This is a genomic window from Bradyrhizobium sp. BR13661, assembly GCF_029892425.1.
GTDB lineage: Bacteria > Pseudomonadota > Alphaproteobacteria > Rhizobiales > Xanthobacteraceae > Bradyrhizobium.
The window spans coordinates 337453-392506 of the sequence record NZ_JARXWB010000004.1 but is presented as its reverse complement, the minus strand read 5'-3'; the positions used below and the strand labels follow the sequence as shown (position 1 = coordinate 392506).

Genomic DNA, 55054 nt, shown 5'->3' with positions numbered 1-55054 from the left:
CTTCGCTGAACTGATGCACGCTGATGCCGTCGGCGTTGAACGCCTTCATGGCGGCCAGCGCGATCGTCTTGGCGCCGCGGGCGACATGGGCGAAGTCATCAGGCGCGATGTCGAGGATGTTGCGGGAGGGAGCCTTCGGGATCACCAGCGTGTGGCCCGTGACCCGCGGCATGATGTCGAGGAAGGCGAACACGTGCTCGTCCTCATAGACCTTGTGGCAGGGTAGCTCGCCGCGCAGGATCTTTGCGAAGATGTTGTTAGGGTCGTAGGCGGTCATGGCGGGGCTCCCGGATCTTGCGGCTTACTGTCACCAGCCCCACACGCACGTCAAGGCGCCTCGTCGATGCCTTTCCGGAAGGGGCCGAGCTCGGCGAGCTCCCGTCCGGCCTCCGCGACATAGGCGCGCTCGCGCTTGAGGTAATCGTCGATGGCGCGGCGCAAGCCGGGGTCGGCGATGAAATGGGCGGAGTGCGTCGTCCGCGGCAGGTAGCCGCGCGCGATCTTGTGCTCGCCCTGCGCGCCGGCCTCGACATGCGTGAGGCCGTGTTTGATGGCGAAGTCGATCGCCTGGTAGTAGCAGACCTCGAAATGGAGGAAGGGATGATGCTCGACCGCACCCCAGTTGCGCCCGAACAGCGTGTCCGAGCCGATGAAGTTGATGGCGCCCGCGATCCAGCGGTCGTTGCGGCGGGCCATCACCAGCAGCACGTCCTGGCTCATCGTCTCGCCGATCAGCGAGAAGAATTCGCGGGTGAGATAGGGGCGGCCCCATTTGCGCGAGCCGGTCTCCATGTAGAACATGAAGAAGGCATCCCAGGCGTCTTCGGTGATGTCCTTGCCGGTGAGCCAATGGATGGTGATGCCGGCGGCGAGCGCATCGCGCCGCTCGCGCTTGATCGATTTGCGGTGACGGGAATTCAGCGTCGCCAGGAAATCGTCGAAGCTGGCAAAACCCTCGTTGCGCCAGTGGAACTGCTGGTCGGTTCGCTGCAGGAAGCCGTGCTGGGCGAGAAGTTTCCATTCGGCCTCGCGCGCGAAGGTCACGTGCACCGAAGAGGCCTTGCTGACGCCGCACAGCGCCACCAGACCGCTCGCCAGCGCCTCGGTGATACGATCGTGGTCGACGCCGTCGCGGACCAGCAGCCGCGGCCCCGTCGCCGGCGTGAAGGGAACCGACACCTGAAGCTTGGGATAGTAGCGCCCGCCGGCGCGCTCATAGGCGTCCGCCCAGCCGCGGTCGAAGACGTATTCGCCCTGGCTGTGTGATTTCAAATAGCAGGGCACGACCCCGGCGACGCGGCCGCCGATCTTGGCCACGAGGTGCCGCGGTCCCCAGCCGGTGCGGATCGTGGCCGAACCCGATTTCTCGACGGCGGACAGAAAGGCGTGGGAGACGAACGGGTTGTAGGCAGGCTTTAAGAGGCCGAGCGAATCGCCTGGAAGCCCGGATGAGGTTCCCAGGCCATGGCCGTTGCAGATGTTGCCAGGATTGGCGCAGGCGTCCCAATCCTCCGGCGAAACTTCGCCAATGGACGGGACCGCCTCCAGGGTGATGTCGGATGATGCCATTACGCCCAAGATCGTGCATTGCAGCAGCGACTTCAAGGGTCGGGAACATCAAGCCTACGGCACGAAGCCCTCAAAGATCATCTGATCGGCATATCGCGCAACCCGCGTCCGCTGCTCCGGTGTGCGGGTGGTCCAGCCGAGCAGGGCGCAGCCGAAGACGTTGCGGGCGACCCAGGGGGCCGGCGCCGGCAAATGGTCGACCTTGAAGGCGACGAAGTGCGGCTGGGTCTGGAAGCCGTGGCGCAGGTACAGCATGCTGTCGCGCTGCGTCTCGGTCAGATAAGCCCAGTATTCGTCCTCATAGCTCCGCTGGGCGACGATGCCGCGCGGGCGGGAGGGCAGCAGCTCTCGCAGCGCCAGCACCTGGTCGGGATCAAAGGACATGCCGACCGCGTGCCCCTGATAGGAGGCCAGCACCTCGGCCATCCGCTTCACCAGTTTGCGGTCGCCGTCGAAATGGCTCTTCACCTCGATCACCAAGGGGACGCGGCCGGCGACCATGGCGCAGAGGTCGCCAAGCGACATCATCCGCTCGGTCGTGTCCTTGAATGTGATGGCCTTCAGCTCGGCCGCGGTCTTCGCAACGACCGGGCCGCTGGCATCAGTGAGGCGGCCGAGCGCATGGTCGTGATGTACCATGGCCTCGCCGTCAGCCGAGAGCTGGATGTCGACCTCGATCGCAAAATTGCCTGATATCGCAGCCTGCACCGCGCCCGGCATGTTTTCCACGATGCCACGCGAGATGTCATGCAGGCCGCGATGGGCGACCGGCCGCGCTGTCAGCCAAGCAGGAGCACGCACGATATCGGCCTCAGGCGACCTCGAACACGCCTTCCACCTCGACCGCCGCATCCGCGGGCAGCGAGGCGACGCCGACGGTGGTGCGGGCGTGGCGACCCTTGTCGCCGAAGGCTGCGACCATCAGGTCGGAGGCGCCGTTGAGCACCTTCGGTCCATCCAGAAAATCCGGTGCGGAGTTGATGAAGCCGCCGAGGCGCACCACGCGTACGACCTTGTCGAGGTCACCGATGGCAGCCTTGACCTGCGCCAGCAGGTTCACCGCACAGCCGCGCGCCGCCGCGGCACCGTCCTCGAGCGAGACGCCGGCGCCGAGCTTGCCCTTGGCGATCAGCTTGCCTGATGGGTCGAAACAGACCTGGCCGGAGACGAACAGCAGATTGCCGGTCCGAACGAACGGCACGTAATTGGCGACGGGGGTGGGGGCGTCGTGCAGCTTGATGCCCTGTTCCGCCAGTTTCTGCTCGACCGTGCCCGCCATGTTCGACCTCGATGTCTGAAAACTCATCTGCTCCGGCGCCTCTCGTGACGGCCGGGCGCGCCCTGTTTCGCCCATCATGCCGTCACATGCAAGCAAGCCGATCAGGCGGTGGAACGCCGTGGGCGGGCTGTATTTTCCTGAGGCAGGTCAGGAGGTTCAGCGCGGAGGCGCAACTTTACGTGAATCTGCCCCAGTTGCGACGCAATGGAACGGTCATTAAAGTGTCGAATCTGCGTGTCCCCCAGGGAATAGACATGGTGCACCTTTTCCGGACTTCACTCGGTGTGATCGCGCTCGCCGCGGTCACTGTCGGCGCCGGTGGTGGCGTGCATGCAGCGAATGGTCCCTTCCTCGCGCATCAGGCGCTCTATGATCTGAGCCTGGTCAAATCGCGCTCCAGCTCCATCAACAGCGCCCGCGGCCGCATCCTCTACAATTTCGCCGGGAGCGCTTGCGAAGGCTACACGTCCGAATTCCGCCAGGTCTCCGAGCTCGACAGCGGCGAGGGCAAGATCACGCTCAGCGACCTCCGCTCCAATTCCTGGGAGGACGCCGCGGGCAAAAGCTACCGCTTCAAGATCGAGACGCGGATGAACGAGACCGAGGCGGGTCTCGTCGACGGCTCGGCGGAGCGCGACGGCGACCACATCAACGTCAAGCTGAAGCTGCCGGCGCCGAAGAACTTCACCCTCGACGGCAAGATCGTGTTCCCGACCGAGCAGATCCAGCGCATCATTGCCGCTGCCAAGGACGGCAAGCCGCTGCTGGAGCTCTCCGTCTATGACGGCTCCGACGATGGCCAGAAGGTCTACAACACGCTGACCGTGATCGGTCAGCCGATTTCCGACGACCGCACCGCCTCGCCTGATCCGTCGACGTCGGACGAGCACATGAAGTCGCTGAAGCGCTGGCCGGTGACGGTCAGCTATTTCGACCGCGACGTCCAGCAGAAGGAGGGCGAGCAGACGCCCGTCTATGCGATGGCGTTCGAGCTCTACGAGAACGGCGTCTCTCGCCAGCTCCTGCTCGATTACAACGATTTTGTGATCTCCGGCGCGATGGGCAAGTTCGACGTCAAGGACAGCAAGCCCTGCAATTGAGCGGCGCGAGGCTAGCCCTCAACGCCATCTCCGGTTACGCTCCCGTCCAATCACAAACGTCGGGAGCCAGCCCATGCCCAAGCTCGATCATCTCCGCCCCAGCGGCCTGCACCACAACCCCGCTTATTCGCACGTCGTCACCGCTTCCGGTGCGCGCACCATCTACATTTCCGGGCAGGTCTCGACCGACGAGGAGGGGCGGATCGTCGGCGAGGGCGATATCTCCGCGCAGACGACGCAGGTGATGCAGAATCTCGGCCATGCGCTGAAGGCAGCCGGCGCCACCTACGCCAACATCGTGAAGATCACGACCTTCGTCGTCGGCTACAAGCCGGAGCTGCGCCCCATCATCGGCAAGGCCCGCTCGGCCTTCTTCCAGGGCATGGAGCCGCCGGCCTCGACGCTGGTCGGCGTTTCCGCGCTTGCCGCGCCGGAATGGCTGATCGAGATCGAGGCGATCGCGGTCGCGGATTGATTGCGCTGAACGCGACGCGGGCGACGCGTCCCCTTGTCGGGCCGCGTCCGCCCGCGCTTTTCGCAAGACTGAAAAAACAACCCCATGCACAGTAGAAACGCGATCGCCCGCCGGCACCAGGTCGGCTCGGTCAGGTCGTTGCGGCGTCGAGCAAATCGGCGGCATCCAGGCAAGGATCGCCGCATCTGCGGCTCGGGTCCGTTTTCGTCATCAGCCGGGCCGCCACGGGGCGCGATTCAGATCGGCGCGATTTCGTATTTTACGAATATCGTTTGATGCGTCGGGCAAAACAGTGGTACTATCCCATGCTGGTCGTTTTCGGAGATCGCTCTCGAAATGAGATCACCTGACGTGTCCGACACCCGGAAACTGACGCCCGCGACGCTCTTCGCGCTGCTTCTCCTGTTCGCGATCCCCGCGAGCGACTGCTCCGCGCAGACAGCGCCGCCGCCATTCGACGAACATGCGCTCGAGCACGTGCCACGAACGGTCAAGAAGAGATTGGCGACCCAGTTTTCGCTAGGCGCGTTCGCCGGCCGCTTCGAGGAGACGCCGCTCAGTGCGGTTCGCGAAGCCGTGGGCGAAGGGACCATCCAACATCAGGGCGACGCTGCAGGTAGCATCTCTTGGCTGTGCTACAGGCGCGGGCAGCATCGACTATGGCTGTCCAGCGGAGAGATCGGCGGCGCGGACCATCGCGTCACGGAGATCGTTGCAGAGCTCACCGACAAGGACGCCGAGACCTCGGCCGATTGCCCCATCATCCCGGAAAAGTTCGCGCCCCTCGTCGTCGACGGCAAGCTGCATTTGGGCATGTCGCGTTCGGAGGTCGTCAAGGCGCTGGGACCGCCATCGAAGTCGGAAGCTGCCCAGATGGTGTATTCGCACGCCGGAAAGCTCCCACACGGTTTCGATGAGACCGCATGGTTCGTTCTCCGATTTCGCGAGGAAAAGCTCGTGTCCATGCGCGGCGGCAAGACCACGACGAACTGAAGTGGCTGCCAGCAGCCGCTTAGCGTCGCTACGTGTCTCGGTGACCCGGATCCATAGCCGATATCCGTGGCACTTGAAGCCTTCCAGATCAAACCGCTACGATCGAACTTGATCCATCGGAGCGACCTTGCGGCGGTGTGCGGGGGCGGCCGACGTGGGAGTCGCCATCATCGGTTCAGATTTGCTCACCAAGGCCGGATTGGCGATTGCGCGCGCCTCCTTGATCGCTGCCAGCGTACGGCTGTCGAGATTGTAGAGATCGCGGCGGATTTGCAGCTTGCCCGCGTCGTCGACGAAGGCCGTCTGGTAGGTCAGGTAGATCCAGATTGGCCCTGACTCCAGCGGAATCTCCTGCTCGATGCCATCGGCGTACAGACCCCTGACCTTCTCCGCCGTCCACTGCAGCTCAGGGTGCACCATGCCGGCGAGGACTTCGGCGTATTTGGGAGCATCCTGCACGCGCATGCAGCCGTGGCTCTCGGCGCGCACAACATGGGCGAACAGATATTGGTCCGGGGTGTCGTGCTGAAACACCGTCAAGCGATTGAAGAAATTGAATCGGATGTGGCCCAGCGGATTCTGGCCGCCCGGTGGCATAAATATCTCCGTCTCGCCGTCGACGCGTTTCATGCGAAACCCCATACGCGCCAGCGTGCCGGGTTCTCTCGCCTCCGCCGGCAGGTACTCGTTCCGAACGATCGACTGCGGCACCTTCCAGGTCGGGTTGATGGAGATGGAGTCCATCTGTTGCGCCAGGAGCGGGCTCGGCATGCTCGGCTTGCCGATCACGACGCGCGAGGTCCAGATCTGCCGGCCGTCCTGGATCACCTTGAGGGTGAAATCCGGCTCGTTGACCTCCACGCGCGATTTGCGCACGTCGCGGTGGTACCAGCGCCAACGCTCCATATTGGCGATGATGGTATCGATGCGGCCGTCGTTCGTGGGATTGAGCTTCTTGACCGTGCGAGCATCCAGATTGCCGGTCGGCGGCAGATCGTTGCTGCGCTGATAGTCTTTGACGGCCTCGGCAAGCTTCTCATCGTAGCGCAGATCGGTAGCCTCGCCGGGAACACCAAGACGCTCGCGCAATTGCGGAACGCGGGCATCTTCCATTGGGCGCTTGCGGTTGAGGGTGAGCACGCGACCCGGTGCGATCCCGTCGCCGGCGCCGCCAGCACTCTTGCCGCGCAGCTGCGCCAGCGCGGCCTTGAGCTTCTGATAGTTCTCGTACGGCGGGCTGAACTGATCAAGCGCCTGGCCGGCGTCGTTTCCCTCGACGACGGCCGCCAGCACCACGGCTGGATCGGGCGCACGCTGCGGCAGCGCGATGTTGTCCTCCCTCACTTGGCGATGGGGCATACGTCCGGCCTGCAAGTGCCTCGCATAGGTCAGCATCGTCTGCGTGAGGCTCAGTTCGGCCTCGGCCAGCGCGTCCGGCGAAAGCCCGGCAAAGGCCGGCGTTTTGTAATCGGCATGGTCCAGACCGTCGGCGTCGGCGTTCTTGAGGCGCGCAATCACAGCCATGCTCCGCGCATTCTCCACGCCCTTGTCGAGCCATAGCGGCGCCAGATTGCGCTTTTGATAGAAGGCTTCGACGGCCGCTTGAACCTTTTCGTCCGTGAAGATCGGGTTCGGTTTCGTGGCGAGAAGATCGCGAACGCGCTCCGCGACTGCGCGGTCGGCAGGATCGAGGGAAGCCAGCGGATCAGCGGGACGATCCGGTTCCGGCGTCGTCGCCGGAGCAGCCGTCTGCGCAGCGCTGGCCGGCGGCGCGGCGAGGGGCTGGCCGGAAGAGGGGGCGCCCGGTTTCGACGGGTCGGTCAGACCTGCCTGGGACGGCTCCGTCTGTTGCCCGAGCGCAGGCATTGGCGCCGTGAGCAGAAATGCAACCGCTGCGCTTGCGAGGATTTGGTCAAGACGGAGCGCACTCATTGGATTCCCCCAGAATCTTGGTGGCCGGAGTGAACACTTTATCGGTCCGACCAGCAACAGGCGGCGTCCCGGTTCCCGCCACTTTCGGGCGGTTCGTTGCGACGAAATTGGACGTTGCTTGTTGGCCCCGAAGCTATCCTCTTCGATCGCCGCTGGTTCTGAAGTGGAGGTAGACCGACAAGCTTAAGGCGGGTCGAATGGCTGCTGTTGAGCCTAGGCGGAAGCCTGCGGGCGTACTGGCCAGCGTGACAAAACGCTTCTGCATCCGTCCAGGAACGGTCCAAGATAGGTCTGATCAAGGTAGAATTCGAATTCGTGCGATTGGGTCATATGGTCGGGTGTGATCATGAATCTTGCGGTCACGTGGCCGCCAGTGCCGCATTGGATTGTAATCTCCAAATTCGGCTCCAAAGAACGTAGCCGGGCCTCACCAACCAACACCGTGTGGAGCGTTTCAAGTTCTCGGGTGAAGCTCGCTAGGTCGGGCGCAAAAACAAAGCAACCCTGCGCCTGAACTACCGCCCCGGGTGCTTCGATCCGTGCTCGCACGTTCAACCAGTTTCCGTCCCAATAATCAGTAGCATTGGGGAATTGGCGACCGAACACCCAAAGTGAGAACCCGCCGAGCTTAAGGTCTGGTTCGACTGAATCCATAATACCTCACGTATAGAGCGCTCGCCACGCTAGCACATTTGCTTTGTGGATCACGTCGCTTAGTGGCGCCTTCGACGACCTCGGCAGACTTCCGCTTTTCCGCCGCTGTCAGGGGTTCAGCAGACATCAAATGGCCAGCTGCTTATGACCCAGCCTTGGCTTCGTTCGGCCGGCTCATGTCTTGCAACAGAGCCATTGCTTCATCGGCCCTGTCGTGGGGCACGAAGAGGTGGTCGTGATGAAAGGCCGACACGGCGTTGACGCTGATGCCGGCTTCGGCGAGGCGCGCAGTGATGGCCGCCAGGAATCCCACGGCGTCGAGTGCGGAGTGGACTGACAAAGTGATCAGGCGCGAGGGGAATGCATGGTTCAGCCCTGCGGCTTCGGCGTCTTCAAGAGGGATAACCAGCGTCGTTCCTTCCTGCTCGCGGAACGTCAGCAGCGGATTGAGGGCTGCCGGGAGGCTCGCGTTTGGCGCGATCGTGCAGAATACGAAGATGCCCGGCTGCAGCTGTGGCTTCAGGTTTTTCAGCAGCGCAGTGAGGTCGCGTTCGGCTGGCATGGTGCTTCCACAATGTCGTCCTGGCCTAGTGCGCAATTGCGCTCGGGAGCCAGGACCCATTACCCCAGGGAGAAGTTGCGGCGCCGAGCTGTCAACCACCAATCTTCGCCAAATGATGGCCGGTGGTAATGGGTCCTGGCTTTCGCCAGGACGACCCCGGGGGGATGGCGTCGCGCACACCGTACATCACTCCCGCTCCGCCTTCTCCGGCCCCTCATAGGCGATGCCGCGGATCACGGCGGCGTTGCCGAACTTCTTGCGCAGACTGTCTACGGCGCGCTCGGCATGGGCGGCGCGGCGGTCGAGCATGTCGGTGTCGTCGGCGGGGGAGCCTTCGCGCAGTGCGCTGACGCCGGCGCCCATCAGGCGGAAGGCGGTGCCGTCGATCTCCTTGGCCAGCATCTCGCGGCAGATCGAAAAGATCTTTGCGGCAAGCTGCGTCGGCGCCGCGATCGATTGCGAGCGCGTCCGCTGGCGAAAATCGGCGGTCTTCAGTTTCAAGGTGACGGTCGAGCCCGCAAGCTCGCTGCTCTTGAGCCGCGACGACGTCTTCTCGCACAGCCGCCACAGGATCTTTTCCAGCGAGGCAAAATCGCGGATATCCGTCTCGAAGGTGGTTTCGCTCGAAATTGTCTTGGCACCGCGATCGGCTTCGACACGGCGGTCGTCGATGCCGCGCGCAAGCCGCCACAGCCGGCGGCCGTCGCTCGGGAATTGCCGCATCAACTCGATCTCATCGGCCTTTTGCAGATCGGCGATGATGCGGAACCCGCGCTGCACGAGGCGCTCCTGCGTTGCGGGCCCCACACCGAAAATGAAGCCGACCGGCTTCTCGGCCAGCATCGTGCGCGCTTCTTCCTGATCGAGCGCAGCGAAGCCGCGCGGCTTGTCGAGATCCGAGGCGATCTTGGCCAGGAACTTGTTGCAGGACAGGCCAACCGAGACGGAGATGCCGATATCGCGCTCGACGTCGCGGGCAAAGCGCGCCAGCACTTTTGCGGGGATCATGCCGTGGACCCGCTCGGTGCCGGAGAGATCGAGAAAGGCCTCGTCGATCGAGAGCGGTTCGACCAGCGGCGTCAGCGCCTGCATGGCCTGCCGCACCTCACGCCCCACGCGAACATATTTCGCCATGTCAGGCCGGATGACGGTCGCGTGCGGGCAGGCTTCCAACGCCTTGAACATCGGCATCGCTGAGCGCACGCCATAGGTCCGCGCGATGTAGCAGGCCGCCGAGACCACGCCGCGCTTGCCGCCACCGATGATGACGGGCTTGTCGGCGATATCAGGATTGTCGCGCTTCTCGACCGTCGCGTAGAAGGCGTCGCAGTCGACATGCGCGATGGTCAGGCTGGCGAGCGCGCGGTGACGGACGAGGCGAGGGGAGCCGCAGGTGGAACAGCGCCGCACGCCCGAATCTTGTACACGGACGTCCAGATCGGCCAGGCAATCCCGGCAGAAGCAGCGGGGCCCGGCCGCCTCTAGGGCGCTCACGGCACGTCGCGCTCCCATGTTCGGTCGCCGAGCGCATCGCCCAGCACCTGCCGCGCCGCAGCAACGTTGGTCGGGTGCAGTTCCGCAGCCTTGGCAAAGGCCTTCACGGTGTCGTCATCGCGGAGCACGAAATCGAGCACGCTGAGCAGGAAATTCGGGTCGGAAGCCGCGTTCCGGAGCGTCTCCGGACCGACCCCTGTCTCGGCCAGAAACAGGCCCAGCCGCTCGGGCTCGCCGGCGACGAAGGACAGCGCCTGAATCGCAACGATTTCAGCGACTTCGCGGGGGTTGTGAACAGGCTTTTTCAAGGGCCCGGTTTGCCTTTCCGTTAACTTTCGGTGTCTACTTTGGAATATGCCCGAGTCTTGAGGGTGAGTCTCGGCTTTGAGTCCAGCGGCCCCGGGCAAGCAACTGGAAACCACATCGCGGAAAGTGGCCCCTCGGGTTTAACGAAACTCGAGCAAATCTGAGGCTAGTTTGAATCCAGTTTTCGAAGCGTCGGAAAGCGGCGCCTGAGGCGTCACATGCACCGGTCCTTGGACCAAACAGGAGGGCGGGATGGCTAAGACCGTCCTGATCGTGGAAGACAACGAGCTCAACATGAAGCTCTTCCGCGACCTGTTGGAAGCGCACGGCTACCAGACCACCGGCACCAGCAACGGCTACGAGGCGCTCGACCTCGTGCGCAAGATGCGGCCCGACCTGGTGCTGATGGATATCCAATTGCCGCAGGTCTCGGGCCTCGAGGTGACGCGCTGGATCAAGGACGATCCGGAGCTGCGTGCCATTCCCGTCGTCGCGGTCACGGCCTTCGCGATGAAGGGTGACGAAGAGCGCATCCGCGAGGGCGGCTGCGAAGCCTATTTGTCCAAGCCGATTTCGGTCGGCAAATTCATTGAGACGGTCCGGCGTTTTATCGGGTAGGGAGTGAGTAGAGTGTCCGCGCGTATCCTTGTGGTCGATGACGTTCCCGCCAACGTCAAGCTGCTGGAGGCCCGTCTCTCGGCCGAATATTTCGACGTGATGACAGCCTCGAACGGTACCGAAGCGCTGGCGCTGGCCCGCCGCGCCGAATGCGACATCATCCTGCTCGACGTGATGATGCCCGATCTGGACGGCTTCGAAGTCTGCCGCCGCCTCAAGACCGATCCGGCCACGCACCACATTCCCGTCGTGATGGTCACCGCGCTCGACAGCCCGTCCGACCGTAATCGCGGCCTGGAGGCCGGCGCCGACGACTTCCTGACAAAACCTGTCTCCGACGTCGTGCTGATCGCGCGCGTGCGCTCGCTGACGCGGCTGAAGATGATGACCGATGAGCTGCGCATGCGCGCCATCACCTCGCTCGAGATCGGCATGCAGGCGCCCGAGCGCAGCGCCATCGCCGACACCGGCAAGGGCGGCCGCATCCTGCTGGTCGACGATCGCGAGTCCTCCTATGAGCGGCTCGCGACGATCCTCGCCGCCGAGCACACCATCGACGTCGAGCCGAACCCGACCGAAGCGCTGTTCCACGCCGCCGAGGGCAATTACGATCTCCTGATCGTCTCGCTCGACCTCAACAATTTCGACGGCCTGCGGCTCTGCAGCCAGGCCCGCTCGCTGGAGCGCACGCGTCACGTGCCGATCCTTGCGATCGCGGAAGCGGAAAACGCCACGCGGCTGCTGCGCGGCCTCGAGATCGGCGTCAACGACTATCTGCTGCGCCCGATCGACAAGATCGAGCTGCTGGCCCGCGCCCGCACCCAGATCCGCCGCCGCCGCTACACCGATCACTTACGCGACAACGTGCAGAACTCGATCGAGATGGCGATCACCGACGCGCTCACCGGCCTGCACAATCGCCGCTACATGGAGAGCCATCTGGCCACGCTCGCCGAGCAGGCCTCCACGCGCGGCAAGCCGCTGGCGCTGATGATCCTCGACATCGACTATTTCAAGTCGATCAACGACAATTTCGGCCATGACGGCGGCGACGACGTGCTGCGCGAGTTCGCGGTGCGCGTGCGCAAGTCGATCCGCGGCATCGATCTGGCCTGCCGCTACGGCGGCGAGGAGTTCGTCATCGTGATGCCGGAGACCGATCTGCACGTCGCCGGCATGGTCGCCGAGCGCCTGCGCCGCTCGATCGCAGGCGAGCCGTTTGCCGTCCACAAGGGCACCAAGCGCGTCGAGGTCACGATCTCGATCGGCCTGACCACGCTGGAGCAGAAGGGCGAGGCCGTCGCCGACGTCCTCAAGCGCGCCGACACGGCGCTGTATCGTGCCAAGCACGACGGGCGGAATCGGGTGGTGTCGCAGGCGGCTTGAGGCCGGCTATACGCCACCAGCTGTCGTCCCCGCGAACGCGGGGACCCATAACCCCAGGGAGGAGTTATGGAGCGAGCTCGTCACTCCGAGTCTTCGCAAAACTATTGCTGCGGCGTATGGGTCCCGGATCTGCGCTTCGCTTGTCCGGGACGACAGTCATGATCGCGGCTCGCGCTTGCCCTTCAGCGGCTTCGCATCACCATCCACATCCACCCCGGCATTCCGCAACAACACTTTCGCAGCCTCCTTCGCCGCGCGCGCCATTGCGGGATCGTCGCGCACCAAATCCTGTGCGATCGAGCCGTCGACCAGCAGCACGAGTTGCGTTGCGAGCGCGTCGGCTTCCGCAACGCCGAGCTCGGCCAGCCGCTCGCGAAACCAGACGCGGCGGCTTTCCTTGAAGGCGATGGCGATCTTCTTCACGGCGCGGTCGGTGGGACCGAGCTCGGCGACCGCATTCACGAACGGGCAGCCGCGAAAATCCTTCGCCGAGAAGCGCCGCTCCAGCGAATCGAAGGTGGCGAGAATCTGCTCGGCCGGCGGCTTGTCGGAGGGGCGGGCGTGGACGAAGCGGCGCTCGAGATAGGCTGCGATCAGTGCGTCCTTGGACGGGAAGTGGTTGTAGAGCGTGCGCTTGGAGATGCCGATCTCGGCCGCGATGGTGTCGACGCCGATGGCACGAATGCCTTGCAGATAGAACAGCCTGTCGGCGGTTTCGAGGATCCGCGTCTTCATGTCGGATTTTTCGGCGGACGGCATAACACAGACCTGTGTAACAAGCGGCTTGACAGCGCGGTCCCTCTATAGGCTAATTACACAGGTCTGTGTAATCAAAATCAACGCGAAGCGCAGACGCCGGCGCGCGTGCCGCGCCCATGTGGGAGAACAAAAATGCCCCTGTTGCAGGTCCTGCGCCCGACATTGCCGATCCTGATCGGCGCCTCGATCATGCTGACGCTGAGCATGGGGCTGCGGCAGTCGCTCGGCATCTTCATGCAGCCGCTGACGCATGACATCCACCTCTCGGTGTCGGACTTCACGCTGGCGCTGGCGGTGCAGAACCTCGCCTGGGGCTTCCTCCAGCCGCTCGCCGGCGCGATGACGGTGCGCTACGGCTTTCGCCCGATCATGATGGTGGGCGCGTTGATGTACATCGTCGGCCTCATTCTGATGACGACTGCGAACGGTCTCGTCAGCATCATGATCGGCGCCGGCGTGCTGATCGGCACGTCGCTGGCCTGCACTGCGGCTGCGATCGCGATGTCGGTGGCGGCGCGCGCGGTCCCTGCGACGGTGCGCTCCACCGTGCTCGGCATCGTCTCGGGCGCAGGCTCGCTCGGCGCGCTGCTGTCGGCGCCGATCGGACAGATGCTCAACGAGGGATTTGGCTGGCGCATCGGGCTCGCCGGCTTCGTCATCATGTCGGTGCTGATGATTCCCGCCGCCTGGTATGCCGGCCGCGTCGACGCCATCCCGCTGCCAAAACCTGCCGCCGACGACATCGGCGACGCGACAGCCACCTCGGTGGCGACGGCGGCGTTCGGCAACGCCTCCTTCGTGGTGATGACCTGTGCCTATCTCGTCTGCGGCATGCAGCTGGTGTTCCTCACCACGCATCTGCCGTCGTATCTGGCGATCTGCGGCCTCGATCCGATGCTGAGCGCGCAGACGCTCGGCATGATCGGCGGCTTCAACGTGCTGGGCTCGCTGTTCTTCGGCTGGGCCGGCCAGCGCTGGAACAAGCTGGCGCTGCTCGGGGGCATCTACATCTTCCGGTCGATCGCGCTCGCCTGGTACTTCATGCTGCCGGCGACGCCGGCCTCGACGCTGCTGTTCGGCGCCATCATGGGTTTCCTCTGGATGGGCGTCGGCCCGCTGGTCGCAGGCGCCGTCGCCGAGATGTTCGGCCTGCGCTGGCAGGCCATGATCCAGGGCCTTGCCTTCATGAGCCACCAGATCGGAAGCTTCCTCGGCGCCTATGGAGGAGGGGTGATCTACGACGCGCTCGGCTCCTACAACATGGCCTGGCGCATCGGCGTGGCGCTGGGATTGGCCGGCGGCATCATCCAGGTGGCGTTCGCGCTGATCCGTCCGTCGCAGCCGCCGTCGCCGGTGTTGCGCATGGCGTAGGTGGGGCGGGGGATTGCTAGTTTGAGCCAATCCGTCTTGCAACGCGTTCTTGTCGAGCGGCCCCGTAGCAGGGCTTAGGCTTACGCTGCCGCAATCGCACCTATCGGGGACGCGGATTGCGGACTGGAGGAGTCGGTTGTTGCACATAAGGATTCTGCAAGCACATCGCGGACAGGCCCACGGTCAGGGCCCGACACTCGTCCCACGAACTATACTGGCACGAAATCGAGCTGCTGCCGCCCCATTCCCACCTCTGCATGCAGACCGGGTAATTGCCGCCGAAGCGTTGAGCTGTGGCCGGAGCGGGCGCGAACATTGAGATCCAGACGACGAGAAGAAAGGGCAGCGCGCGCATCGTGTGACTCCCGAGATTTGCACTGCGGACATAGAGATTCCGATCCTGCAGGCACTTCAATAATACTAAGCCGCTCGCGGAGCAAAGGAAGCAGGCTATTTGCCCGGCGAAATCATCATGCCCTATGCTGGTGCATTCGAGTACCATCGAACTGAAGCGAGCCGAGAATCATCGCGAGCAGGTCGTTGAGTAGGATCGGTCGCCATTGTTTTAGCGAGGATCGAGCGGTGCCATACTGGGTCAAACGGATCAAGCTCAAGTCTGGCGAACTCTTGACTGAGAGAGAGCTGGGCCGCGATGAAAACTATTTTGAGGGCACCGCGCCTGTCGTGGGTGACGTGATAAGCGTCCGTTGTCGGGGGCGAGATTTCGACGTCAGGATCGTCTCGGGCAACTGGCCCGGAAGAGTCCATGCGGCCGAGACAGTTGTGCTGCTGCGGGCGGAGGAGATTTAGCGTGTTGAGGACCGTTTCGTGTTTGCGATCGCGGTAGCTTGAGCGCTCGCGCGCCGATCAGGCGGGCAGGAGCGCAGATTGATCCAGCCTCGACTGCCGTGTGGCGACCTGCTGCTCCAGCTCGACGCGAATCTCGTCAACGACGCCAGCCCAGTCGCCTCGCGCCGATTGTCTGAAGAGCCGCATCGAGTGATACCACGGGCTGTCGTCGCGCCGGAGCAGCCAGCGCCAGTCGGGATTGAACGGCACCAGCGTCCAGACGGGCGCACCGAGCGCGCCGGCGAGGTGGGCGACGCTGGTGTCGACGGAGATAACCAGGTCGAGGCAGGACATCAATGCAGCTGTTTCGCTGAAATCCGTCAGATGTTGCGTGAGGTCGACGATGTCACCGCGTTCGTCGAGGAAGGCGCGGTCCTGATCCCGGACGCCTTTTTGCAAGGACACGAATTGAGCGTCGCAATCGAGCAATGGCGCAAGCGTGCGCAGGGCCATCGACCTGTTGTGATCGTTCTTGTGATCGGGATTGCCGGCCCAGACGAGGCCGACGCGGAATCGATTGCGCGGACCAAGCCGGCTCTCCCACGCATTGACGCGCGCCGCTGGCGGTGGAGGAACGTAGCCTCGCGCGAACGGGATGGTCTCGAGCCGTGTCCCGAACGCCAGCGGCAGCGTGCCGAGGGGGCAGTGCAGGTCGAAGGCCGGCGCGGAGGATCGGCCGATACATTCTGCGACACCCTCGATGCCGCAAAGTAGCTGCTGGATCGGCGGCTCGACCTCCAGGATGACCTTGGCTCCGAGTGCGGCCACCATGGGCACATAGCGCGCGAATTGAATCGCATCGCCGAGTCCCTCGTCGGAGTGCAGGAGGATGGTCTTGCCTTCGATGGGCTGGTCGCCACGCCAAAGCGGTTTTGTGAAGCCGCGATCGACCAGGCCGACGGATGGCAATCTCCAGCGCGCCTCGCGCGCGAGCCAGCCGTGCTCCAAGTCGCCTGTCAGGAGCTGGAGCGTCGCGAGATAAAACAATGTCTGCGCATCGTTTGGCGCGGCCGCGAGCGATCTGCGCAGGGTCGAGAAGGCCTCGTCGATCAATTGCAGATGCAACAAGACGACGGCCTTGTTGTTGAGCACGGCATGGAAATCCGGGCGAAGCGCCAGCGCGGAGTCGAAACAGGCAAAGGCCTGCTCCAGCCGGCCAAATCGCCAATGCAGCAGGCCGAGATTATTGTGGGTCTCCGCAAGGCTCGGATCCAGCGCGATGGATTTTTCGTAGTCGGCTTGCGCTTCTTCGAAGCGGTTCAGCGCCGACAGGCAGACGGCGCGCATCTGATGCAGCGCTGCGGAGTTCGGACCGAGTCTCTCCGCAACATCGAAGCACCGTACGGCGTCCGCATGCCGGCCGAGTTCAAGCAGCAGCATGCCGCCATTATGCGCGGCCTCCCAATAATGCGGATCGAGCTTCAGGGCCTGCTGCAGGTGCTGCGCGGCCTCATCCTTGCGTCCAAGCTGCCAGAGCAGATTGCCGACGTGATTCCACAGGCCCGCATCCTCCGCCTTGAGGCGCAGGGCGTGGCTATAGTGTTGCTGCGCGTGCTCGAGCCGCCCCTGGCGCTCCAGCACCGCAGCGAGGCTCAGGAGGTACTCTGCCTTCGGCGCCTGCTGGACCGCGCGGCCGATCCATTCGACGGCGGCGTCGGGCTGCTGCGCGTGAAAACAGAGCACACCAAGCAGATGGAGCGCATCCGAATGTTGGTCGTCTAGCGTCAGCGCCTGCTGGCAACACAGTTCGGCCTCGGCAATGCGCGCCCGTTGAAGATGCGCGAAACCTGCCTGGGCGAGGGAGCTCGGCGTGACCTTTCCGGATTGTTTGGCCGCGGTGGCCCGGCGCTCTCTGCGATTCATGACCGGCTGGAAGATGATCCGAAGCAGCCCCGCAAATGGAAGGCAGCAGGCTGCTTCTTCTAACCATGCCAGGATTTCGCGAGGCTGGCGGCGGCGCTTGGTCGGAGCCCAAACGAAAACGGGGCCCGAAAGGGCCCCGCAAAGGTCTTCAGCGTCTTGCCGATCTTACTTGATCTTGGCTTCCTTGAATTCGACGTGCTTGCGCGCCACGGGATCGTACTTCTTCTTGACCAGCTTGTCGGTCATGGTGCGCGAATTCTTCTTGGCGACGTAGTAGAAGCCGGTGTCAGCCGAGGACACGAGCTTGACCTTGATGGTGACCGCTTTGGCCATGTTCTGAACCTCAGAAAATTGGGGAATCTGGAGCCGGCCAAACGGCCCGCGTTGGCCGGCAACCTAGCCAGAAACCGGGGGAAGTCAAGGATTTAGGGGCAGAAAACCACTCAAATCGGCCCGATCAGGCCTCGAAGAACCGGTTTTTCGGCCGGGGAAGGCCCAGATTCTCCCGCAAAGTGGCTCCTTCATATTCCTTGCGGAAAATCCCGCGCCGCTGCAGCTCCGGGACGACCTTGTCGACGAAATCGTCGAGGCCGGCGGGCAGGAACGGGAACATGATGTTGAAGCCGTCGGAGCCGCGGCCGACCAGCCATTCTTCCATCTGGTCGGCGATGGTTTGTGCCGTGCCGACAAACGACAGCCCACCATAGCCGCCGACGCGCTGGGCGAGCTGGCGCACGGTGAGCTTGTCGCGCTTGGCGAGGTCGACCATGCGCTGGCGGCCGCTCTTGCTGGCGTTGGTTTCCGGAATCTCGGGCAGCTGGCCGTCCGGATCGAAGCCGGAGGCATCGGTGCCGAGGATCACCGACAGCGAGGCGATGGCGCTGTCGTAATGCACGCGGCTGTCGAGCAAAGCGCGCTTCTCCTTGGCTTCGTCGACGCTGTCGCCGACCACGACGAAGGCGCCGGGGAGAATCTTCAGGTGCTCGGGGTCGCGGCCGATCTTTTCCATGCGGCCCTTGATGTCGGCGTAGAGCTTCTGCCCGTCGGCAAGGCTGCCGCCGCCGGTGAACACGGCTTCCGCTGTCTCCGCCGCGAGTTGCTTGCCGTCCTCGGAGGCACCGGCCTGTACGATCACCGGCCAGCCCTGCACGGGCCTCGCAATGTTGAGAGGCCCGCGCACCTTCAGATATTTGCCCTGATGGTCGAGCACATGCATCTTTGAAGGCTCGAAGAAAAGTCCGCTCTCGACGTCGCGCACAAAGGCGTCGTCGGCAAAGGAATCCCAGAGCCCGGTGACGACGTCGTAGAACTCGCGGGCGCGCTTGTAGCGCTCGGCGTGCTCCATGTGGTCGTCGAGGCCGAAGTTGAGCGCGGCATCCGGGTTCGAGGTGGTGACGATGTTCCAGCCTGCACGGCCGCCGCTGAGATGGTCGAGCGAGGCAAAGCGGCGGGCGACGTGGTAGGGCTCGTCGAACGTGGTCGAGCCGGTCGCGATCAGGCCGATGCGCTCGGTGACGGCCGACAGCGCCGAGAGCAGGGTGAACGGCTCGAATGAGGTCACGGTATGGCTGCGCTTGAGCGCATTGATCGGCATGTTCAGCACGGCGAGGTGATCGGCCATGAAGAAGGCGTCGAACTTGCCGGCCTCGAGCTTCTGGATCAGCTGCTTGATGTGAGCGAAATTGAAGTTGGCGTCGGGCCAGGCTCCGGGATAGCGCCAGGCGCCGGTGTGGATGCTGATCGGGCGCATAAACGCGCCGAGCTTGAGTTGCCGTTGTGCCATCGCGCCCAAAATCCCGTTCTGGTGTCGTTGGGCAAAGACATAGGCACGCCGGGGAACTCCGCCATTGGGGGAGGCGGGAAGAATTTTTTGTTTTTCGCGACAGCTTCAGCACAATCGCGTCATTCCGGGCTCGCGCTACGCGCGCCCCGGAATGACGAGAAGGGAGCTCGAACCTACCTACCCCTGGCTCCGACCAAGCCAAGGCCTCGTAACAAGCCAAGGCCTCGTAAGGAGACTTCAATGGCAGATGCAATGACTGTAGACGGCAGCATCGTCCGCATCGACCGGCCGATGCCCTGGTTCGGCCGGCTGCTGTCGCTGCCGCTCTTGGCGGCGAGCGCCTATCTGCTCTGGAATGTCGCGCTCGGCCTGCGCCAGGATTATTCCGGTTTCGGCAGGCTCGCCGACGACCTCGTGCCGGTGCTGGTGTTCACCGGCCTTGGGCTGCTGATCGGCATTCCCGGCTTGATCCTGCTGACGTTCCGCAGCTTCGTCGTTCTCAACGAGACGCTGCGGCAGATCGTGATCACCAGGCAGTTCGGGCCGGTGAACTTTCGCAGGTCCCGAAGTCTCGCCGACTATCACTTCATCAGCATCACCGACGACTACGATCCGCAATTGACGACCTATGACGTCAATCTTTGCGGCAGCAAGGGCACCGAAGCGATTTCGCTGATGAGCTTCACCAAACGCGAGGATGCCAACCAACTCGCTCGGGAACTCGGGTGCGCGCTGAAACTGCCGGCGCGCGACTATGTCGGCACAGAGCCCGACGCGGACGAATAGCCCGCTCGGCCGTCATTCCGGGGCGCGCCTCTTGGCGCGAGCCCGGAATGACCAGAGAGCCGATCAGCCCAAAATATCCTTCTGCATCTTGCCGCCGTAGAAATGGAAGAACGGCACCGGCGCGTCGTGGCGCAGCGGGCCGGTGGCGAGGCGCGAGTCGAGCTCGTTGAGCACATTCCGCGTCATGGGATGCAGATCGGCGAGCGGCTTCGAGCCGAGCTCGACCCAGACCAGCTCGACAAGCTCGGCATCGGCATGGATCACGCCTTCGACGTGATGGGTGATCGCAGACGCATCGGCCGTGAAGAAGCGCGTGTCGAAGCGCTTGACGCGGCCGGGCGGGGTGATCGCGCGGGCGATCAGGAACAGGCTGGAGGGATCGGGCAAGAGGCCCGCATCGGCGAACGGCTTCCACGGGCCCTCGAGTTTAGCCTTCACTTCGGCCTTGCGGCCGAGACACAGGCCTGTTTCCTCGCAGGCCTCGCGTATCGCGGCAATCGCGAGCGACTTGGCGCGCGAAGCCGGCGTCTTCGGGCTACCCTTGGCGAGATTAGCTTCGAGCTCAGCGGTGATGGGGGCGGCGACAGGTACGCGATGATCGTCCTTGTCGACGCGGCCGCCGGGGAAGACGAACTTGCCGGGCATGAACACCACCTTGTCGTGGCGCTTGCCGACCAGAACTTTCGGCACGGTGCCGCGGCGATCGACCAGGATCAGTGTCGCCGCATCCCGGGGACGGAAATACGGGTGGTGATCGGCTTCCTTCCCCTCGTGGATCCTGGCCTTCTCAGACGTCTGTGCCGTATCGCTCATATCCTCACCCAGACTGTTCTTGCTTATTGTGCTTACACAGGCGGAATACCATCCGGCGGGGTCTCGTCAAACCCGTGCATACGCAGAGCCCATTGCAAGCCGACCACAGCTCCCTTCACCGGCTGCAGCAGTCCGAGCGACGCAAGGAAGGTGAAGGGCAGGTAAGCCACAAACGTCAGCCAGATCGGCGTCGTGTAGTTGGTCTCGATCCACAAAATGGAGGGCACCGTGACGTGGCCGACGATGACGATGACGAGATACGCGGGCAAATCATCGGCGCGGTGCGGCGTGAAGTCGAGGCCGCAGGACGAGCAGGCGTCCGCGGTCTTGAGGAAGGCGCGGAACAGTTTGCCCTCGCCACAGCGCGGGCAGCGGCCGCGAAAGCCGCGCCTCATCGCAGCCCAGAGATCGCGTTTCTCGATGAGGCCGGTCTCGCGCGTCCAGATTTTCGGGGCCATGGTCACCATGCCTTGCCCTTTTTGCCTTTGCCCTTGTTCTTTCCTTTGCCCTTCTTGCCGGGCTTTGGCTTTGGCGGCTTGCGTTTTTTATCCGGGCTGCGGCCGGGATGCGCCTTGAACGAGGGGCGGCGCTGCGGCCCCGGTCGCCTGCGGTCAGGCGGGCTTGTCGCGCTGTCCGACGACAGCAGCTCGAAGCGCAGCGCGCCCGCGACGGGAGCGGCTTCAATCAGTCGGACGTCAACGACGTCACCGAGCTGGTACATGGTGCCGCTGCGCGTGCCGACCAGCGCGTGGCGGCCCTCGTCATAGTTGAAATATTCCGTGCCGAGGGATCGGATCGGGATCAGGCCGTCGGCGCCGGTCTCGCTCAGCTTGACGAACAGGCCGGCGCGCGTAACGCCGGAGACGCGGCCCTGAAAGCTCGAGCCGATGCGGTCGGCGAGGTGATGGGCGATCAGCCGGTCGACGGTCTCGCGCTCCGCCTTCATCGCGCGCCGCTCTGTCAGCGAAATATGGGCTGCGACCTCGCTCAGGGTTTCCGCCGTCTCGCTGTCGGGCAGCGCGCCTTCGCCGAGCCCGAGCGCGCGGACCAGCGCGCGATGCACGACGAGGTCGGCATAGCGGCGGATCGGCGAGGTGAAATGCGCGTAGCGGCGCAAATTCAGGCCGAAATGTCCATAGTTCTCGGAGGAGTACTCCGCCTGCGCCTGGGCGCGCAGCACGACCTCGCTGACCATCGGGAAATGGTCGTGGCCCTCGAGCTGGGCCAGGACGCGGTTGAACAGGGCGGGACGTAACGCTCCGCCTTTCGCAAACGGCACATCGAGAGTCTGCAGGAACTCCGCCAGCGCGTGGACCTTCTCCAGCGTCGGCTCGTCATGCACGCGGTAGATCAGCGGGAGCGATTTCTTCTCGAGCATCTCGGCCGCCGCGACATTAGCGAGGATCATGAACTCCTCGATCAATTTGTGCGCATCGAGACGCTCCGGCACGATCACGCGGTCGACGGTGCCGTCACTCTTGAGCAGGATCTTGCGCTCGGGCAGGTCGAGATTGAGCGGATCGCGCTCGTCGCGTGCGCGTTTGACGCAGGCATAGGCGGCATAGAGCGGCTTCAGGATCGGATCGATCAGGGGGCCGGTGGTGTCGTCAGGCCGTCCATCGATCGCGGCCTGGGCCTGCGCGTAGCTCAGCTTGGCGGCCGAGCGCATCAGGATGCGATGAAAGCTGTGCGAACGCTTGCGGCCGTCGGGGGCAATGATCATCCGCACCGCGAGCGCGCCGCGCGGCTCGCCCGGCACCAGCGAGCAGAGATTGTTGGAGATCCGCTCAGGCAGCATGGGCACGACGCGGTCGGGGAAATAGACCGAGTTGCCGCGATCGAGCGCGGCGCGGTCGAGCGCGGTGCCCGGGCGGACGTAGAAGCTCACATCCGCGATCGCCACGTCGACGATGAAGCCGCCCTTGTTGTTCGGATCGGGGTCCGGCTGCGCATGCACCGCGTCGTCGTGATCCTTGGCGTCAGGCGGATCGATGGTGACGAGCGGCACTTCGCGCCAGTCCTCGCGGCCCTTCAGATTTGCAGGCTCGGCCGCTTCGGCCTCGCGCTCGGCAGCGGAGGGGAATTGCAAGGGGATGTCGTGGGCGTAGATCGCGATCAGGCTGATCGCCTTCTCGGATTTGACCGAGCCGAGCTTCTCCTTGACCCGGCCGGAGGCCAGCCCAAAGCTGCGGGTGCGGACGATATCGACGCTGACGAGGTCGCCGTCCTGTGCGCCCTTCGTGTCGGCGGCTGCAATGTTCAGCTCGCGATCAGCGGCCTTCTTGTCGACCGGGATCAGCCGTCCGCCGCCTTCGGGCAGCTCGCGGAACACGCCGAGGATACGGCTCCTGGTCTTGTCGAAGACCTTGATGATGTGGCCGCGATAGGCCGGGCCTTCGCTCTCATCGGTCGGCTCGACGCGCAGCAGGGCGCGGTCGCCGACGCCGGCTGTTGTGCCGGGTTTGGGCCGGCGCGGCATGACGATGAGAATTTTGGGCGGCTCGCCGCTCTCGACCTCGTCCCATTCGCTGGGGGAGGCGATCAGCTCGCCGTCAGCGTCGCGACCTGTGATGTCGGCGACCAGTGTCGGCGGCAGGCTGTCCGGCTCGGAGACCGTATGGCGTTTTTTCTTGATGGTGCCGTCGTCGGCGAGCTCGCGCAGGAGGCGCTTGAGCGCGATGCGATCGGCGTTCTTCAGGCCGAACTCGCGCGCGATGTCGCGGGTCCCGACCGTTCCTGGATGTGCCTTGATGAAGGCGACGATGGCTTGCCTGTCGGGAAAGCCATGGTCATTCTTGCGTTTCACTTAACCTCTAATTGGTGCCGGCACTCTTCTTGGCCGGAGCTTTGGCAGCGGCTGCCTTGGTCGGCGACGTCTTGACTGCTGAAGTCTTGGCCGTCGACGCCACGCCTGCGCGCGCCTTGCTGGTGGATTCAGTTTTGGTTTTGGCCGCCTTCTTCGCGGCCGGTTTCTTCTTCGGCGCGGCGTCGCCGTCGGCGGCCTTCGCTGCGGTGTTCTTGGCCTTGGCCGGCTTCGCCGCTTTCTTCGGCTTGCCGCCGCCCTTGGCTGCGCGCTCGTCGATCAGCGCGATCGCCTGTGCAATCGTGACCGTGTCCTTTTCGAACTCGGCCGGGATCGTCGCGTTGACGCCGCCCGCGGTGACATAGGCGCCGTAGCGACCGCTCTTCACGGTGACGGTGCCGAGGGTGGGATGATCGCCGAGTGCCTTGCCGGGATCAGAACCAAAGCGGCGGCTCGGGCCCTTGGCGACCTTTTCTGCAATCAGCGTGACAGCGCGGTTGAGGCCAATATCGAACACCTCGTCGCCGGCCTCGAGGCTGGCATAGGTCTTCTCATGCTTCACGAACGGCCCGAAGCGGCCGAGGCCTGCGGTGATGGGCTCACCGGTTTCCGGATGCTTGCCGATCTCGCGCGGCAGCGACAGCAGCTTGAGCGCAAGCTCGAGCTCGACATCGCCGGGCGAGGTGCCCTTGGGAATCCCTGCGCGCTTCGGCTTCTCGCCCTCCTCATAATCCTTCTGCTCGCCGAGCTGGATATAGGGGCCGAAACGGCCGGCCTTGACCCAGACATCGCGCCCCGTCTCAGGATCCTGGCCGAGCGAACGGTCGGCCGTGGTCTCGCTGTCGGCGGCAAGCTGGCGGGTGTAGCGGCATTCCGGATAGTTCGAGCAGCCGACGAAGGCGCCGAACTTGCCGGCCTTCAGATTGAGCCGGCCATTGCCGCAGCTCGGGCACTGCCTGATGTCGCCGCCATCGGCGCGCGGCGGATAGATGTGCTGGCCGAGCATGTCGTCGAGCACGTCGAGCACCTGGGCGACGCGCAAATCCTTGATCTCGTCGACCGCGCCGATGAAGCCGGTCCAGAAATCCTTCAGCACCTGCTGCCAGGAGATCTCGTTGTTGGAGATGCGGTCGAGCTGCTCCTCCAGATTGGCCGTGAAGTCGTACTCGACATAGCGGTTGAAGAAGCTTTCGAGGAACGCGACCACGACGCGGCCCTTGTCCTCGCCGTGCAGGCGCTTCTTCTCCAGCTTGACGTAGCCACGGTCCTTCAGCACCTGCAGGATCGAAGCATAGGTCGAGGGCCGCCCGATGCCGAGCTCTTCCATGCGCTTGACCAGCGAGGCCTCCGAGAAGCGCGGCGGCGGCTCGGTGAAATGCTGGGTGACGGACAGCGACTGCCGCTTCAGCGCGTCGTTCGGGCTCATCGCGGGCAGGCGGCGGGAGTCTTCGTCCTCCTCGTCGTCGCGGCCTTCCTGATAGAGTGCGAGGAAGCCGTCGAACTTGATGACCTGGCCGGTGGCGCGCAGCTCCAGCGTGCGGGTGCCTGCCTTCGCCGTAATGTCGACGGTGGTGCGCTCGAGCTCGGCCGATTCCATCTGGCTGGCGATGGTGCGCTTCCAGATCAGCTCATAGAGCCTGGCCTGATCGGTATCGAGCTTGCGGCTCATGCTGTCGGGGCGGCGGGAGAGATCGGTCGGGCGGATCGCTTCGTGGGCTTCCTGGGCGTTCTTGGCCTTGGCCTGGTACTGGCGCGGGGCATCCGGCACATAGGCGTTGCCGTAATCCTCGCCGATCACCTTGCGCGCCTGGGTGATGGCGGACGGATCGATCTGCACACCGTCGGTACGCATATAAGTAATGAGTCCGGTGGTCTCGCCGCCGATGTCGATGCCTTCATAAAGGCGCTGGGCGATGCGCATCGTGTGCGCCGGCGCAAAGCCGTATTTGCGGCTGGCTTCCTGCTGCAAGGTCGAGGTGGTGAACGGCGCCTGCGGATTGCGCCGGGCGGGTTTTGCGTCGACCGCGGTGACCGCATAGGTCGCCAGCTCCAGCGCCTTCTTGAAATCTTCCGCTTCTGCACCGGTGCCGATGTCGAGCCGCTGGATCTTCTTGCCGTCGGCGCCGACGAGACGCGCCTCGAAGGCGTCGCCGCGCGGCGTCAGCAGGGTTGCGACCAGCGACCAGTACTCGCGGGCGACGAACTTCTCGATCTCGAGCTCGCGGTCACAGACCAGGCGCAGTGCCACCGACTGCACGCGGCCGGCCGAACGCGCACCGGGCAACTTGCGCCACAGCACGGGGGAAAGGGTAAAGCCGACCAGATAGTCCAGCGCGCGGCGCGCCATGTAGGCATCGACCAACGCGCCGTCGATCTGGCGCGGATGCTTCATGGCATCCGTGACCGCCTGCTTGGTGATGGCGTTGAACACCACGCGCTCGATCTTGTGGTCCTTGAGCGCGCGCTTCTCCTTCAGCACCTCCAGCACGTGCCAGGAGATGGCCTCGCCCTCGCGATCAGGGTCGGTCGCCAGAATCAGGCGGTCGGCGTTCTTCAGGGACTTGGCAATGTCGTTGAGCCGGCCGGCCGCCTTGGGATCGACCTCCCAGATCATCTTGAAATTCGCGTCGGGATCGACAGAACCGTTCTTTGCCGGGAGGTCGCGGACATGGCCGAAAGAGGCCAGAACCTCGTAGGACGAGCCCAAATACTTGTTGATCGTCTTGGCTTTCGCCGGCGACTCCACAATGACGATATTCATGTAGTTCCAGTAACTTACGGGGAAATATTGGGCCGATTTCCTCTAGATTCGGGTCGGCCGTTTCGACCCGAACATGGGTGGTGCGACCCTCGCTGTCAAATCGAAGCGTGTTGAAAGCCCTCCGATTGGGAAAAGTTTCATATCGAGAAAGTTGCAAATTACCACCTTGGAGTTGCGGCCGCTATGGGCGTAATGTTGCGGCGGGGCATGGATTCGGGTGGGGCTGGTGGCAAAGCCAGGAAAGAAACGCGCGCGCATCGCGTCGGGCGCGCAAGCACGCTCGCGCAACGAGGAACCGGGGGAAGGCGGGGCCGATGAGGCCGTCGCCTTCATCGCCGAGCAGGTCGGCGCCCTGCGCACGCTCGCCGCGCGCCACAAGCTCGATGTGCTGCATTATCTCCTGGGAATGACCAAGCTCGAGGCCGACGAGCACCTGCGGCTGCGGAGCAAGCGCAAGCTGTCGTGAGGGGATCACGCGCGGCTATGCCGCTCACGCCGACCGCCGTCGCGGTGCAGGCCGCAGCTTCAGCATCGTATCCGGCTGACTGAGCAACCGGCCATCCTCGGCGCGGAGTTCGAGCTTGCGCACCGGTCGGCCTTTTGCGCGATCGACCAGGATGGTCGTGATCTCCTCTGGATGATCGTCGAACTCCTCGCTCCATTGCCGGAGTGCGACCAGGATCGGGAACAAGCCGCGTCCTTTCGGCGTCAGCACATATTCCTGGTAGGCGCTGCCGTCGGAGGCGGGGGCGGTCTCCAGAATACCCTGGTCGACCATCGATCGCAGCCGCACCGACAGGATGTTTCTGGCCATGCCGAGCTTGCTCTGAAACTCGCCGAAGCGGCGCAGGCCGAACAGCGCCTCGCGGATGATCAGCAGTGTCCACCAATCGCCGATCGCCTCGAGGGCGCGCGCGATCGGGCAGGCATCGCCCTCAAAGCTGGTTCGTTTCACCATCGTTTCTCGTCCTGTCGCGTTCGCACGATTTCGGCGCCGATCACGCGGATGTGTGGTTGCATCATAAAACCATTTGGCCTAGATCGCAATGTAGTTTTATTATGCAACCACTGGAGGCGAGCATGAGGCTGAAGAACAAGACGGCACTGATTACCGGCGGCAACAGCGGGATTGGACTGGCGACGGCCAAGCTGTTCGTGGCCGAGGGCGCGAAGGTGGTGATCACAGGACGCAACAAGGAGACGCTGGAGGCGGCTGCAAAGGAGCTCGGTCCGAACGCGATCGCACTTGCGGCTGATGCCACCGACATCGCCGCGACGGAAGCCGCGATCAGGAAGGGCGCCGATAAGTTCGGCAAGCTCGACATCGTGTTCGCCAATGCCGGCATCCCCGGCGGCACGCCGCTCGGCTCAGCCACGCTCGAAGTGTTCGAGAAAGTCATCAGCACCAACCTTACCGGCGTGTTCTTCACCGTTCAGTCCGCGCTGCCTTATCTCAACGACAACGCCTCGATCATTCTCAATGGTTCGGTGATCTCGGTGCTCGGCATTCCCGGCTACTCGGCTTACGGCGCAGCCAAGGCCGGCGTGCGTGCGATGGCGCGGATCATGGCTTCCGAACTGTCGCCGCGCGGCATCCGCGTGAATGTCGTTGCGCCGGGTGCGATCCGCACGCCGATCTGGGGCGCTGCGATCGCAACGCCCGAAGCGGAGAAGGCGTTCGAGAAGCGGATCGGGCTGTCGACGCCGCTCGGCCGTATCGGTGAACCCGATCACATTTCGAAGACGGTGCTGTTCCTTGCGTCCGACGATGCCGCGCACATTCAGGGACAGGAGATCTTCGTCGACGGCGGCGCTGTCGCGTCTCCCGCCGGCGCGCCGATCTATCGCGGTTGATCAAGTGAATTGAAAATGGAATCGGCTCGCACGACTCAAATGGTTGCGCCGGCCGGTTCCCTCGTCCTGCGAGATGTATTTTCTGAACCTTGCGTGATGCGTTGAACCTTCGCGCATGCTGCCGAGACTTTTTTACGGGCGAGGGGTCATACGGTCCATTTGAGGAACCCGTTATGTCGAAAGCAGCGCGCATTTTTTCGCCGATTTCAGCACCAGCACCGCGTATTTATACCGAACGCTCCGCAGTTCCCACTGAGCATTCCGACCTGTCCGAGTTCATCGGAGTCGCCATCTTCTCCGGCATCGGCCTGCTCGTGTCGCTCGGTGCCGTGATCCTGGGCGTGCAGGGCGTCTGGTTTTAGCTCAGCCAACACCACCGATCGGTCAGCCGCCGCCGGGCTCGGCAGCGGCTGTTGTCGGCGTGAAGTTTACGCTGCGCGCAGACTCGTCGCCGCCTGAAGTGCGCCGGCGAGCGCTTTCTCGCGATGCTCCGGGCCGACCTGGATGCCGTCGGCGACGATGAATTCCGGATTCGTGATGCCCATGAAGGTGAACACGCCGCGCAAATAGGTTTCGAGGTGCTCGAGCGGTGCGATTGGTGAGCCTTCGCCGTAATAAGCGCCGCGCGAAATCGCCACGATTACGCGCTTGTTGCCGACAAGGCCCTGCGCGCCATTTGCGTCATATTTGAACGTCTTTCCCGGCACCAGGACGCGATCGATCCAAGCCTTGAGCTGGCTCGGAATCGTGAAGTTGTACATGGGCGCACCGATCACGACGATGTCGGCCGCGAGGAATTCGTTCAGCACCGCCGCGCTCGCTGCAAGGTCAGATCCGAGTTCCGCAGGCGCGGGCGCGCCCTGGGCCACTGCAAGGTGCGATCCGGAGAGATGGGCAAGCGGGGTTTGGGTCAGGTCGCGATAGACGAGGTCCAGCGAGGGCGTCGCCTGCTTGAGACGGTCGACGATGGCGGCGGAAACCTGCCTGGAGACGGAGTGGGGGCCGAGCACGCTGGAGTCGATATGGAGGAGTTTCATTTGGGTCACCCATGGTATATATTTGTAACCCGCACTACATGAGTGACTGCCGAAATCCTCGCAAGAACGCACTTTTTTGAGCCATGGGCACATCCCTGAAACCTGCACACATCAATTTTCCTGCGGCGCCGGGGCCGGATCGCGACCATGCCGACTGCCGCGGCGTCGCCTCGATCCTGTCGCGCGTGGGTGACAAATGGAGCGTGCTGGTCATCATGATGCTGAGCGACGGGCCGAAACGTTTCAACGAGCTCAAGCGCACGATCAACGGCGTCTCGCAACGGATGCTGACCTTGACCTTGCGCGGGCTGGAGCGTGACGGACTGGTCACGCGCACGATCTTCCCGACCATCCCGCCGCGCGTCGATTACGAGCTGACCGATCTCGGCCGCGGGTTGCAACAGCCGGTGATTGCGCTCGGGCAATGGGCGATCGAGCACCAAGAGCAGATCGCGGCGGCGCGGACGCGCTTCGACAGGCGCAACGGCACCTAGATCAACGATACCATTCCGCCGCCGTGACGCTCGAGCTTGCCGGCCAGCTCCAGCTCTAGCAGCACCGTGCGCACGATCGCGGGCGATGCACCGGACATCCGCACGAGATCGTCGATCGTAATGGGGGCGGGGCCGAGCAGGCCGGTGATCTGGTCGCGATCGTGCCCTTGCGGGTCGCTCTCGAACGGCTCGCTGCCGGGTTCGCCCATCGGATGCATCCGCGGCCGCTCCATGATCGGCTGAACCGCATTGATGATGTCGGCGGCTTCGGTGACGAGGGTCGCGCCCTGCTTGATCAGATCGTTGGTGCCGGCGGCGCGCGGATCGAGCGGCGAGCCGGGGACGGCGAACACCTCGCGGCCCTGTTCGGCCGCCATGCGCGCGGTGATCAGCGAGCCCGAGCGGTGCGCGGCTTCCACCACGATCACGCCGAGCGAAGCGCCCGAGATCAGCCGGTTGCGGCGTGGGAAGTCGCGGGCACGCGGCTCGTGGCCGAGCGGCATTTCGGAGATCGCTGCGCCGCTCTGATTGAGGATCGCAGTGAGCAGGTCGTCATGCTCCGGCGGATAGATGCAATCGTGCCCGCCGGCGAGCACGGCAATGGTGCCGCTCTCGACGCTGGCGCGATGCGCGGCCTGGTCGACGCCGCGCGCAAGTCCGGAGATGATGATGAAGCCGGCTTCGCCGAGCTCGCGCGCGAGCTGGCCGGCGAATTTCAAACCAGCGCCGGAGGCATTGCGCGAGCCGACGATCGCAATCATCGGCCGCATCAGCGCCGCGTTCTCGCCGCGCACCGCCAGCAGGGGCGGCGCATCGTCGAGCGTTGCGAGCCGCGCCGGATAGCCGTCCTCGCCGGGCACAAGCCAGGCGATGCCGAGCTTGCGGCTCGCGGCGAGCTCGGCCTTCGCTTCATCCGCGCTGCAGATACGCCCGGATCGCTGTGCGCCGCCGCGGCGCGCCAGATCCGGCAGGCGCTCCAGCGCGGCACGCGCGCTGCCGAAATGATCGACCAGCGAACGAAAAGTGCGGGGTCCGACATTGTCGGAGCGGATCAGCCGCAGGCGGTCGATCCGGTCTTGCTCGGTCAGCTCCACGCTTTTGTTGATGGCGTCCACGGCGTCTCATTGTGGGCGCAGCATGGAACAACCTGAGGGCGTGGGCAACAACTCCGTGCGCTTGCGCGGCCTCATCGCAATGCTAAAAGCGATCCCAATAAGAAGGGTTTTGCCATGATCTCACTCGCCGACCTCCAGCGCCGCATCGAAGCGGGCGAGCTTTCGCCCGAGGCCGCCATTGCCCAGTCGCACGCGGCGATCGAGGCCAGGGAGAAGGACGTCCGCGCCTTCGTCCGCCACGACACCTCGGCGAAAGCGCAGGCGTCAGGTCCGCTGCGCGGCATCGCCGTCGGCATCAAGGACATCATCGACACCGCCAACATGCCGACCGAGATGGGCTCGGAGATCTATCGCGGCTGGCAGCCGCGCAGCGATGCGCCTGTCGTGATGATGTTGAAGCGGGCGGGCGCGACCATCATCGGCAAGACCACGACCACCGCGTTCGCCTCGCGCGATCCGACGCCGACGCTCAATCCGCACCATCCCGGTCATACGCCTGGAGGTTCGTCGTCGGGCTCGGCCGCAGCCGTCGGTGCCGGCATGATCCCGCTGGCGCTGGGCACGCAGACGGGCGGCTCGGTGATCCGGCCCGCGGCCTATTGCGGTGCCGCTGCCATCAAGCCGTCGTTCCGGATGCTGCCGACGGTCGGCGTCAAGTGCTATTCGTGGGCGCTCGACACGGTCGGGCTGTTCGGATCGCGCGCGGAAGATCTCGCGCGGGGGCTGCTGGGAATGACCGGCCGCACCGAATTCGCAGGCATTGCGCCGGCGAAGTCGCCGCGCATCGGCGTTGTCAGGCAGGAGTTCGCCGAGGCCGTGGAGCCGGCGGCAGAAGAGGGATTGCTGGCTGCGATCAAGGCGGCCGAGACGGCCGGCGCCAGCGTGCGGACCATCGATCTGCCCGAGGCGGTCGCCGAAGCCTGGCGGATCCACCCGATTATCCAGGACTTCGAGGCGCATCGCGCGCTCGCCTGGGAGTTCGACACGCATCATGACGAGATCGCGCCGATGCTGCGTGCGAGCCTCGATGAGACGGTTGGCCTGACGCCGAAGGAATATGACGATGCACGCCGCATCGCCCGCCGTGGCCGGCGCGAGCTCGGCGAATTGTTCGAACATTTCGACGTGCTGCTGACCTATTCGGCGCCGGGCACCGCGCCGGCCAAGGAGCTCGCCTCGACCGGCTCACCCCGCTACAACCGGCTGTGGACGCTGATGGGCAATCCTTGCGTCAACGTGCCGGTGCTGAAGGTCGGCGGCCTGCCTGTTGGCGTGCAGGTGATCGCGCGCTTCGGCAACGATCCCGGTGCGCTGGCGGCTGCGTGGTTCCTGGAGAACGCGCTGGCGAAATCAGGCTAGCGCAGGTTCTGCAGCGGCAAGGGCGCGCCGGGTCTCGGCGCCTGTCGCGCTCTGCCCGAGCCAGCGCTCGGCAGCCTCGCGGCCGCTTCGGTGCAGCATGCGAATGAAGCCGCGGCCGAGATCGGCCGATGAGCGCTGCGCCAGCCCCTCGATCGAGTCTTCCGCAGCGATCGTCGAGAGCCGCAGCGCAGGTGCTGCATGCGACTGCGCCCATTCCATCGCTGCGATCTCGGCCTTGAGCGCCGAATTGGCGGCGATCTGGTCGAGGCGGCGATCGATCGCGGCGAGCGTAATCGGGACAAAGCTGTCGCGCGTGGGCGTCACTTGAATAAGCAGCAGGTCGGCGGTAGTCGATTGCCGCACCAGCCCGATCAGCGGCGGATTGCCACCAAAGCCGCCATCCCAATAAGCCTCGCCGTCGATCTCGACGGCGCAGTGGACCAAAGGCGGGCAGGTCGAGGCCAGCGCGACGTCGGCTGTGATGGCATCGTTGCCAAAAATCTGCTGCTGCCCGTCGCGGATCCGCGTCGCCGCGATCAGGAGCTTTGGGCATCGCGCCTCGCGCAAGGCGGCAAAATTGATGTCGCGCGAAAGCGCCTGGCGCAGCGGGTCGAGATCAAACGGATCGAACTGGCCCGAGCGCAGCGTCGGGCCGAACGCGACCGAGCTTCCCGCCGGCGAGAAGCCGCCGACCAGCATCAGCGAGCGGAACGAGGCCTCGTGCATCAGCCGGAGCCAAAACCGGTTCAGGCGATTGCGGGCGCCTTCGCGGCCACCCTCGGCGAGGCCGCCGGCGAGCAGCAGCGCGTTGATGGCGCCGGCGCTGGCGCCGCTGATCGCGTCGAATTCGATGGATGGCTCTTCCAGGAGCCGCTCCAGCACGCCCCAGGTGAACGCCGCAAAGGTGCCGCCGCCCTGGAGTGCCAGCGAGAGTTTTCGCGGCGGCCATTGATCGGCGCGGGTCTGCATGGGCGCAACGGAGGCAATGGTGGCGGGAGCCTGCGGGACCGGATCAGGTCGCGGCGGTGGTGGAATTGGCGCTGGCTTTGGCGCCGGAGGCGGCGCATCGGACCAGATATTGGTCGATGAAAGCAGGCGGCTCGCCGCAGTGCCCTGCGCGCGACCGTCATCATGCGTGCCGTGACTCTTCTCGCTCATTCTGAGCAACCGCGTAACGCCATTTCCTCTGTCAGGATGACAGGCATGGTCCACGTTCGCCACTGGCGCCCGCGAGCCGGACGCAAGTTGCGAACAGGATTTGGCATATAATGCGGACGCGCTGCGGCGGTATCCGTACTTTTTCCGGTCTTGGGTCGAGAACGCGACTTAAGCCTTCTCGCCGATCCGGCCTTCTTTTCCTGATTGCAATCGCTTGATGTTCTCGCGATGCATGTAGAACAGCAGTAGCGTCAGCACTGCGAACAGCGAGGCCAGCGCGAGGTGGCCGAACCACCACAGGAACAGCGGCGTGATGAAGGCCGCGACCAGCGCCGAGAGCGAGGAATAGCGGGTGGTGAAGGCGGTCGCCAGCCACAGCAGGCAGAACACGACGGCACCCGGCCAGAACAAGCCGAGCAGGATCCCGATATAAACAGCAACACCTTTGCCGCCCTTAAACTTGAGCCAGACCGGGAAGAGATGGCCGACGAAGGCGCCGAGGCCCGCCACCATCGCGGCATTGGGGCCGGCGATGTAGCCTGATATCACCACGGCCGCGGTGCCCTTGAGCGCATCGAGCAGCAGGGTCGCTGCGGCGAGACCCTTGCGGCCGGTGCGCAGCACGTTGGTGGCGCCGATATTGCCGGAGCCGATCGAACGCAGATCCTGGGTGCCGGCGAGCCTGGTCAGGATCAACCCGAACGGAATCGAGCCGAGCAGATAGCCGATGACGAGGGCCACCGGCAGGAATGCATCAAGCCCCATGGCTGTTTCTCCATGGTTCACATAGCCAGCGCCCATCAGACATGCTCGTAAACCGTCCGTCCGCCGACGATGGTCCTGATCGCGCGGCCTGTAAAGCGGGCTTCGTCGAACGGGGTGTTCTTGCAGGGCGATTTGAGGTCGTCGCGATCGACCACCCACGGTACATCAGGATCGATCACGACGACGTCGGCCGGGCTGCCGATGCGCAAAGTTCCGCCGGGCAAGCCGAGCAATTCGGCCGGCCGGGTCGACATCGCCCGGATCAGCGTCTTGAGGTCGAGCTCGTCATTGTGGACCAGTCGCAGGCCCGCCGGCAGCATCGTCTCGAGCCCGATGGCGCCGGGCGCCGCTTCCGCGAACGGCAGGCGCTTCATCTCGACGTCGTGCGGATTGTGGTCGGACATAATGACGTCGAGGAGGCCGGAGGCCACCGCGTCCACCAGCGCGCGGCGGTCGTCCTCGGTGCGCAGCGGCGGCGACAGCTTCAGGAACGAACGGTAGGGGCCGATGTCGTTCTCGTTCAGCGCAAGATGGTTGATCGAGACCGAGGCGCTGACGGCAAGGCCGGCGTCGCGGGCGCGCTTCAGGATCTCGAGCGACTCGATGCAGGACAGCGAGGCCGCGTGATAGCGGCCGCCGGTGAGCGCGACGAGGCGCATGTCGCGTTCGAGGATCACGGCCTCGGCAGCCTTCGGAATGCCCATCAGGCCGAGGCGCGAGGCGAACTCGCCCTCGTTCATCACGCCTTCGCCGACCAGATCGGGATCCTCGGTGTGATGCACGATCAGCGCGTCGAAATCGCGGGCGTAGGTCAGCGCGCGCCGCATCACCTGCGCATTGGTCACGCTCTTGTCACTATCCGTGAAAGCGACAGCGCCGGCGGCCTTGAGCAGGCCGAACTCGGTCATCTCCTCGCCGCGCATGCCTTTTGTGAGCGCGGCCATCGGCTGGATGTTGACGATCGCGGTGTCGCGCGCGCGGCGCATCACGAAATCGACGGTCGCCGAATTGTCGATGACGGGCGACGTATCCGGCTGGCAGATGATGGTGGTGATGCCGCCGGTCGCGGCCGCCTGGCTCGCCGAGGCAAAGGTCTCGCGATGGCTGAAGCCGGGCTCGCCGACGAAAGCGCGCATGTCGATCAGGCCCGGGGCGACGATCTTGCCGGAGCAGTTGACGACGTCGGTGCCCTCGGGGACGCCGGCCGCGCCAATGCCGCGGCGGGTCTCGCGGATGATGCCGTCGGCAATCAGGACGTCGCCGGGGCCGTCGAAATCCCTGGAGGGATCGACGACGCGGGCGTTGGCGAGCAGGATCGGGCGGCGGTCGGTCAGCATGGGCATCACGCGTTCGGCAGGTTGCGGGCGAGCGCTTCGAGCACGGCCATACGCACGGCCACGCCCATCTCGACCTGTTCGCGGATCAGCGATTGCGCGCCGTCGGCAACCGCGGTGTCGATCTCGACGCCGCGGTTCATGGGACCCGGATGCATCACGAGCGCATCCGGCTTGGCGTAGGCGAGCTTCTTCTGGTCGAGCCCGAAATAATGGAAATATTCCGACGTGGACGGCACGAAGGAGCCGTTCATGCGCTCGCGCTGCAGCCGCAGCATCATCACAATATCAGCGCCGTTCAGGCCCTCGCGCATGTCGCGCGCGACCTCGACGCCCATGCGCTCGATGCCGGGCGGCAGCAGCGTGGAGGGACCGACGACGCGGACGCGGGCGCCCATGGTGTTGAGAAGGATGATGTTGGAGCGCGCCACGCGCGAATGCAGCACGTCGCCGCAGATCGCGACCACGAGCCCTTCGAGCCGACCCTTGTTGCGGCGGATGGTGAGTGCGTCCAGCAACGCCTGCGTCGGATGCTCATGCGCGCCGTCGCCGGCATTGATCACGGAACCGTCAACCTTGCGCGCCAGCAGTTCCACCGCGCCGGAGGCGTGATGGCGCACCACAAGGATATCAGGATGCATGGCGTTGAGCGTCATCGCGGTGTCGACCAGCGTCTCGCCCTTCTTGATGGACGAGGAGGACACCGACATGTTCATGACGTCGGCGCCGAGCCGCTTTCCCGCGAGCTCGAACGAGGACTGGGTCCGGGTCGAGGCCTCGAAGAAGAGGTTTACCTGCGTCCGTCCACGCAGGACGGTGCGCTTCTTGTCAACCTGGCGGTTGAGCTCGACATATTCTTCGGACAGGTCGAGGAGGCCGGTGATGTCGGCCGCGGAAAGGCCCTCGATGCCCAGCAGATGCCGGTGGCCGAGGACGAAGGTCGATTTTGATGTCATTAAAGCGAGAGCTATAGGCGCGGATGGCGGGGGGAGCAAGGGCCAATGCCGGGACGGGGAGTTATCCCCTGATCTGTCTCCTGCTCCGTCATTCCGGGATGGCGCGCAAGCGCCAGACCCGGAATCTCGAGATTCCGGGTTCGATGCTTTGCATCGCCCCGGAATGACGAAATCTGGGAGGCATTGTGAAACCAATTTTTGCTGCATTTGTATCAATCGTGGCTATCTCATCCGCCCACGCCCAATCGCTCCCCGGCGGCTTCGTCTATCTGCGCGACATCGACCCCACCATCATCCAGGACATTCGCTACGCCACGCCGAACAACTTTATCGGCCGTCCGCTCGCCGGCTACGGCGCCGGCGAATGCGTGGTGAAGCGCGAGGTCGGCCTGCGGCTGAAGGCTGTGCAGCAGGACCTGGCGGCGCAGAATTTGTCGCTGAAGATGTTCGACTGCTACCGGCCGGCGCGCGCCTCGCTCGACATGGTGAGATGGTCGCAGAACGGCCACGAGACCGCGGCCGACCGGCGCTACAATCCACACATCGCCAAGTCCGAGCTGTTTCGCCTTGGCTATATCGCGAGCCGTTCGCAGCATTCGACCGGTGCAGCGCTGGATCTCACGCTGGTCGATCTCAAGGCCGACAATTCCGCCAGGATCGATCCAGCAAAAACCTATGCCGATTGCACGGCGCCGGTCTCGGCGCGGCTGCCGGAAGGCAGCGTGGATATGGGCACCGGCTATGATTGCACGGATGCCATGGGGCACACCGCAGCACCATCGATTTCGCCGGACCAGCGCGCCTGGCGCAAGCGGCTGGTGGCTGCGATGGCGAAGCAAGGCTTTGTGAACTATTCGAAGGAGTGGTGGCATTTTTCCCTGCCGGGGGCGGGCGGGGCGGCCTATGATTTCCCGATTCCGCCGCGGCGGAACTAAAATCCGCGCTGAGGATACGAGATGACGCAGCCGAGCTTCGCGACCCACGAGGTCTTCAACCAGTCGCCGCCGTTCGAGGACATCGATCTGTTTGCCGTGGACCGTCCGCTGGTCGAAGCGGTGAAGGCCAATGGCGGCGCGGCGGCGGAGCGGGAGCTGTCCGAATTCGGGAAACATTGGGGCTCAGCGGCGATGGCCGATCGCGGCCGCGTGGCAAACGAGAACACGCCGAAACTGCGCAGCTTCGATGCCAAGGGCAATCGCCGCGATCAGGTCGAGTTTCATCCCGCCTACCACGAACTGATGGCGCAGAGCGCCCATGCCGGCGTGCACAATTCGACATGGACCGTGGATGGGAGGCCGGCAGGCGATGCCGCTGAAGTCATCCGCGCGGCAAAATTCTACATGGCCTCGCAGGTCGAGACTGGTCATCTCTGTCCGATCACGATGACGCGTGCTTCCGTCGCCGCGCTGGCGATGCAGCCGGACCTGCTCGCGCGCGTGATGCCGGTGCTGTCGACCAGAAGCTACGATCCCAGCTTCGCGCCGTGGTGGGACAAGCGCGGCATGACGCTCGGCATGGGCATGACCGAGAAGCAGGGCGGCACTGACGTGCGCGCCAACATGACGCGCGCGGTGCGGGAAGGGAACGCCTATCGCGTCACCGGCCACAAATGGTTCATGTCGGCGCCGATGTGCGACGCGTTCCTGGTGCTGGCACAGGCTGAGCAGGGATTGACCTGCTTCTTCATGCCGCGTTTTGCGCCCGATGGCTCGGTGAACGCGATCCAGTTCCAGCGGCTGAAGGACAAGCTCGGCAACCGCTCCAATGCATCCTCGGAGGTCGAGTTCGTCGGCGCGTATGCCGAACGCGTCGGTGAGGAGGGCAAGGGCATCCGCACCATCATCCAGATGGTGCAGCTGACGCGGCAGGATTGCGCGATCGCCTCTAGCGGCCTGATGCGCTCGGGGCTCGCACATGCGCTGCATCACGCCCGCCACCGCAGCGTGTTCCAGAAGCATCTCGCCGATCAGCCCTTGATGCAGGCCGTGCTATCCGACATGGCTCTGCATGTGGAGGCGAGCACGGCGCTGGTGATGCGGCTCTGCCGCGCCTTCGACCGCACGCCGCATGATGCGGCGGAGGCCGCCTATATGCGGCTGCTGACGCCCGCGGTCAAATACTGGACCTGCAAGAGCGCGCCGCCGTTTCTGTACGAGGCTATGGAGTGCCTCGGCGGCAATGGTTATGTCGAGGATGGCATTCTGGCGCGCCATTACCGTGAGGCGCCGGTCAACGCGATCTGGGAAGGCTCGGGCAATGTGATGTGCCTCGATGTGCTCCGCGCTCTCTCGCGCGAGCCGGAGCCTGCGATGGCGGTGCTGAAGTCCCTTGCGGCTGAGACGAAAGGACTGCCGGGGACGGGTGAGGCGGTCGCCTATATCGGCAAGACCTTCCGCCGGGCCGACGGCGAACGCGTCGCTCGCCTGGCCGTTGAGAGGCTGGCACTGCTCGCGGCCACAGCAGCGCTCAACGGTGTCTCACCCCACCACGCCGAGCTCTTCGCCGTCACGCGTCTCGCCACCAATCACGCCAGCACGTACGGCGCGATCGAGCTCGAGAGCAGCGACGTGCATGCGCTGCTGCAGCGGGCGCTGCCGTGAGCCTGCCAAACGAAAGCCTCTCGGTGGATTCCCTCAATCCCGACCATCCGCCGCTGATCGTGACGTCCGCGCCGTTGCGCGTCTGGAAGTTCTGGGGCACGGCGCTGTGGGGCCTGCTCATCTTCGTTGCGATGTTCGTCGGCCAGGTCGGGGCGATCCTGCTTCTGATTGCGATGCGCGGGCTGCCGCTCGACATGGGCTCGATCCAGTCCGTCGGCCGCGAACCGCAGGCGTTGGCGCTGTCGGTCATCATGGGCCTGCCTGCGACGTTAGCTGCGGTGTGGCTCGCCATCCGCGTCAAGAAGGCCTCCTTCGTCGACTATCTCGCGCTGCGCTGGCCAACCTGGCGGCAATTCCTGCTCGGTGCGGCCGGGCTTCTGCTGACTGTGCTCGCTTGGGAGGTGGTGTCGCGATCCCTCGGCCGCGAGGCGACGCCGGGCTTCATGACCGACCTCCTCAAATCCGGCCGCGACAAGGGCGCGGCGCTGCTGTTGCTGTTCGCCTTCAGCGTGGCTGCGCCGATGTCGGAAGAGGTGCTCGCGCGCGGCTTCCTGTTCCGCGGTTGGTCTGCGAGCTTCCTGCGCGTGCCCGGCGCGATCATCCTGTCGTCACTGGTGTGGACGGCGGTGCATCTGCAATACGATCTGTACTTCCTCGCCGAGGTCTTCTCGATCGGCCTCTGGTTCGGCTACATGCGCTACCGTGCCAACTCACTCTGGCTCACCATCGTGCTGCATGCGCTGAACAACCTGACCGCGGTGGTGCTGACGATGTGGCTGGGGAGCTGAGGCCTCAGGCCACCAGCGCGATCGCAATCGGCATCGTGATCGCGGCCAAAATCGTCTGCAGCGTGATGATCTGCGCCAAGAGCGGCGCATCGCCGCCCATCTGGCGGGCCAGCACATAGGCGCTTGGCGAGGTCGGCACTGCCGCGCAGATCGCAACGATGGCGAGGTTGGTGCCCGTCAGCCCGAACCAGACGGCGAGCGCCAGCGCAAGCACCGGCATCAGCGCCAGCTTGAACGCCACGCCGATCGTTGCGCCCAGGCTCGGGCGGAGCAGGCCTTTGAGCTGAAGGCCCGCACCGGTGACCAGCAGCCCGATCGCGAGGGAGGAGCGACCGAGGGCGTCCGCGACCTCGTGCCAGATCTTTGGCAGCGGCAGATGGACGACATTGATGACGAGGCCGATGGCGCAGGCCCAGATCAGGGGATTGCGGATCACGGTCATGGCGATGGCGCGCGCGGACTGCTTCTCCGGGGACGCATAGTGCGCGAGCACGGCAACGCTGAAGACGTTGACGAGAGGGATGATCGCGACCATCGCGACCGATGCCAGCGCCAGTCCGACGTCGCCATAAAGATTGGCGGAGACGGACAGTGCCACATAGGTCTGCCAGCGCGTCGCGCCTTGGAAGATCGAGGTGAAGGCCGGGCCGTCGATATCGAGCCGCGCCAGCGCTGGGCGCAGCGCGAGGCACAACAGCGACATCGCCAGCGCCGACAGCAACAGCGCGCCGCCGACGCCGGCAACCGGCACATTTGTGAGGTCGGCCCTCACCAGCGTCTGGATCAAGAGCATCGGGAACAGGACGAAATAGGTCAGACGCTCCAGCCCGTGCCATTGCGTGTCGAGCCGCATCAGGCTGTGCCGGAGCACCGCGCCGAGCACGATCAGGATGAAGACCGGCAGCAGCGCGGCGATCACGGCGGCCATGCGCCTAGTCCTTCTTCAGCACGAAATCGGCACCGCGCGTCCCGAAGCGGGGGCCTTTTGGTGTGATGGTGTGCTTGGGGTCCATCCAGTCGCCGGTGATTTCGTTCGTGGCGGTGAAGTGCGCGACGTAGAGGCCATTGAGGACGGCGTCATCTCCCTTGATGTATCCGGTCTCGGTCCACTTGATCAGCGAGCCCTCGACCATTCCCATCACTCTTGTCGTCGTGTCGAAGGTCGGCCACTCCATCGTGCCGGTGAATTCACTGCCCGAGATCGCATCGACAGTCAGCTTGACGGCAAAGCTGTCGTTGATGTCGTGCGAATATTGATTGAATGTCCCGGACCAGGTGCCCTTGAGCTCCGAGGCGGCATGATCTTCCGCGGCAAACGAGCCCGGGACGGCGAGGAGAGCAAGGAGGAGGGCGCCGATCGATATTGTTGTTCTTGCCGGCAGTGCCATCAGTCGCTTCCAATCAGCCTTGCCGCAGATTGGCGAGCCGGTCGAGCGCGCCTTGCAGGATGAAGATGGCGGCGTGCTCGTCGATCACCTCGGCGCGCTTGGCGCGGCTGACGTCCATGCCGATCAGCTCGCGCTCGACGGCTGCGGTCGAGAGGCGCTCGTCCCAGAGGCCGATCGGCAGCGCGGTCAGATTGGCCAGGTTGCGGGCGAAGGCACGGGTCGACTGCGCACGCGGGCCTTCGCTGCCGTCCATGTTGATGGGCAGGCCGAGCACGAAGCCGACGACCTTGCGCTCGGTTGCGATCGCAAGGAGGCGAGCGGCGTCCTGCTTGAACTGCTTGCGCTGAATGGTCTCGACACCGGTCGCCAGCCGCCGGTCCGGATTGGAGACGGCTACGCCGATGGTCTTGGTGCCCAGATCAAGGCCGATCAACCCGCCGCGTTCGGGCCAGTGGGTTGCAGCATCGACGAGAGGCAGGATAAGAGCCGGCATGGACTAGCGCATATCATGCGTTGCGCCGCGGAGTGAACCCTGAACGATGGATGCACTGACTCTATTCGGCTTGTTTGCCGTGACCGCGATGCTGGTCACTTACGCGATGGAGGACCGCAGTCCCTGGTTCGTGCTGCTGTTCGCCGCCTCCTGCGCGCTGGGCTCGGCCTACGGCTTCCTGCAGGGGGCCTGGCCGTTCGGCCTCGTCGAGGCGATCTGGACCCTCGTTGCGCTGCGGCGGTGGTGGATCAGGCCGCGATGATCTCGTCATCCCCGGTCAGGCAAGACCGGAAGCCCTGAAGCGCACTGGTTTGATGGCCGGCGCGGCGCTGGATGAACAGCGTCTCGACGCGGGCGTGCAACGGGCTCAGGGCGTGCATCGTCACGCTGCCGCTCATCGCACTGCGTTCGACCACCGTGCGTGGCAGCAGCGTCACACCCATGTCGGCGGCGACACAGCCGATCATGCCGTCGAGCGTGCCGAGCTCAAAGCGCGCCGCCGACGGCCAGCCGAACTCGACAAATATCTGTTCGAGCCGCTGGCGATAAGTGCAGCCGGTACGGAACACCAGCGCAGTCGGGCCTGACTCAGACGTGCCGGCGCGCAGCTCGGCGAGCGAAGCCCAGCGCCGCGCGCTCACAAGCACCAGCTCTTCGCGAAAGGCGCTCGTCGCGGTGAGGTCGGCATGCGTGATGGGCCCGGCGACGAACGCTCCATCCAGCGTGCCCTCGAGCACCCCGTCGACGAGATCGGCGGTCGGCGACGTGCGCAGGCTGAGGCGGACTGCGGGGAAGCGGTGGTGGAAATCGGCGAGCAGCGTCGGCAGCCGCACTGCGGCTGTCGTCTCCATCGATCCGATCGAAAGCGGTCCCTTTGGCTCGCCATCGTCGCGCGCGGCGAGCACGGCTTCACGCGACAACGCGGCCATCCGCTGGGCGTAGGGGAGGAGACGTTTGCCCGCGCCGGTCAGCGCCATGCCGCGGCTGTGGCGCTCGAACAGCGGCGTGCCGATCTCGCCCTCCAGCGCCTTGATGCGCTGGGTGACGTTGGACTGCACCGTGTTGAGCTCTTCGGCGGCGCGGGTGATGCCGCCGGTGCGGGCGACCGCGGCAAAGGTCTGGAGGTCGCTCAGTTCCATGGCGTCGTTTCACTTTTGTGATGGCAACGTTCTCTACAATTCATTTTTCGAGAATGCTAGTTGGGCCTAGGGTTCGTGTCCAGAGGTGGGAGAGGACCCAATGCCGATCGCGACGCCGCTGACCACGCTGCTGGGAATCAAGCATCCCGTCCTGCTGGCGCCGATGGACATCATCGCCGGCAGCCGGCTGGTGAGATCAGTGAGCCGTGCCGGCGGTTTCGGCATTCTGGGCGGCGGCTATGGCGAGCGGGCGTGGCTGGAGCAGGAGACGGCCAAGCTCGCTGACCTGTCCGCGCCGTTCGGGATCGGCTTCATCACCTGGAGCCTCGCCAAACGACCCGAACTGCTCGATGTCGCGCTCGCGGCAAAACCATCCGCGATCATGCTCTCGTTCGGCGATCCCGCGCCGTTCTCGCCGCGGATCAAGTCTGCCGGTGCGCGGCTGATCTGCCAGGTGCAGGACGAGGCGATGGCACAGCAGGCGCTCGATGCCGGCGCGGACATCTTGATCGCGCAGGGGACGGAGGCGGGCGGTCATGGCGCCTCGCGCACCACGGTCGATCTCGTGCCGGCGATCGTCGATCTTGCCGCGGGCCGTGTGCCCGTTGTCGCCGCCGGCGGAATCGCTGACGGGCGCGGGCTAGCCGCCATGATGATGCTCGGTGCGAGCGGCGTGCTGCTCGGTACGCGTTTCTATGCGAGCCAGGAGGCCGACGGCGCTGAAGAGGCCAAGCGGCGCATCTGTGCGGCCAAGAGCGGTTCGACCGTGCGTGGCATCGTGTTCGATCTCTCGCGCAACAATGTCTGGCCGGCGCCGTTCACGGGACGGTGTCTGGTCAACGACCACGCCAGGCGCTGGGTCGGTCGTGAGGTCGAGATGATGCAGAATGTTGCCAAGGTTGCCGCTGATTATGCCGCGGCGAAGGCGAGCGGCAATTTCGACGTCGCCGCCGTGATCGCAGGTGAGGCGGTCGGCCTGATCCATGATATTCCACCGGCGGCCGAGATCGTTGAACGGATTGCGGCGGAGGCCGAGCAGTTGCTCGCCGGCCGACGCAACTCCATCGCATCGCTCGCCTGAACCAGGAAAGACCCAACCATGTGGCCTGACCGTCGACTGATCGATCTCTTCAAGACCGAATTTCCGATCGTGCTGGCGCCGATGGCGGGCGTGATGGATGCCGAGCTCGTCATCGCGGCCGCGCAAGGCGGTGCGCTGGGATCGCTGCCTTGTGCGATGCTGTCAGGGGACAAGATCCGCGAGCAGGTCAAGATCATCCGCCAGCGGGTGACGGCGCCGGTCAATCTGAATTTCTTTTGCCACACGCCCGTCGAACTCACCGCCGCGGCTGAAGCGCGCTGGAAGCAGCGCCTCGCGGGCTATTACGCCGAGCATGGCCTCGATCCAGCAGCGCCTGTCAACGCGGCCAACCGGGCGCCGTTCGATGCGGCGACCTGCGCAGTGGTGGAGGAGTTGAAGCCGGAGGTCGTGAGTTTTCATTTCGGTCTGCCGGAGAAGTCCCTGCTTGACCGCATCAGGGCGGCAGGTTGCCTCGTGATCGCCTCGGCGACGACGGTGAAGGAGGCGGTCTGGCTCGACCAGCGCGGCGTTGACGCCGTCATCGCACAAGGCGCGGAGGCGGGTGGCCATCGCGGCATGTTCCTGACCGAGAAGATCGCCGAGCAGCCAGGCTTGTTCGCGCTGCTGCCGCAAATCGTCGACGCGGTGAAGGCGCCGGTGATTGCTGCCGGCGGTATTGGTGATGGGCGCGGCATCGCGGCGGCCTTCACGCTCGGTGCATCGGGCGTGCAGATCGGCAGTGCCTATTTGCGTTGCCCGGAATCCACCCACACGGCGGCCGGGCGGGCCGCGCTCGCTGAAGCGCGGGACGACTCCACCGTGATCACCAATGTCATGACCGGTCGGCCGGCGCGGGGTGTCCAGAACCGGGTGATCCGCGAGGTTGGTCCGATCTCGCCCGACGCTCCGCCATTCCCCCATGCCGCAACGGCACTCGCGCCGCTGAAGGCAGCCGCCGATAAGCAGGGCAAGGTGGATTTCACCAATCTCTGGGCCGGGCAGGCGATTGGCATGGGAAGGGAGCTTCCCGCGGCTGAATTGACCCGGGATCTCGCCAAATCGGCCCTCGCACGCCTCCGCCAGATGGCGGGGTAGCGCGCGCCGCCGGTTGCGGCGCAAAACCGGCCTCTGCTATACGGCAATAGGTTTTGCTGTGAGAGGCCTTATATAATGTCCGTCGACGCCGCTACCGTCCGCCGCATCGCGCATCTGGCGCGCATTGCGGTTTCCGAGGGCGAGGTTCCGCATCTGCAGGGCGAGCTCAACGCCATGCTCGCCTTTGTCGAGCAGCTCTCGGAGGTCAATGTCGAGGGCGTGGAGCCCATGACCTCGGTCACCCCGATGCAGATGAAGAAGCGGCAGGACGTGGTCAATGACGGCGAGATCGCCGACGATATCGTGGCCAATGCGCCTGCGACCGAAGGTCACTTCTTTCTGGTGCCGAAGGTTGTTGAATAGTTTTTAGGACCAAGTCCGATGTGCCTGCTTTGCGACGATGAAAAGGCCTATCAGGCCTACATGAACTATCTCGACAAGATGGAACGGCAGGGCAAGGCTGCCGATCCCAACGTCGCCGTCAATGCCGTGCTCGACGAGCTCCAGGCCGCCGCGAATGCGGCCGCCAAGAAAGACGACCCGGCCAACGACAAGACCCTGTCTCCGTTCTTCTGCAGCCCGATCAATAAATGACCGATTTGACATCGCTGACGCTCGCCGAGGCCCGCAAGGGTCTCGCCGACAAGACTTTCACGTCGCTCGAGCTGACCGACGCGCATCTTTCCGCGATCGAGAAAGCGCGCGTGCTCAATGCCTTTGTTCTGGAAACGCCCGACCAGGCGCGCAGCATGGCGCGCGAGGCGGACGCCAGGATCGCCAAGGGTGAGGTGGGGCCGCTCGCCGGCATTCCGCTCGGCATCAAGGATCTGTTCGCGACCAAGGGCGTGCGCACCACGGCCTGCTCGAAAATTCTCGGCAATTTCGTGCCGACCTATGAGTCCACCGTGACGTCGCAGCTGTGGCGCGATGGCGCGGTGATGCTCGGCAAGCTCAACAATGACGAGTTCGCGATGGGCTCGGCGAACGAGACCTCATGCTTCGGTCCCGTCGGCAATCCCTGGCGGCGTGAGGGAAGCAACACCACGCTGGTGCCGGGCGGCTCGTCCGGCGGCTCCGCTTCGGCCGTCGCCGCACTGCTCTGCATGGGCGCGACCGCGACCGACACCGGCGGCTCGATCCGGCAACCGGCGGCGTTCACCGCGACCGTCGGCATCAAGCCGACCTATGGCCGCTGCTCGCGCTGGGGCATCGTCGCCTTTGCATCGTCGCTCGATCAGGCAGGTCCCATTGCGCGCACGACACGCGATGCGGCGATGCTGCTGCGTTCGATGGCCGGCCACGATCCGAAGGACACCACTTCGGTCGACATTGCCGTGCCTGACTACGAGGCCGCGATCGGCAAATCCGTGAAGGGCATGAAGATCGGCATCCCCAAGGAGTATCGTCTCGACGGCATGCCGGCCGAGATCGAGAAGCTTTGGGAAGCGGGCGCGGCCTGGCTGAAGGCGGCCGGCGCCGAGCTGGTCGAGGTGTCGCTGCCGCACACGAAGTACGCGCTGCCGGCCTATTACATCGTGGCGCCGGCGGAGGCGTCGTCCAACCTCGCGCGCTACGACGGCGTCCGCTACGGCCTGCGCGAGCAGGGCAAGAATATCATCGAGCAGTACGAAAACACCCGCGCCGAGGGTTTTGGCGCCGAGGTGCGTCGCCGCGTCATGATCGGCACCTATGTACTCTCGGCCGGCTATTACGACGCTTACTATCTGCGCGCCCAGAAGGTACGCACGCTGATCAAGAAGGACTTTGAGGATTGCTTCGCCAAGGGCGTCAACGCGATCCTGACCCCGGCGACGCCGTCGGCGGCCTTCGGCATCGGCGAGAAGGGTGGCGCGGATCCCGTCGAGATGTATCTCAACGACATCTTCACGGTCACCGTGAACATGGCGGGTCTGCCCGGCATCGCGGTGCCATCAGGCAAGGACGCACAGGGCCTGCCGCTCGGCCTGCAACTGATCGGCCGCCCGTTTGAGGAGGAGGCGCTGTTCTCGCTTGGCGAGGTGATCGAGCAGGCCGCCGGCCGCTTCACGCCCGCGAGGTGGTGGTGAATGTCGCTGACTTCATCGCAAGCCTCGACGGCGCGGCACCCGCGCCGGACCTGAACGCGCCGCTCAAAGGTCTCTGGTGGGCCGCGAAGGGCGACTGGAACCAGGCGCACAAGATCGTTCAAGACGACAATGGCCGCGACGCCGCCTGGGTGCACGCCTATCTGCACCGCGTCGAAGGCGATCTCGGCAATGCCGGCTACTGGTACCGCCAGGCCGGCCAGCTGGCGGCAAAGGATTCATTGGAAGCGGAGTGGGAGCGGATCGCTGCCACGCTGCTCGGGAGCACGACATGAGCACGGCCACGCACAAGCTTCTCAAGGGCGCCACCGGTGACTGGGAGATGGTCATCGGCATGGAGATCCATGCCCAGGTGACGTCGAACTCAAAGCTGTTCTCGGGCGCGTCGACCGCGTTCGGCGGCGAGCCGAACAGCCACGTGTCGCTGGTCGACGCCGCGATGCCGGGCATGCTGCCCGTGATCAACGAGGAATGCGTCAGGCAGGCTGTCCGGACCGGGCTCGGTCTCAACGCAAAGATCAACCTGCGTTCGGTGTTCGATCGGAAAAACTATTTCTATCCGGACCTGCCGCAGGGCTACCAGATCAGCCAGTACAAGTCGCCCGTCGTGGGCGAGGGTGAGGTTCTGGTCGAGCTCGATGGCGGCCGCAGCGTCTCCATCGGCATCGAGCGCCTGCATCTGGAGCAGGACGCCGGCAAGTTGCTGCACGACCGGTCGCCGACCATGACCAATGTCGATCTCAACCGCTCCGGCGTGGCGCTGATGGAGATCGTCTCCAAGCCCGACATCCGCGATGCCGAGCAGGCCAAGGCCTACGTGACAAAGCTGCGCTCGATCCTGCGCTATCTCGGCACCTGCGACGGCGACATGGAGAAGGGATCCTTGCGCGCAGACGTCAACGTCTCCGTGCGCAAGCCGGGCGCGCCGCTCGGCACCCGCTGCGAGATCAAGAACATGAACTCGATCAATTTCATCGGACAGGCGATCGAGTATGAAGCGCGCCGCCAGATCGAAATCCTCGAGGATGGCGGGGCGATCGACCAGGAGACGCGGCTCTACGACCCCAACAAGGGCGAGACGCGCTCGATGCGCTCGAAGGAAGAGGCGCACGACTATCGCTACTTCCCCGATCCGGATCTGCTGCCGCTGGAGTTCACTCAGACGTTCGTCGACGAGCTGAAGGCCAAGCTGCCGGAGCTGCCGGACCAGAAGAAGACGCGCTTTGTCGCAGACTTCGGCCTGTCGGCTTACGACGCAAGCGTGCTGGTCGCCGAGCGCGAGAGCGCCGTGTTCTACGAGACCGTGCTCGACAGGCTCGCCAACCGCACCCGCGACGGCAAGATGGCGGCGAACTGGGTGATCAACGAGCTGTTTGGCCGTCTCAACAAGGAGGGCCGGGATATTACGGGCTCTCCTGTGACCTCCGAGCAGCTCGCTGCGATCATCGACCTGATCGGCGAGGGCACGATATCAGGCAAGATCGCCAAGGATCTGTTCGAGATCGTCCGGCAGGAGGGCGGCGACCCGCGCGCGCTGGTCGAAAGCCGCGGCATGAAGCAGGTGACGGATCTTTCGGCGATCGAAAAGGTTGTCGACGACATCATCGCGGCCAATCCCGACAAGGCTGCGCAGGTGAAGGACAAGCCGCAGTCGCTCGGCTGGTTCGTCGGCCAGGTGATGAAGTCGTCGGGCGGCAAGGCGAACCCGCAGGCGGTCAACGAGCTGCTCAAGTCCAAGCTCGGCATCTGACGTCACGCGTTCGGACGAGGTGACGATGCGCTTCGTCACCTCGCATCACCTTACGACGCGACGCTCTCGCGCGTCATCGACAGCAACCAACATCCCGTCCGAGTGCGATGTAGCGACCGAATCGCGGTCCGCGCGATTCGCGCAAAACGGCGTCTTGCACACGCCCTGACGAGCGCTTCCGCCGTTAAGCATGAAAATAATTTCGTTGCCAAAACTCGCGACTCAGAGTCCGCGACTAACCTCCACGAGGCGATGGCGCGCTTCGCGGCGCGCGTCACCGCGTCGATCACGCGCGATGTGCGCGCGCAGAATAATACTTGCTGCATAGTGTTTTCCTGCAATCGCGGCGCTTGCCGATGTCGATGTTGCGCGAAGCATTGGCAATCGCGAACGCGTCTCGCTGCTCGCAGGCAAATCAAGCGCGGCTGGCGCACGCGCGCTGCGCCGTCAACACTTCCTTAAGTGAGAAGATGTTTTTTTCGTCGTGTTGGTGTATTCGGAATGAGTGTGCACTCGATCCCCGAATGCATGCAGCGATTAAAGCCATCTCACACATCGGAGGGCAACATGGCCAAGAAAGCGAAGAAGGCGAAGAAGGCGAAGAGCGCAGTGAAGAAGACTGCGAAGAAGACCCGCAAGGTCGCGAAGAAGAAGAAGTAACTTCGACTTCTGAAGTTGCCGGCTCTCGCAGCCGGCACGTCATCAGCGCCTCCTAGAGGTTCTGGTCGACGATAGAGGGTGTCGGCGAGACATCAGGTCAACGGTCGGATCGCTTCTCTTTCGCGGTCCGGCAGAAGAAACAAGCTTTCTTCGTTCGGTGCGGTTCTCCCTTCAAAGGGCTCCGCAATTCCACAAGCGGCCTTCGGGTCAATTTGGAATCTGGTCCTGACGTGTTCGCCGACGCCCTCGTTCCCTGAGGCCGGGGTATTGCCGGCATTCCCTTCCCCACATTGCTGAACTGACTGCGAAGTCTTCGCACCGCGCTGCCTTGGGCAGGCGCGGGCCGCGACGCACGCTCGTCCGCCATGACCGTGGCTCGGCGCTCAGCTCACCGTCGACGATGCGGCGTTTCCAGCGTGCCCCCACCCACAAGATGTAACCACAGTACGCGTGCCACCGTGCGCGATGGTTATCGATGTCCGAAAGCCGCAAGGTAAACCGAATCTGACGAATCGCAGAAGTGCCTGCAAATCGGGGACTTTTCGAATCGCCGGTGCGCGTAGCGCGGCCTTCCGTTTACGTCTGCTTCATCGCGATACTTAAACTGCCATTCAAATTTGCCCGCCATCATCGCCTTCAACAAGCCGGCAAACGGCAATGGGCAACAGCCCAGGACAAGAAGATTTGGGGACGAGTTGAACATCGCGCGATCCAGAAGGATCACGCGGATCAGAGTTGGACGGGAGCCGCGCTCGGGGAACGAGACGGCATAAGAAAAGGGGATGCGTTATGTTTCAGGGTACTTTTGATCTCGATGCGGCGACGCCGATCGAAGCAACCGCGCTGTCGGACGTTCTGTTCGAGCGTGGCATCTATTGGGCGAGCGGTCGCTCCGGCCTGGTCGACCTCGTCGCCGCGCACAAATGGTTCAACCTCGCCGCCCTGAAGGGCCGCAAGGACGCCATCGCGCTGCGCCAGGAAGTGGCCGGCCAGATGTCGGAGTCCGAGATCTCGGCCGCGCAGCGCGAGGCACGGGCCTGGGTTTCCGCGCATTGAGCAGACAGTTGCATCCGGCCCCGTGTCGCCACGGGGCGGATCAGTTGCGCTGAATCAAGTTCCCGCGTCGTGCCGCACCGTAGACCCGCGCGGCATGAAAGACCCCAACAAGGCTGACTCGCGACAGAGTCAGTGCCGATTCAGATCGCGCCCGACGATTGCGATCTGGAACTCGGACGGGTGCGCAAGACCGGCATTGTGGGCGAATCCGGCGATCCCACAGCTAGGTGCGCGCACACATATATAAGGAGAGCGCGAATCGGCTGAGTTCAGCCGCGCGAATCCTTGCGCCAGGCTGTGGCAGCTGCGCCGCGATCGATCGCTTTCCGATGTGGGAATGCGCAGACCTTGATTCTGCTGCTGGGTGGCGGAGAGAGAGGGATTCGAACCCTCGATACAGCTTGAGACCGTATGACGCTTTAGCAAAGCGTTGCCTTCAGCCACTCGGCCACCTCTCCGGTGCGAGCCTTATGCATCTAATTGGTCGGGCGGGTCAATTTGGAAGCGTGTGTTTTCGTTCAAATATTCCCAACGAATTCCGCGGCCCTGCGCGTCGCTAAGGATGGTTTGCTCCCGTGCCGGGAAACATCGCGCAGAAATCGCCGGCACGTTGCGAGCGCGCGTGGCCCGGCGACAGGCAGGGGACGAGGGCGGAATCATGTGCTGCGACGTCAAATATCTGAATTTGTTGGCCGTTTCTTCCGCACTCGGACTCGTGGGGGCAGGATCGCTGCTCGCGGCGAGGTGAGGGGCGCTCCGCCGGCAGGGATCCCTTGCCAAAACGCCGCGATCTCCGAGGTGATTGCCGCCTCTGAGCCAGGCCGCCCCCGACGCTCTAGATGAACGTCCAGTTCCCGATCACCGCGCGTTACGGGCCGACACATATCCGCTGAGTCTCCGGGCTGATTCCACGATTTGAGCGCCTGAACCCCGGGGCTGTGTGTAAGCCCGCCCGTGCGCCATCTGACCGGGAATTTTGATGGCAAATGGAACCGCCTTAAAAAGAATAGTAAAAACAATATGTTGCGGGCGCCGTTTGATCACATCTGCGTGTTATTTGTGCAACACTCTCCGGGAAACACGCTTCAACGGCCCGTTTTGGAGCGTTCTGTTGTTGTGTGTGCAAGGACGTTCGGTAATTGTGATCGGGCGACGGAGGGGGGCATCCCAAGGTCGTCCCGTTTAGGTCTTTCGCTTAAGTCCCTCGCGTTCATGCGGGTGTGTCCGAAGACGCGAAGGCGGCCAAAAGCGGTGATTTAGATGGGGTTGGGGAATTGGCCATTCGGGTCAGTGACCTTCCCTGAAGAGCAACTTGGAGGTTTAACATGAAGTTGGTTAAGAGCCTTTTGCTCGGCTCAGCGGCGGGTCTGATCGCCGTGGGCGGAGCACAAGCAGCCGATCTCCCCGTGAAGGCCAAGGCGGTCGAATACGTGAAGATCTGCTCGCTGTACGGCGCGGGTTTCTACTACATCCCGGGCACCGACACCTGCATCAAGCTGAGCGGCTACGTCCGTGCTGACGTCATCCTCGGCGGCGCGAACGACTACGGCTTCAACAACAGCCAGGCCACGGCCAACGGTGGTTCCAACAACCGTCTGACCAACTACTACTACACCCGCGCTCGTATGGACCTGAACGTCGATACCCGCACGGCGACCGAATACGGCGTTGTCCGCACCTTCGCTGACATGATCTTCAGCTACGACACCGGCAACTACACCGGCAGTGGCGGTGGTACGGCCTTTGCTGCTGGCGGTGCTACGCTCGGCCTCTACCATGCGTTCATCCAGTTCGCTGGCTTCACCATGGGTCGTACGGTCTCGATCTTCGACGCGCCGTGGCAGAGCTACAACGCGGGCGGTCCCGATACCGTTCCGGGCGGCTCGAACCACGTGACTGGTGTCAACCAGTTCGCCTATACCGCTGACTTCGGTCAGGGCATCACCGGCTCGCTCGCCTTGGAAGCCCCCGATACGCAGTCCAACGGCCAGGGCAACCTCTGGAACGCCTCCGCTTTCGCGGCCTCCAGTGCTGTTAGCGGCGCGGGTGCCATCGTGACGACTTCTGCCGCTACGAACGCTGGTAACGCCCTCATCCAGGGGCAATACGGCGTCAGCGATTGGGGTGGAACGCGCGTTCCCGATATCGTCGGTGCGATCCGTGTTGACCAGGCCTGGGGTCTGGGCCAGATCTCGGTTGCCGCGCATGACCTGCATCCGGGTTACTACGGCTCGACGGAACCCACCGGTCATCCCAGCGACAAGTGGGGTTGGGCTGTGCAGGGCGCCTTGTCGATCAAGAACATCCCGACTGGTGCGGGTGACTCGATCAACTTGAACGCCGTCTACACCGATGGCATGTCCAGGGAAAACTTCCAGGTCCTGTTCCCGCAGCAGTTCGTGATGTTCAGCGGTTCGGGCATCGGCGCTTACCAGAGCATCGGCTTCGCTGGCATTGCTGACGGCGTCTACGGCGCTGGCGGCAGCATCGAGACCGTCAAGACCTGGGGCGTCCGTGGTGGCTACACCCACAACTGGAACCCCTACTGGGTCACCGCGGTCTACGGTGGCTATGCTTCGCTGAGCTACACCAGCAATGCGAAGGCTCTGATCTGCGGCAACTTCGTCGCCGCTTACGGTGCCGCCACTGCAACGTGTAACCCGGACTTCAACTTCGGCGTCGTCGGCATCAACACCGTCTGGACCCCGGTCAAGAACCTGGCGTTCACGGCTGACCTGAGCTGGTCGCGTCTGGATCAGAAGTACTCCGGCACGATCGCGATCCCGGCGACGGGCATGGCGGCTTGGGCGAAGCCGGCTGCTGTGTATGAGCTGAAGGATCAGAACTCGCTGACCCTGATGCTGCGTGCTCAGCGCACCTTCTAATACCTGACTATCTACTCGAGCCCCCGGCGGGAAACCGCCGGGGGCTCTTGCTTTTTGGGGGCAAGGGCAGAAGTCGCAAGACGCTCAAGCCGACAGAGGATCGTCGACGAGGGCAGGGAGCGGACGAAGTCGATCTGGTCTCCCGAAACGAAAGAGGCCGCCTCTTGAGGCGGCCTCTTTCGTTTCTGCCCGCAGCGTGTTGTCCGACATCGGGCGTTTGTCGCCTGCATCGGCTGCGGCGTTGAGGGGGCAACGCACGCGCTGGTGCGACCAGCATGGCGGCGAGGGCGGTTCAAGCAAACGCTGTCGGCGCCTCCATGGCTTTGCGCCCTTTGTTGTCCGGGCAGCAGGTCATCTGCCCCGGACAGGGAGCAAGAGCGCTTGCGATGGCGCAGGCTCAATCCGGGCACGGCCCGGTGATTGATGGCCGGTGACTGAGGTGGACGTCTTCCGTTCGAGAGAGGGTGGCTCTATTCCGCGCTGCCGGCGCCGCGGCGCAAATCTGCCTCGATCTGCAGCTTCGTGCCGCCGCCGAAGCGGGCGCGGTAGACCTGAAGGTTCTCCATGATGCGCTGCACGTAATTGCGCGTCTCGGAAAACGGGATCAGCTCGACCCAGTCGACCGCGTCGATCTTGGCATCGCGCGGGTCGCCATAGCGGTCGATCCACTTCTTCACGCTGCCGCGGCCGGCATTGTAGGCGGCAAACGTCATGATGTAGGAGCCGCGGTAATCCTCGAGCAGGCCACCGAGCTCGGCCGCACCGAGCGTGGCGTTGTAAGACGAATCGTTTTTCAGTCGCGACAAGTCATACGTCGCGCCGTGCCGCTTGCAGACATAGCGCGCGGCATCGGGCGTCACCTGCATCAGGCCATAGGCCTGTGCCGGTGAGACCACGGCCGGATTGAACGCGCTTTCCTGCCGCGCGATGGCGTAGACGATGCTGCGCTCGACCTCGGGACCGATCTGCGTGAACTGCGGAATGCCGTTGACGGGGTAGGCGTAGAAATCGAACGGCAGGCCGCGATTGAGCGCGGCCTTGCCGACCAGCAGCATGCCGCGCGCGTCGCTGTAGCGCTGGGTGAGCTCGCCGAGGCCCGCGAGTGCCTCGGGATCGCCGTTCTCGCCCATGTCGGCGAGCATGGGCACCGCCATCTCGCGCTCGTCGAGCTCGTAGAGCAATTGTGCAGCACGCACGATCTCGAGCCGTTCGGCGCCGCGGCCGCGTGGTTGGCTGTTCAGCTCGATCTGCGGCAGGCCGAGCTTTGCGCGCGCGAGCTGGCCGTAATAACTCGTGGATTGCTCGGCGGCGCGGGCAAAGGCATTGCGCGCCTCCTGCTGGCGGCCGGCGGCTTCGGCTGCGCGGCCCTGCCAGTAACCGGCGCGGGCGAGCGTCGTCGGATTGACGCTGCCGACGCCGATCCGGGCAAAGTGCTGGCTGGCGGCCGCGGGATCGTTGAGGAAGCGCAGCGCGATCCAGCCCGCCGTGAATTCCGCCTCAGTCTTGTAGATGTCGCGCGAGGGCAGGGCGGCGTCGCGCGCGATCAGATAGGCGCTGCGGAAATCCTCGGTGTCGATCATCTTGCGCGCCAGCAGGCGCCGCTCGATCCACCATTCGTCGAGATTGTAGAGCCGGTTCGGATCCTTTGGCGCCGACAGCATGAGCTGGGCTGCTTCCGGAAACTTCTCCTCGCGGCGCAAGAGCTGGATCTTGCTGAAGATGAAGCCGGGATCACTGTGCAGCTCGCGCGGCACCTCTTCGAGCAGCGCGCGCGTGTTCGGCGCCTTCTTGTTGGAAGCAATGCGGG

At 64.4% G+C, this 55054-nt stretch carries 55 protein-coding genes and 1 tRNA gene (2 of these 56 running past the window's edge); 25 read left to right on the top strand and 31 right to left on the bottom strand.

The window, feature by feature from the left end:
* The 4 genes in view from M2427_RS09570 to M2427_RS09555 are tightly spaced (at most 54 nt apart) and all read right to left on the bottom strand, a layout consistent with a single transcriptional unit that may run on beyond the window.
* A protein-coding gene (locus M2427_RS09570) for an HIT family protein (RefSeq protein WP_280705996.1) crosses the window boundary here: on the bottom strand, positions 1-277 show its 5' portion. Its footprint begins 149 nt before the window's first position; only the first 277 of its 426 coding nucleotides appear in the window; the start codon lies at positions 275-277; its stop codon lies off the left edge, out of view.
* A gap of 50 nt (positions 278-327) precedes the next feature.
* Positions 328-1569 carry a GNAT family N-acetyltransferase gene (locus M2427_RS09565; RefSeq protein WP_280705995.1) on the bottom strand — a complete coding sequence of 414 codons (1242 nt, stop codon included), beginning with the start codon at positions 1567-1569 and terminating at the stop codon, positions 328-330.
* A gap of 54 nt (positions 1570-1623) precedes the next feature.
* Entirely contained in the window at positions 1624-2370 is a 747-nt protein-coding gene (locus M2427_RS09560; RefSeq protein WP_280705994.1) for a glycerophosphodiester phosphodiesterase, read from the bottom strand.
* A 10-nt stretch (positions 2371-2380) separates the two neighbouring features.
* Positions 2381-2848, bottom strand: a complete 468-nt coding sequence (locus tag M2427_RS09555) for a RidA family protein (protein ID WP_280705993.1) — start codon at positions 2846-2848, stop codon at positions 2381-2383.
* A gap of 254 nt (positions 2849-3102) precedes the next feature.
* Here M2427_RS09555 and M2427_RS09550 point away from each other — a divergent pair, with 254 nt between their 5' ends.
* The 3 genes from M2427_RS09550 (at position 3103) to M2427_RS09540 (ending at position 5416) form a co-directional block, all read left to right on the top strand.
* Complete coding sequence (locus M2427_RS09550; RefSeq protein WP_280705992.1) at positions 3103-3948, top strand: cell envelope integrity EipB family protein; 846 nt, start codon at positions 3103-3105, stop codon at positions 3946-3948.
* A gap of 73 nt (positions 3949-4021) precedes the next feature.
* Positions 4022-4423 (top strand): RidA family protein, encoded by a 402-nt coding sequence (locus M2427_RS09545; protein ID WP_280705991.1) that lies wholly within the window; start codon positions 4022-4024, stop codon positions 4421-4423.
* Between the two features lie 336 nt (positions 4424-4759).
* Positions 4760-5416 (top strand): hypothetical protein, encoded by a 657-nt coding sequence (locus M2427_RS09540; RefSeq protein ID WP_280705990.1) that lies wholly within the window; start codon positions 4760-4762, stop codon positions 5414-5416.
* A gap of 96 nt (positions 5417-5512) precedes the next feature.
* Here the strand turns inward: M2427_RS09540 and M2427_RS09535 are convergent, their stop codons facing one another.
* The 5 genes from M2427_RS09535 to M2427_RS09515 form a co-directional block, all read right to left on the bottom strand.
* A complete protein-coding gene (locus M2427_RS09535; RefSeq protein ID WP_280705989.1) occupies positions 5513-7282 on the bottom strand; it encodes a L,D-transpeptidase family protein in 1770 nt (589 codons plus the stop codon).
* A 279-nt stretch (positions 7283-7561) separates the two neighbouring features.
* Entirely contained in the window at positions 7562-8002 is a 441-nt protein-coding gene (locus M2427_RS09530) for a hypothetical protein (RefSeq protein WP_280705988.1), read from the bottom strand.
* Positions 8003-8144: 142 nt separating this feature from the next.
* On the bottom strand, positions 8145-8564 hold the full coding sequence (locus M2427_RS09525) for an ACT domain-containing protein (RefSeq protein ID WP_280705987.1): 420 nt from the start codon (positions 8562-8564) through the stop codon (positions 8145-8147).
* A 186-nt stretch (positions 8565-8750) separates the two neighbouring features.
* Positions 8751-10058 carry a DNA polymerase IV gene (locus M2427_RS09520; RefSeq protein ID WP_280705986.1) on the bottom strand — a complete coding sequence of 436 codons (1308 nt, stop codon included), beginning with the start codon at positions 10056-10058 and terminating at the stop codon, positions 8751-8753.
* The gene (locus tag M2427_RS09515) at positions 10055-10366 is read right to left on the bottom strand and encodes a DUF3572 domain-containing protein (protein ID WP_280705985.1); all 312 of its coding nucleotides are present in this window, start codon (positions 10364-10366) and stop codon (positions 10055-10057) included. Before M2427_RS09515 ends, M2427_RS09520 begins: the two co-directional genes overlap by 4 nt.
* Positions 10367-10616: 250 nt before the next feature.
* On the opposite strand from M2427_RS09515, the gene M2427_RS09510 reads away from it, so the two are divergent.
* Complete coding sequence (locus tag M2427_RS09510) at positions 10617-10982, top strand: response regulator (protein ID WP_027547216.1); 366 nt, start codon at positions 10617-10619, stop codon at positions 10980-10982.
* 12 nt (positions 10983-10994) lie between these two features.
* Complete coding sequence (locus M2427_RS09505) at positions 10995-12368, top strand: PleD family two-component system response regulator (protein ID WP_280705984.1); 1374 nt, start codon at positions 10995-10997, stop codon at positions 12366-12368.
* A 156-nt stretch (positions 12369-12524) separates the two neighbouring features.
* On the opposite strand, the gene M2427_RS09500 is transcribed toward M2427_RS09505, so the two are convergent.
* The gene (locus tag M2427_RS09500) at positions 12525-13103 is read right to left on the bottom strand and encodes a TetR/AcrR family transcriptional regulator (RefSeq protein WP_280705983.1); all 579 of its coding nucleotides are present in this window, start codon (positions 13101-13103) and stop codon (positions 12525-12527) included.
* Positions 13104-13259: 156 nt separating this feature from the next.
* Between M2427_RS09500 and M2427_RS09495 the strand changes: the two genes are divergently transcribed.
* A complete protein-coding gene (locus tag M2427_RS09495; RefSeq protein ID WP_280705982.1) occupies positions 13260-14498 on the top strand; it encodes an MFS transporter in 1239 nt (412 codons plus the stop codon).
* Positions 14499-14598: 100 nt separating this feature from the next.
* Here the strand turns inward: M2427_RS09495 and M2427_RS09490 are convergent, their stop codons facing one another.
* From M2427_RS09490 to M2427_RS09475, 4 genes are all read right to left on the bottom strand, one after another.
* A complete protein-coding gene (locus M2427_RS09490) occupies positions 14599-14853 on the bottom strand; it encodes a DUF3551 domain-containing protein (protein ID WP_348521919.1) in 255 nt (84 codons plus the stop codon).
* A gap of 512 nt (positions 14854-15365) precedes the next feature.
* Positions 15366-17210 (bottom strand): tetratricopeptide repeat protein, encoded by a 1845-nt coding sequence (locus tag M2427_RS09485; RefSeq protein WP_280705980.1) that lies wholly within the window; start codon positions 17208-17210, stop codon positions 15366-15368.
* A gap of 165 nt (positions 17211-17375) precedes the next feature.
* The gene (gene rpmG, locus M2427_RS09480; RefSeq protein WP_057756569.1) at positions 17376-17543 is read right to left on the bottom strand and encodes a 50S ribosomal protein L33; all 168 of its coding nucleotides are present in this window, start codon (positions 17541-17543) and stop codon (positions 17376-17378) included.
* 124 nt (positions 17544-17667) lie between these two features.
* On the bottom strand, positions 17668-18993 hold the full coding sequence (locus M2427_RS09475; protein WP_280705979.1) for an LLM class flavin-dependent oxidoreductase: 1326 nt from the start codon (positions 18991-18993) through the stop codon (positions 17668-17670).
* Between the two features lie 240 nt (positions 18994-19233).
* On the opposite strand from M2427_RS09475, the gene M2427_RS09470 reads away from it, so the two are divergent.
* Positions 19234-19779 (top strand): hypothetical protein, encoded by a 546-nt coding sequence (locus M2427_RS09470; RefSeq protein ID WP_280705978.1) that lies wholly within the window; start codon positions 19234-19236, stop codon positions 19777-19779.
* 63 nt (positions 19780-19842) lie between these two features.
* Here the strand turns inward: M2427_RS09470 and M2427_RS09465 are convergent, their stop codons facing one another.
* From M2427_RS09465 to topA, 4 genes are read right to left on the bottom strand one after another with little or no spacing between them, the layout of a single operon-like run.
* The gene (locus M2427_RS09465) at positions 19843-20592 is read right to left on the bottom strand and encodes an NUDIX hydrolase (protein WP_280705977.1); all 750 of its coding nucleotides are present in this window, start codon (positions 20590-20592) and stop codon (positions 19843-19845) included.
* Between the two features lie 32 nt (positions 20593-20624).
* A complete protein-coding gene (locus M2427_RS09460; RefSeq protein WP_280705976.1) occupies positions 20625-21059 on the bottom strand; it encodes a DUF983 domain-containing protein in 435 nt (144 codons plus the stop codon).
* On the bottom strand, positions 21053-23398 hold the full coding sequence (gene rnr, locus M2427_RS09455; protein ID WP_280705975.1) for a ribonuclease R: 2346 nt from the start codon (positions 23396-23398) through the stop codon (positions 21053-21055). The genes M2427_RS09460 and rnr overlap by 7 nt, the downstream gene beginning before the upstream one ends.
* 7 nt (positions 23399-23405) lie before the next feature.
* A complete protein-coding gene (topA, locus tag M2427_RS09450) occupies positions 23406-26156 on the bottom strand; it encodes a type I DNA topoisomerase (RefSeq protein WP_280705974.1) in 2751 nt (916 codons plus the stop codon).
* Between the two features lie 226 nt (positions 26157-26382).
* Between topA and M2427_RS09445 the strand changes: the two genes are divergently transcribed.
* Complete coding sequence (locus tag M2427_RS09445) at positions 26383-26622, top strand: hypothetical protein (RefSeq protein WP_280705973.1); 240 nt, start codon at positions 26383-26385, stop codon at positions 26620-26622.
* A 24-nt stretch (positions 26623-26646) separates the two neighbouring features.
* On the opposite strand, the gene M2427_RS09440 is transcribed toward M2427_RS09445, so the two are convergent.
* Entirely contained in the window at positions 26647-27114 is a 468-nt protein-coding gene (locus tag M2427_RS09440) for a helix-turn-helix domain-containing protein (RefSeq protein WP_280705972.1), read from the bottom strand.
* A gap of 122 nt (positions 27115-27236) precedes the next feature.
* On the opposite strand from M2427_RS09440, the gene M2427_RS09435 reads away from it, so the two are divergent.
* Complete coding sequence (locus M2427_RS09435) at positions 27237-28010, top strand: SDR family oxidoreductase (RefSeq protein WP_280705971.1); 774 nt, start codon at positions 27237-27239, stop codon at positions 28008-28010.
* Positions 28011-28183: 173 nt separating this feature from the next.
* Positions 28184-28372, top strand: coding sequence for a hypothetical protein (locus M2427_RS09430; protein WP_280705970.1), 189 nt, complete (start codon positions 28184-28186; stop codon positions 28370-28372).
* A 66-nt stretch (positions 28373-28438) separates the two neighbouring features.
* On the opposite strand, the gene M2427_RS09425 is transcribed toward M2427_RS09430, so the two are convergent.
* On the bottom strand, positions 28439-29047 hold the full coding sequence (locus M2427_RS09425; RefSeq protein ID WP_280705969.1) for an FMN-dependent NADH-azoreductase: 609 nt from the start codon (positions 29045-29047) through the stop codon (positions 28439-28441).
* 83 nt (positions 29048-29130) lie between these two features.
* On the opposite strand from M2427_RS09425, the gene M2427_RS09420 reads away from it, so the two are divergent.
* Positions 29131-29541 carry a helix-turn-helix domain-containing protein gene (locus tag M2427_RS09420; RefSeq protein ID WP_280705968.1) on the top strand — a complete coding sequence of 137 codons (411 nt, stop codon included), beginning with the start codon at positions 29131-29133 and terminating at the stop codon, positions 29539-29541.
* Here the strand turns inward: M2427_RS09420 and dprA are convergent.
* Positions 29538-30656 (bottom strand): DNA-processing protein DprA, encoded by a 1119-nt coding sequence (gene dprA, locus M2427_RS09415; protein WP_280705967.1) that lies wholly within the window; start codon positions 30654-30656, stop codon positions 29538-29540. The two genes, M2427_RS09420 and dprA, sit on opposite strands and share 4 nt — an antisense overlap.
* A 114-nt stretch (positions 30657-30770) precedes the next feature.
* On the opposite strand from dprA, the gene M2427_RS09410 reads away from it, so the two are divergent.
* Complete coding sequence (locus tag M2427_RS09410) at positions 30771-32015, top strand: amidase (RefSeq protein ID WP_280705966.1); 1245 nt, start codon at positions 30771-30773, stop codon at positions 32013-32015.
* On the opposite strand, the gene M2427_RS09405 is transcribed toward M2427_RS09410, so the two are convergent.
* The 4 genes from M2427_RS09405 to M2427_RS09390 all read right to left on the bottom strand — a co-directional run bounded on the left by M2427_RS09405 (position 32007) and on the right by M2427_RS09390 (position 36228).
* Positions 32007-33173 (bottom strand): patatin-like phospholipase family protein, encoded by a 1167-nt coding sequence (locus tag M2427_RS09405; RefSeq protein ID WP_280705965.1) that lies wholly within the window; start codon positions 33171-33173, stop codon positions 32007-32009. The genes M2427_RS09410 and M2427_RS09405 overlap by 9 nt on opposite strands.
* 168 nt (positions 33174-33341) lie before the next feature.
* Positions 33342-33938, bottom strand: a complete 597-nt coding sequence (plsY, locus tag M2427_RS09400) for a glycerol-3-phosphate 1-O-acyltransferase PlsY (RefSeq protein WP_280705963.1) — start codon at positions 33936-33938, stop codon at positions 33342-33344.
* 35 nt (positions 33939-33973) lie between these two features.
* Positions 33974-35275, bottom strand: a complete 1302-nt coding sequence (locus tag M2427_RS09395; protein WP_280706042.1) for a dihydroorotase — start codon at positions 35273-35275, stop codon at positions 33974-33976.
* Positions 35276-35280: 5 nt separating this feature from the next.
* A complete protein-coding gene (locus M2427_RS09390) occupies positions 35281-36228 on the bottom strand; it encodes an aspartate carbamoyltransferase catalytic subunit (protein WP_015685626.1) in 948 nt (315 codons plus the stop codon).
* A gap of 218 nt (positions 36229-36446) precedes the next feature.
* On the opposite strand from M2427_RS09390, the gene M2427_RS09385 reads away from it, so the two are divergent.
* Genes M2427_RS09385 through M2427_RS09375 form a run of 3 tightly spaced genes read left to right on the top strand, consistent with a single transcriptional unit; the run spans position 36447 to position 39616 of the window.
* Positions 36447-37163, top strand: coding sequence for a M15 family metallopeptidase (locus M2427_RS09385; RefSeq protein ID WP_280705961.1), 717 nt, complete (start codon positions 36447-36449; stop codon positions 37161-37163).
* A 21-nt stretch (positions 37164-37184) separates the two neighbouring features.
* Entirely contained in the window at positions 37185-38828 is a 1644-nt protein-coding gene (locus M2427_RS09380; RefSeq protein ID WP_280705960.1) for an acyl-CoA dehydrogenase family protein, read from the top strand.
* A gap of 23 nt (positions 38829-38851) precedes the next feature.
* Positions 38852-39616, top strand: coding sequence for a CPBP family intramembrane metalloprotease (locus M2427_RS09375; protein WP_280706041.1), 765 nt, complete (start codon positions 38852-38854; stop codon positions 39614-39616).
* 4 nt (positions 39617-39620) lie between these two features.
* On the opposite strand, the gene M2427_RS09370 is transcribed toward M2427_RS09375, so the two are convergent.
* From M2427_RS09370 to ruvX, 3 genes are read right to left on the bottom strand one after another with little or no spacing between them, the layout of a single operon-like run.
* Positions 39621-40544, bottom strand: coding sequence for an AEC family transporter (locus M2427_RS09370; RefSeq protein ID WP_280705959.1), 924 nt, complete (start codon positions 40542-40544; stop codon positions 39621-39623).
* 4 nt (positions 40545-40548) lie between these two features.
* Positions 40549-41004, bottom strand: a complete 456-nt coding sequence (locus tag M2427_RS09365; RefSeq protein WP_280705958.1) for a hypothetical protein — start codon at positions 41002-41004, stop codon at positions 40549-40551.
* Positions 41005-41017: 13 nt separating this feature from the next.
* Entirely contained in the window at positions 41018-41497 is a 480-nt protein-coding gene (gene ruvX / locus M2427_RS09360) for a Holliday junction resolvase RuvX (protein ID WP_254135435.1), read from the bottom strand.
* A gap of 46 nt (positions 41498-41543) precedes the next feature.
* Between ruvX and M2427_RS09355 the strand changes: the two genes are divergently transcribed.
* Complete coding sequence (locus M2427_RS09355) at positions 41544-41759, top strand: hypothetical protein (RefSeq protein ID WP_102690395.1); 216 nt, start codon at positions 41544-41546, stop codon at positions 41757-41759.
* Here the strand turns inward: M2427_RS09355 and M2427_RS09350 are convergent.
* Positions 41746-42636, bottom strand: a complete 891-nt coding sequence (locus M2427_RS09350; protein ID WP_280705956.1) for a LysR family transcriptional regulator — start codon at positions 42634-42636, stop codon at positions 41746-41748. The genes M2427_RS09355 and M2427_RS09350 overlap by 14 nt on opposite strands.
* 100 nt (positions 42637-42736) lie before the next feature.
* On the opposite strand from M2427_RS09350, the gene M2427_RS09345 reads away from it, so the two are divergent.
* From M2427_RS09345 to M2427_RS09310, 8 genes are all read left to right on the top strand, one after another.
* Positions 42737-43717: a nitronate monooxygenase gene (locus M2427_RS09345; RefSeq protein WP_280705955.1), complete on the top strand. Its 981-nt coding sequence runs from the start codon at positions 42737-42739 to the stop codon at positions 43715-43717.
* 18 nt (positions 43718-43735) lie between these two features.
* Complete coding sequence (locus M2427_RS09340; protein WP_280705954.1) at positions 43736-44812, top strand: nitronate monooxygenase family protein; 1077 nt, start codon at positions 43736-43738, stop codon at positions 44810-44812.
* A gap of 75 nt (positions 44813-44887) precedes the next feature.
* A complete protein-coding gene (gene gatC / locus M2427_RS09335; RefSeq protein WP_007611211.1) occupies positions 44888-45175 on the top strand; it encodes an Asp-tRNA(Asn)/Glu-tRNA(Gln) amidotransferase subunit GatC in 288 nt (95 codons plus the stop codon).
* A gap of 18 nt (positions 45176-45193) precedes the next feature.
* Positions 45194-45406, top strand: coding sequence for a hypothetical protein (locus M2427_RS09330; protein WP_271671225.1), 213 nt, complete (start codon positions 45194-45196; stop codon positions 45404-45406).
* Positions 45403-46878, top strand: coding sequence for an Asp-tRNA(Asn)/Glu-tRNA(Gln) amidotransferase subunit GatA (gene gatA, locus M2427_RS09325; protein ID WP_280705953.1), 1476 nt, complete (start codon positions 45403-45405; stop codon positions 46876-46878). The genes M2427_RS09330 and gatA overlap by 4 nt, the downstream gene beginning before the upstream one ends.
* Positions 46869-47171, top strand: a complete 303-nt coding sequence (locus M2427_RS09320; RefSeq protein ID WP_280705952.1) for a hypothetical protein — start codon at positions 46869-46871, stop codon at positions 47169-47171. The genes gatA and M2427_RS09320 overlap by 10 nt, the downstream gene beginning before the upstream one ends.
* On the top strand, positions 47168-48646 hold the full coding sequence (gene gatB / locus M2427_RS09315; RefSeq protein ID WP_280705951.1) for an Asp-tRNA(Asn)/Glu-tRNA(Gln) amidotransferase subunit GatB: 1479 nt from the start codon (positions 47168-47170) through the stop codon (positions 48644-48646). The genes M2427_RS09320 and gatB overlap by 4 nt, the downstream gene beginning before the upstream one ends.
* Positions 48647-50095: 1449 nt before the next feature.
* Positions 50096-50362 (top strand): hypothetical protein, encoded by a 267-nt coding sequence (locus M2427_RS09310; RefSeq protein WP_280705950.1) that lies wholly within the window; start codon positions 50096-50098, stop codon positions 50360-50362.
* Between the two features lie 365 nt (positions 50363-50727).
* Here the strand turns inward: M2427_RS09310 and M2427_RS09305 are convergent.
* A tRNA-Ser gene (locus M2427_RS09305) sits at positions 50728-50820 on the bottom strand.
* Positions 50821-51687: 867 nt separating this feature from the next.
* On the opposite strand from M2427_RS09305, the gene M2427_RS09300 reads away from it, so the two are divergent.
* The gene (locus tag M2427_RS09300; protein ID WP_280705949.1) at positions 51688-53247 is read left to right on the top strand and encodes a porin; all 1560 of its coding nucleotides are present in this window, start codon (positions 51688-51690) and stop codon (positions 53245-53247) included.
* A gap of 470 nt (positions 53248-53717) precedes the next feature.
* Here M2427_RS09300 and M2427_RS09295 read toward each other — a convergent pair whose 3' ends face one another.
* Positions 53718-55054, bottom strand: partial view of a lytic transglycosylase domain-containing protein gene (locus tag M2427_RS09295; protein WP_280705948.1) — the 3' portion only. 1069 nt of this gene lie beyond the right edge of the window; the window shows 1337 of its 2406 coding nt (coding positions 1070-2406); the start codon falls outside the window, past its right edge; its stop codon occupies positions 53718-53720.

Excerpts from the sequence above, each read along its gene's own strand:
- M2427_RS09545 (WP_280705991.1), top strand. The coding sequence starts at position 4,022 with ATGCCCAAGCTCGATCATCTCCGCCCCAGCGGCCTGCACCACAACCCC.
- M2427_RS09405 (WP_280705965.1), bottom strand. The coding sequence starts at position 33,173 with ATGAGCGAGAAGAGTCACGGCACGCATGATGACGGTCGCGCGCAGGGC.
- gatA (WP_280705953.1), top strand. The coding sequence starts at position 45,403 with ATGACCGATTTGACATCGCTGACGCTCGCCGAGGCCCGCAAGGGTCTC.
- M2427_RS09410 (WP_280705966.1), top strand. The coding sequence starts at position 30,771 with ATGATCTCACTCGCCGACCTCCAGCGCCGCATCGAAGCGGGCGAGCTT.
- M2427_RS09425 (WP_280705969.1), bottom strand. The coding sequence starts at position 29,047 with ATGAAACTCCTCCATATCGACTCCAGCGTGCTCGGCCCCCACTCCGTC.
- M2427_RS09555 (WP_280705993.1), bottom strand. The coding sequence starts at position 2,848 with ATGGCGGGCACGGTCGAGCAGAAACTGGCGGAACAGGGCATCAAGCTG.
- M2427_RS09370 (WP_280705959.1), bottom strand. The coding sequence starts at position 40,544 with ATGGCCGCCGTGATCGCCGCGCTGCTGCCGGTCTTCATCCTGATCGTG.
- M2427_RS09470 (WP_280705978.1), top strand. The coding sequence starts at position 19,234 with ATGGCAGATGCAATGACTGTAGACGGCAGCATCGTCCGCATCGACCGG.
- M2427_RS09475 (WP_280705979.1), bottom strand. The coding sequence starts at position 18,993 with ATGGCACAACGGCAACTCAAGCTCGGCGCGTTTATGCGCCCGATCAGC.
- M2427_RS09550 (WP_280705992.1), top strand. The coding sequence starts at position 3,103 with ATGGTGCACCTTTTCCGGACTTCACTCGGTGTGATCGCGCTCGCCGCG.
- M2427_RS09380 (WP_280705960.1), top strand. The coding sequence starts at position 37,185 with ATGACGCAGCCGAGCTTCGCGACCCACGAGGTCTTCAACCAGTCGCCG.
- M2427_RS09485 (WP_280705980.1), bottom strand. The coding sequence starts at position 17,210 with ATGAATCGCAGAGAGCGCCGGGCCACCGCGGCCAAACAATCCGGAAAG.
- M2427_RS09395 (WP_280706042.1), bottom strand. The coding sequence starts at position 35,275 with ATGCTGACCGACCGCCGCCCGATCCTGCTCGCCAACGCCCGCGTCGTC.
- M2427_RS09340 (WP_280705954.1), top strand. The coding sequence starts at position 43,736 with ATGTGGCCTGACCGTCGACTGATCGATCTCTTCAAGACCGAATTTCCG.
- M2427_RS09390 (WP_015685626.1), bottom strand. The coding sequence starts at position 36,228 with ATGACATCAAAATCGACCTTCGTCCTCGGCCACCGGCATCTGCTGGGC.
- M2427_RS09330 (WP_271671225.1), top strand. The coding sequence starts at position 45,194 with ATGTGCCTGCTTTGCGACGATGAAAAGGCCTATCAGGCCTACATGAAC.
- M2427_RS09500 (WP_280705983.1), bottom strand. The coding sequence starts at position 13,103 with ATGAAGACGCGGATCCTCGAAACCGCCGACAGGCTGTTCTATCTGCAA.
- M2427_RS09490 (WP_348521919.1), bottom strand. The coding sequence starts at position 14,853 with ATGCGCGCGCTGCCCTTTCTTCTCGTCGTCTGGATCTCAATGTTCGCG.
- M2427_RS09300 (WP_280705949.1), top strand. The coding sequence starts at position 51,688 with ATGAAGTTGGTTAAGAGCCTTTTGCTCGGCTCAGCGGCGGGTCTGATC.
- M2427_RS09365 (WP_280705958.1), bottom strand. The coding sequence starts at position 41,004 with ATGGCACTGCCGGCAAGAACAACAATATCGATCGGCGCCCTCCTCCTT.
- ruvX (WP_254135435.1), bottom strand. The coding sequence starts at position 41,497 with ATGCCGGCTCTTATCCTGCCTCTCGTCGATGCTGCAACCCACTGGCCC.
- M2427_RS09565 (WP_280705995.1), bottom strand. The coding sequence starts at position 1,569 with ATGGCATCATCCGACATCACCCTGGAGGCGGTCCCGTCCATTGGCGAA.
- M2427_RS09310 (WP_280705950.1), top strand. The coding sequence starts at position 50,096 with ATGTTTCAGGGTACTTTTGATCTCGATGCGGCGACGCCGATCGAAGCA.
- M2427_RS09540 (WP_280705990.1), top strand. The coding sequence starts at position 4,760 with ATGAGATCACCTGACGTGTCCGACACCCGGAAACTGACGCCCGCGACG.
- M2427_RS09430 (WP_280705970.1), top strand. The coding sequence starts at position 28,184 with ATGTCGAAAGCAGCGCGCATTTTTTCGCCGATTTCAGCACCAGCACCG.
- M2427_RS09350 (WP_280705956.1), bottom strand. The coding sequence starts at position 42,636 with ATGGAACTGAGCGACCTCCAGACCTTTGCCGCGGTCGCCCGCACCGGC.
- M2427_RS09510 (WP_027547216.1), top strand. The coding sequence starts at position 10,617 with ATGGCTAAGACCGTCCTGATCGTGGAAGACAACGAGCTCAACATGAAG.
- M2427_RS09465 (WP_280705977.1), bottom strand. The coding sequence starts at position 20,592 with ATGAGCGATACGGCACAGACGTCTGAGAAGGCCAGGATCCACGAGGGG.
- rpmG (WP_057756569.1), bottom strand. The coding sequence starts at position 17,543 with ATGGCCAAAGCGGTCACCATCAAGGTCAAGCTCGTGTCCTCGGCTGAC.
- gatC (WP_007611211.1), top strand. The coding sequence starts at position 44,888 with ATGTCCGTCGACGCCGCTACCGTCCGCCGCATCGCGCATCTGGCGCGC.
- M2427_RS09530 (WP_280705988.1), bottom strand. The coding sequence starts at position 8,002 with ATGGATTCAGTCGAACCAGACCTTAAGCTCGGCGGGTTCTCACTTTGG.
- M2427_RS09495 (WP_280705982.1), top strand. The coding sequence starts at position 13,260 with ATGCCCCTGTTGCAGGTCCTGCGCCCGACATTGCCGATCCTGATCGGC.
- M2427_RS09460 (WP_280705976.1), bottom strand. The coding sequence starts at position 21,059 with ATGGTGACCATGGCCCCGAAAATCTGGACGCGCGAGACCGGCCTCATC.
- M2427_RS09355 (WP_102690395.1), top strand. The coding sequence starts at position 41,544 with ATGGATGCACTGACTCTATTCGGCTTGTTTGCCGTGACCGCGATGCTG.
- M2427_RS09420 (WP_280705968.1), top strand. The coding sequence starts at position 29,131 with ATGGGCACATCCCTGAAACCTGCACACATCAATTTTCCTGCGGCGCCG.
- M2427_RS09440 (WP_280705972.1), bottom strand. The coding sequence starts at position 27,114 with ATGGTGAAACGAACCAGCTTTGAGGGCGATGCCTGCCCGATCGCGCGC.
- M2427_RS09345 (WP_280705955.1), top strand. The coding sequence starts at position 42,737 with ATGCCGATCGCGACGCCGCTGACCACGCTGCTGGGAATCAAGCATCCC.
- M2427_RS09435 (WP_280705971.1), top strand. The coding sequence starts at position 27,237 with ATGAGGCTGAAGAACAAGACGGCACTGATTACCGGCGGCAACAGCGGG.
- topA (WP_280705974.1), bottom strand. The coding sequence starts at position 26,156 with ATGAATATCGTCATTGTGGAGTCGCCGGCGAAAGCCAAGACGATCAAC.
- gatB (WP_280705951.1), top strand. The coding sequence starts at position 47,168 with ATGAGCACGGCCACGCACAAGCTTCTCAAGGGCGCCACCGGTGACTGG.
- plsY (WP_280705963.1), bottom strand. The coding sequence starts at position 33,938 with ATGGGGCTTGATGCATTCCTGCCGGTGGCCCTCGTCATCGGCTATCTG.
- M2427_RS09525 (WP_280705987.1), bottom strand. The coding sequence starts at position 8,564 with ATGCCAGCCGAACGCGACCTCACTGCGCTGCTGAAAAACCTGAAGCCA.
- M2427_RS09535 (WP_280705989.1), bottom strand. The coding sequence starts at position 7,282 with ATGCCTGCGCTCGGGCAACAGACGGAGCCGTCCCAGGCAGGTCTGACC.